Source organism: Pseudomonas fluorescens (assembly GCF_902497745.1).
GTDB lineage: Bacteria > Pseudomonadota > Gammaproteobacteria > Pseudomonadales > Pseudomonadaceae > Aquipseudomonas > Aquipseudomonas fluorescens_BM.
The window spans coordinates 1,428-53,036 of record NZ_CABVHJ010000018.1 but is presented as its reverse complement, the minus strand read 5'-3'; the positions used below and the strand labels follow the sequence as shown (position 1 = coordinate 53,036).

At 59.9% G+C, this 51,609-nt stretch carries 43 protein-coding genes, 2 tRNA genes and 2 pseudogenes; 29 read left to right on the top strand and 18 right to left on the bottom strand.

What is annotated here, in order from left to right:
- From F8N44_RS31855 to F8N44_RS23805, 3 genes are all read left to right on the top strand, one after another.
- The coding region (locus tag F8N44_RS31855; protein WP_224794813.1) for an SAM-dependent methyltransferase at positions 1 to 649 on the top strand (649 nt) is incomplete at its 5' end.
- Positions 642 to 1,133 carry a DUF2878 domain-containing protein gene (locus F8N44_RS23810; protein WP_150652017.1) on the top strand — a complete coding sequence of 164 codons (492 nt, stop codon included), beginning with the start codon at positions 642 to 644 and terminating at the stop codon, positions 1,131 to 1,133. The genes F8N44_RS31855 and F8N44_RS23810, both read left to right, overlap by 8 nt.
- Before the next feature lie 52 nt (positions 1,134 to 1,185).
- Positions 1,186 to 1,491, top strand: a complete 306-nt coding sequence (locus F8N44_RS23805) for a YkgJ family cysteine cluster protein (RefSeq protein ID WP_077574517.1) — start codon at positions 1,186 to 1,188, stop codon at positions 1,489 to 1,491.
- Positions 1,492 to 1,623: 132 nt separating this feature from the next.
- Here F8N44_RS23805 and F8N44_RS23800 read toward each other — a convergent pair whose 3' ends face one another.
- The 6 genes from F8N44_RS23800 to hemA all read right to left on the bottom strand — a co-directional run bounded on the left by F8N44_RS23800 (position 1,624) and on the right by hemA (position 6,984).
- The gene (locus tag F8N44_RS23800) at positions 1,624 to 2,142 is read right to left on the bottom strand and encodes an acyloxyacyl hydrolase (protein WP_150652016.1); all 519 of its coding nucleotides are present in this window, start codon (positions 2,140 to 2,142) and stop codon (positions 1,624 to 1,626) included.
- Positions 2,143 to 2,254: 112 nt separating this feature from the next.
- Positions 2,255 to 3,046 (bottom strand): glutamate racemase, encoded by a 792-nt coding sequence (gene murI, locus F8N44_RS23795; protein WP_150652015.1) that lies wholly within the window; start codon positions 3,044 to 3,046, stop codon positions 2,255 to 2,257.
- Positions 3,039 to 3,794 carry a molybdopterin-synthase adenylyltransferase MoeB gene (locus F8N44_RS23790; RefSeq protein WP_150652014.1) on the bottom strand — a complete coding sequence of 252 codons (756 nt, stop codon included), beginning with the start codon at positions 3,792 to 3,794 and terminating at the stop codon, positions 3,039 to 3,041. The genes murI and F8N44_RS23790 overlap by 8 nt, the downstream gene beginning before the upstream one ends.
- On the bottom strand, positions 3,788 to 4,618 hold the full coding sequence (prmC, locus tag F8N44_RS23785) for a peptide chain release factor N(5)-glutamine methyltransferase (RefSeq protein ID WP_150652013.1): 831 nt from the start codon (positions 4,616 to 4,618) through the stop codon (positions 3,788 to 3,790). Before prmC ends, F8N44_RS23790 begins: the two co-directional genes overlap by 7 nt.
- A complete protein-coding gene (prfA, locus tag F8N44_RS23780) occupies positions 4,619 to 5,701 on the bottom strand; it encodes a peptide chain release factor 1 (protein WP_127929756.1) in 1,083 nt (360 codons plus the stop codon). It abuts the gene before it with no gap.
- On the bottom strand, positions 5,698 to 6,984 hold the full coding sequence (gene hemA / locus F8N44_RS23775; protein WP_007951716.1) for a glutamyl-tRNA reductase: 1,287 nt from the start codon (positions 6,982 to 6,984) through the stop codon (positions 5,698 to 5,700). The genes prfA and hemA overlap by 4 nt, the downstream gene beginning before the upstream one ends.
- A gap of 273 nt (positions 6,985 to 7,257) precedes the next feature.
- Between hemA and F8N44_RS23770 the strand changes: the two genes are divergently transcribed.
- The 8 genes from F8N44_RS23770 to ychF all read left to right on the top strand — a co-directional run bounded on the left by F8N44_RS23770 (position 7,258) and on the right by ychF (position 14,179).
- Complete coding sequence (locus F8N44_RS23770; protein ID WP_150652012.1) at positions 7,258 to 8,982, top strand: tetratricopeptide repeat protein; 1,725 nt, start codon at positions 7,258 to 7,260, stop codon at positions 8,980 to 8,982.
- 3 nt (positions 8,983 to 8,985) lie between these two features.
- Entirely contained in the window at positions 8,986 to 9,603 is a 618-nt protein-coding gene (gene lolB / locus F8N44_RS23765) for a lipoprotein insertase outer membrane protein LolB (protein ID WP_141127536.1), read from the top strand.
- Positions 9,604 to 9,606: 3 nt separating this feature from the next.
- Entirely contained in the window at positions 9,607 to 10,458 is an 852-nt protein-coding gene (gene ispE / locus F8N44_RS23760; RefSeq protein ID WP_150652011.1) for a 4-(cytidine 5'-diphospho)-2-C-methyl-D-erythritol kinase, read from the top strand.
- 36 nt (positions 10,459 to 10,494) lie between these two features.
- Positions 10,495 to 10,569: transfer RNA gene (locus tag F8N44_RS23755), tRNA-Gln, on the top strand.
- A gap of 45 nt (positions 10,570 to 10,614) precedes the next feature.
- Positions 10,615 to 11,556, top strand: a complete 942-nt coding sequence (locus F8N44_RS23750; RefSeq protein WP_003171603.1) for a ribose-phosphate pyrophosphokinase — start codon at positions 10,615 to 10,617, stop codon at positions 11,554 to 11,556.
- A 141-nt stretch (positions 11,557 to 11,697) separates the two neighbouring features.
- On the top strand, positions 11,698 to 12,300 hold the full coding sequence (locus F8N44_RS23745) for a 50S ribosomal protein L25/general stress protein Ctc (RefSeq protein WP_034156037.1): 603 nt from the start codon (positions 11,698 to 11,700) through the stop codon (positions 12,298 to 12,300).
- 171 nt (positions 12,301 to 12,471) lie between these two features.
- Positions 12,472 to 13,056, top strand: coding sequence for an aminoacyl-tRNA hydrolase (gene pth, locus F8N44_RS23740; protein WP_007912902.1), 585 nt, complete (start codon positions 12,472 to 12,474; stop codon positions 13,054 to 13,056).
- A gap of 22 nt (positions 13,057 to 13,078) precedes the next feature.
- Positions 13,079 to 14,179 (top strand): redox-regulated ATPase YchF, encoded by a 1,101-nt coding sequence (ychF, locus tag F8N44_RS23735; RefSeq protein ID WP_150652010.1) that lies wholly within the window; start codon positions 13,079 to 13,081, stop codon positions 14,177 to 14,179.
- 185 nt (positions 14,180 to 14,364) lie between these two features.
- Here the strand turns inward: ychF and F8N44_RS23730 are convergent, their stop codons facing one another.
- Positions 14,365 to 15,582: an MFS transporter gene (locus F8N44_RS23730; protein ID WP_150652009.1), complete on the bottom strand. Its 1,218-nt coding sequence runs from the start codon at positions 15,580 to 15,582 to the stop codon at positions 14,365 to 14,367.
- 421 nt (positions 15,583 to 16,003) lie between these two features.
- Between F8N44_RS23730 and F8N44_RS23725 the strand changes: the two genes are divergently transcribed.
- Positions 16,004 to 18,061 carry a methyl-accepting chemotaxis protein gene (locus F8N44_RS23725; protein WP_150652008.1) on the top strand — a complete coding sequence of 686 codons (2,058 nt, stop codon included), beginning with the start codon at positions 16,004 to 16,006 and terminating at the stop codon, positions 18,059 to 18,061.
- Here the strand turns inward: F8N44_RS23725 and F8N44_RS23720 are convergent.
- On the bottom strand, positions 18,054 to 18,956 hold the full coding sequence (locus tag F8N44_RS23720; protein WP_150652007.1) for a LysR substrate-binding domain-containing protein: 903 nt from the start codon (positions 18,954 to 18,956) through the stop codon (positions 18,054 to 18,056). The genes F8N44_RS23725 and F8N44_RS23720 overlap by 8 nt on opposite strands.
- A gap of 225 nt (positions 18,957 to 19,181) precedes the next feature.
- On the opposite strand from F8N44_RS23720, the gene F8N44_RS23715 reads away from it, so the two are divergent.
- The 6 genes from F8N44_RS23715 to F8N44_RS23690 all read left to right on the top strand — a co-directional run bounded on the left by F8N44_RS23715 (position 19,182) and on the right by F8N44_RS23690 (position 24,793).
- Positions 19,182 to 20,300 carry an ABC transporter ATP-binding protein gene (locus tag F8N44_RS23715; protein ID WP_150652006.1) on the top strand — a complete coding sequence of 373 codons (1,119 nt, stop codon included), beginning with the start codon at positions 19,182 to 19,184 and terminating at the stop codon, positions 20,298 to 20,300.
- Positions 20,301 to 20,315: 15 nt separating this feature from the next.
- On the top strand, positions 20,316 to 21,236 hold the full coding sequence (locus F8N44_RS23710; RefSeq protein WP_150652005.1) for an ABC transporter permease: 921 nt from the start codon (positions 20,316 to 20,318) through the stop codon (positions 21,234 to 21,236).
- Positions 21,236 to 22,042 (top strand): ABC transporter permease, encoded by an 807-nt coding sequence (locus F8N44_RS23705; RefSeq protein ID WP_007912916.1) that lies wholly within the window; start codon positions 21,236 to 21,238, stop codon positions 22,040 to 22,042. Before F8N44_RS23710 ends, F8N44_RS23705 begins: the two co-directional genes overlap by 1 nt.
- Positions 22,043 to 22,069: 27 nt before the next feature.
- On the top strand, positions 22,070 to 23,116 hold the full coding sequence (locus F8N44_RS23700) for an extracellular solute-binding protein (RefSeq protein ID WP_150652004.1): 1,047 nt from the start codon (positions 22,070 to 22,072) through the stop codon (positions 23,114 to 23,116).
- Between the two features lie 60 nt (positions 23,117 to 23,176).
- Positions 23,177 to 24,631: an amidase gene (locus F8N44_RS23695; RefSeq protein WP_150652003.1), complete on the top strand. Its 1,455-nt coding sequence runs from the start codon at positions 23,177 to 23,179 to the stop codon at positions 24,629 to 24,631.
- Positions 24,632 to 24,716: 85 nt separating this feature from the next.
- Positions 24,717 to 24,793: transfer RNA gene (locus F8N44_RS23690), tRNA-Met, on the top strand.
- 95 nt (positions 24,794 to 24,888) lie between these two features.
- On the opposite strand, the gene F8N44_RS23685 is transcribed toward F8N44_RS23690, so the two are convergent.
- Positions 24,889 to 25,989, bottom strand: coding sequence for a DUF2817 domain-containing protein (locus F8N44_RS23685; RefSeq protein ID WP_150652002.1), 1,101 nt, complete (start codon positions 25,987 to 25,989; stop codon positions 24,889 to 24,891).
- 261 nt (positions 25,990 to 26,250) lie between these two features.
- Here F8N44_RS23685 and ggt point away from each other — a divergent pair, with 261 nt between their 5' ends.
- Positions 26,251 to 28,083, top strand: a complete 1,833-nt coding sequence (gene ggt, locus F8N44_RS23680) for a gamma-glutamyltransferase (protein ID WP_150652001.1) — start codon at positions 26,251 to 26,253, stop codon at positions 28,081 to 28,083.
- 82 nt (positions 28,084 to 28,165) lie between these two features.
- Here the strand turns inward: ggt and F8N44_RS23675 are convergent, their stop codons facing one another.
- The 5 genes and pseudogenes from F8N44_RS23675 to F8N44_RS23660 form a co-directional block, all read right to left on the bottom strand.
- A complete protein-coding gene (locus tag F8N44_RS23675; RefSeq protein ID WP_150652000.1) occupies positions 28,166 to 28,798 on the bottom strand; it encodes a LysE family translocator in 633 nt (210 codons plus the stop codon).
- A 77-nt stretch (positions 28,799 to 28,875) separates the two neighbouring features.
- On the bottom strand, positions 28,876 to 29,475 hold the full coding sequence (locus tag F8N44_RS23670) for a flavin reductase family protein (RefSeq protein WP_150651999.1): 600 nt from the start codon (positions 29,473 to 29,475) through the stop codon (positions 28,876 to 28,878).
- A 182-nt stretch (positions 29,476 to 29,657) separates the two neighbouring features.
- Positions 29,658 to 30,095 (bottom strand): annotated as a pseudogene (locus F8N44_RS32285) (methyl-accepting chemotaxis protein); the annotation flags it as partial.
- Between the two features lie 150 nt (positions 30,096 to 30,245).
- A pseudogene (locus tag F8N44_RS32280) lies at positions 30,246 to 30,884 on the bottom strand (PAS domain-containing protein); the annotation flags it as partial.
- Between the two features lie 205 nt (positions 30,885 to 31,089).
- A complete protein-coding gene (locus F8N44_RS23660) occupies positions 31,090 to 32,403 on the bottom strand; it encodes an MFS transporter (RefSeq protein WP_150651997.1) in 1,314 nt (437 codons plus the stop codon).
- A 351-nt stretch (positions 32,404 to 32,754) separates the two neighbouring features.
- Here F8N44_RS23660 and F8N44_RS23650 point away from each other — a divergent pair, with 351 nt between their 5' ends.
- The 6 genes from F8N44_RS23650 (at position 32,755) to F8N44_RS23625 (ending at position 41,569) form a co-directional block, all read left to right on the top strand.
- Entirely contained in the window at positions 32,755 to 34,173 is a 1,419-nt protein-coding gene (locus F8N44_RS23650; protein ID WP_150651995.1) for a short-chain fatty acid transporter, read from the top strand.
- A 187-nt stretch (positions 34,174 to 34,360) separates the two neighbouring features.
- Positions 34,361 to 36,058 carry a molecular chaperone HscC gene (locus F8N44_RS23645; RefSeq protein ID WP_150651994.1) on the top strand — a complete coding sequence of 566 codons (1,698 nt, stop codon included), beginning with the start codon at positions 34,361 to 34,363 and terminating at the stop codon, positions 36,056 to 36,058.
- 11 nt (positions 36,059 to 36,069) lie between these two features.
- Positions 36,070 to 37,779 (top strand): J domain-containing protein, encoded by a 1,710-nt coding sequence (locus F8N44_RS23640; protein WP_150651993.1) that lies wholly within the window; start codon positions 36,070 to 36,072, stop codon positions 37,777 to 37,779.
- A gap of 99 nt (positions 37,780 to 37,878) precedes the next feature.
- Positions 37,879 to 39,573, top strand: a complete 1,695-nt coding sequence (acpA, locus tag F8N44_RS23635) for an acid phosphatase (RefSeq protein WP_150651992.1) — start codon at positions 37,879 to 37,881, stop codon at positions 39,571 to 39,573.
- Positions 39,574 to 39,692: 119 nt separating this feature from the next.
- The gene (locus tag F8N44_RS23630; RefSeq protein ID WP_150651991.1) at positions 39,693 to 40,865 is read left to right on the top strand and encodes a hypothetical protein; all 1,173 of its coding nucleotides are present in this window, start codon (positions 39,693 to 39,695) and stop codon (positions 40,863 to 40,865) included.
- A 179-nt stretch (positions 40,866 to 41,044) separates the two neighbouring features.
- Positions 41,045 to 41,569 (top strand): SET domain-containing protein-lysine N-methyltransferase, encoded by a 525-nt coding sequence (locus tag F8N44_RS23625; protein WP_150651990.1) that lies wholly within the window; start codon positions 41,045 to 41,047, stop codon positions 41,567 to 41,569.
- Positions 41,570 to 41,577: 8 nt separating this feature from the next.
- Here the strand turns inward: F8N44_RS23625 and can are convergent, their stop codons facing one another.
- Complete coding sequence (gene can / locus F8N44_RS23620) at positions 41,578 to 42,222, bottom strand: carbonate dehydratase (protein ID WP_064120416.1); 645 nt, start codon at positions 42,220 to 42,222, stop codon at positions 41,578 to 41,580.
- Positions 42,223 to 42,363: 141 nt separating this feature from the next.
- On the opposite strand from can, the gene F8N44_RS23615 reads away from it, so the two are divergent.
- Positions 42,364 to 42,768 carry a serine kinase/phosphatase gene (locus F8N44_RS23615; RefSeq protein ID WP_150651989.1) on the top strand — a complete coding sequence of 135 codons (405 nt, stop codon included), beginning with the start codon at positions 42,364 to 42,366 and terminating at the stop codon, positions 42,766 to 42,768.
- 120 nt (positions 42,769 to 42,888) lie between these two features.
- On the opposite strand, the gene rimI is transcribed toward F8N44_RS23615, so the two are convergent.
- A complete protein-coding gene (gene rimI / locus F8N44_RS23610; protein WP_007912963.1) occupies positions 42,889 to 43,341 on the bottom strand; it encodes a ribosomal protein S18-alanine N-acetyltransferase in 453 nt (150 codons plus the stop codon).
- Positions 43,334 to 44,083: an energy transducer TonB gene (locus F8N44_RS23605; protein WP_150652063.1), complete on the bottom strand. Its 750-nt coding sequence runs from the start codon at positions 44,081 to 44,083 to the stop codon at positions 43,334 to 43,336. Before F8N44_RS23605 ends, rimI begins: the two co-directional genes overlap by 8 nt.
- 244 nt (positions 44,084 to 44,327) lie before the next feature.
- On the opposite strand from F8N44_RS23605, the gene mksB reads away from it, so the two are divergent.
- The 3 genes from mksB to mksF are packed head-to-tail and all read left to right on the top strand — an operon-like array spanning position 44,328 to position 49,133.
- Positions 44,328 to 45,605 carry an Mks condensin complex protein MksB gene (mksB, locus tag F8N44_RS23600; protein ID WP_191630943.1) on the top strand — a complete coding sequence of 426 codons (1,278 nt, stop codon included), beginning with the start codon at positions 44,328 to 44,330 and terminating at the stop codon, positions 45,603 to 45,605.
- Positions 45,595 to 46,296: an Mks condensin complex protein MksE gene (gene mksE / locus F8N44_RS23595; protein ID WP_150651987.1), complete on the top strand. Its 702-nt coding sequence runs from the start codon at positions 45,595 to 45,597 to the stop codon at positions 46,294 to 46,296. Before mksB ends, mksE begins: the two co-directional genes overlap by 11 nt.
- The gene (gene mksF / locus F8N44_RS23590) at positions 46,293 to 49,133 is read left to right on the top strand and encodes an Mks condensin complex protein MksF (protein WP_127929784.1); all 2,841 of its coding nucleotides are present in this window, start codon (positions 46,293 to 46,295) and stop codon (positions 49,131 to 49,133) included. Before mksE ends, mksF begins: the two co-directional genes overlap by 4 nt.
- A gap of 143 nt (positions 49,134 to 49,276) precedes the next feature.
- Here mksF and F8N44_RS23585 read toward each other — a convergent pair whose 3' ends face one another.
- Complete coding sequence (locus F8N44_RS23585) at positions 49,277 to 51,580, bottom strand: intermembrane transport protein PqiB (RefSeq protein ID WP_150651986.1); 2,304 nt, start codon at positions 51,578 to 51,580, stop codon at positions 49,277 to 49,279.
- Between the last annotated feature and the right edge of the window lie 29 nt (positions 51,581 to 51,609).

Below are 51,609 nucleotides of genomic sequence, written 5' to 3'. Positions count from 1 at the left end.
GCTCTATGCTGCTCAAAATTACGGTTGCCGTGTAACCACCACCACACTGTCGAAAGAACAGTACGCGTTTACCGCACAACGCATCGAACAGCTGGGCTTGCAGGATCGGGTCACGCTGCTGCTCAAGGACTACCGCGACCTCACCGGCGAATACGACAAACTGGTGTCGATCGAAATGATCGAAGCGGTCGGTCACCGCTTCCTGCCGACCTACTTCAAACAATGCGCGCACTTGCTCAAGAGTAACGGCCTGATGCTGATCCAGGCGATCACCATTCGCGAACAACGCTACGAACAAGCCAAGCGCGGCGTCGACTTTATCCAGCGTTACATTTTTCCCGGCGGCGCCCTGCCCTGCGTGCAGAAAATGCTCGAAGTGGTCAGCCGCGACACCGACATGAACCTGCTGCACATGGAAGATTTCGGCCTGCACTACGCACGCACCCTGCGCTTGTGGCACGAGAACTTCCGCCGCGCCCACGGTCGCTTGAGCGAGTTGGGCTACGACGATTATTTCCTGCGCCTGTGGGAGTTTTACCTGTGCTACTGCGAAGGCGGTTTTCTCGAACGCACCATCGGCACCGCGCAACTGTTGCTGGCCAAACCGGCAGCGATGACCGCGCCGTTGCTCGGGCGTTTCGATGCTTGAGCGTGTTGCCAATGCCGTGCTGTTCCAGCTCGGCTGGCTGACCTGCGTACTCGGCGGCAACAGCTTGTGGTTGTTGCTGGCGTTGGCGGTGCTGGTGATTCATCTGCGCTGGATCAGCAGTTGGGCGGCTGAAGGCCGTTTGATTTTGAGCGTGGTGATTGTCGGCACGGCGGTGGACAGTGTGTTGCGTGGTGTTGGGGTGTTCGAGTTTCAGGATCAATCGCCGCTGATTCCGCTGTGGCTGATGTTGCTCTGGGCATTACTCGCAACCACCTTGCGCCATTGCCTGGCCTGGAGCGCCCGGCCGTGGTGGCTGGCCAGTGTGCTGGGCGCAGTTGGCGGTGCGCTATCGTATTACGCTGGCGGACGCTTGGCCGGAGTGCAATTTCCCTATGGTGAACTGCCGACACTGATCGGCATCGGCCTGCTCTGGGCGCTGCTGTTTCCGCTACTGCATGCGATGGCGCGGCGGCTGGCGCACTGAGCGTCTGTCAGACCTTTCACACGCACGACCGCCACTGCCTTACACTGCCGCCATGAAAACCATTCCCCACCAGCAAATCACCGAGCCTGCCGTCACCTGCTCGACCTGCGCAGCCTGCTGCTGTCAGCTCGAAGTGATGCTGATCACCGACACTGGCGTGCCTGATCGCTTTATCGATACCGATGAATGGGGCGGCGAGGTGATGTTGCGTCTGGACGACGGTTGGTGTGCGGCGCTGGATCGCGACACGATGATGTGCACGATTTACGAAAAGCGTCCGCTGATTTGCCGCGAGTTCGAAATGGGCGCGCCGGAGTGCATTGAAGAACGCAAAGGCATCACGACCGCCTACCGCTGATTTTTGAGTTCACTGAAAACAACTGTGGGAGCGAGCTTGCTCGCGAAGGCGGTCTTTCATTCAACATCATCGTTGAATATGAAATAGCTTTCGCGAGCAAGCTCGCTCCCACAGGGGTGAGGCGTGTATCCGTTACAACGGCATCGTGTAATGCAGCGCGTAACTTTCTACACCGTCGTTGTCACTGGCCAGGCCGGCGTTGGAATAGTGCGTCGCACGAATCCCGACTTCATGCCCGCCATTGAAACGCAGACCAAAACCGAGGCGGTCTTCAAACTGGAAAGAACCGCCGAGATTGTTGGATTCGTACTTGGTATTGGAGAACGCCGCCACGCCAATCCCCGCTTCGACATACGGTTTCACCGACTGACCGGCGAACTCGTAAACGAATACCGGCGAGAACGACAAGCTGTTGTTACTGGAGGTCTTGTCACCCTCCCAGTAGGTGTAAGCCCCGCTCCAGTAACCGGTCAGGCGACCGACGTCACTTTGCAGCCAGCTCTTGTCCCAGTCGAAATTCATGCCCAAACGGTACGTCATGGTCGAATCGCTAGTGGCCCCCACCGCAAACTCAACACCTGCCGCTTGTGCAGTAATACTTTGCCCCATCAGTGCGGCCGCAATCGCGGCCAAGCAGAATAGTCGCTTCACGTTGAAACTTCCTTTTCCGGAACGATCGTTTGGTTTTCTAGATAACTCTTCGCTATAGAAGCTAGCGCCTGCTCAGAAGTTCAGCTGATTTTTTAGTTATTTCACAATTTTTTTACAAGTCGAAGTTTTGTACTTCGCCAGCGTTTTGTCCGAGCAGTGGCAGGATGTTTTTGAAATACGCGGGATCAGCACTGGTCCAGAATCTGACCGGCTGGTTCGGGCCGGCAGCGAGCAAATCGCGCTCTGCCAAAAGGCGCTGAAGTTGCCGCGCTACAGCAGCACCGGTATCGATCAGGCTGATGTCCGCAGGGATCATCGACTTGAGCATCGGCTTGAGAAAGGGATAGTGGGTGCAGCCCAGAATAATCGTGTCGCAACCGCTGGCCAACAGCGGCTCGACATAGCCTTGCAGCAACTGGCGCAACTCGGCGCTATGCAGATCGCCGCTTTCAATCAACTCGACCAGGCCGGGACACGGCTGGGTGATTACGCGAACGTCAGTGGCGAAACGATCCAGCAACGCAGCGAACTTGGCGCTCTGCAACGTGCCGGTGGTGGCGAGCACGCCGACCACACCGCTGCGGGTCGCGGCGGCGGCAGGTTTGACCGCAGGCTCCATGCCGACAATCGGCCAGTCAGGAAAGTCGCGGCGCAAATCGGCAACGCCGGCAACCGTGGCCGTATTGCAGGCCAGCACCAAGGCCTTGGCACCCTGCTCACGGAAAAACCCGGCCATCACACTGCAGCGCTGGCGGATGAACTCCGGGGTTTTCTCTCCGTAGGGAATGTGCCCGCAATCAGCGACATAGAGCAGCGATTCATTGGGCAGCAAACGCTGGATTTCCGCCAGCACCGACAAGCCGCCGACGCCGGAGTCGAACACGCCGATCGGCGCTTCACGCATGGCGCGAACCACAAACGCTGCAACCCGGATCACGCTTGACGCGCAGCTCGCGGAAACGCGAACCCAAGGCATCGATCAACAGCAGGCGCCCCACCAGCGGTTCGCCGAAACCGACCAGCACCTTCAAGGCTTCCAGCGCCTGCAGGCTGCCGACCAGACCGACCAGCGGACCGACCACACCGGCCTCGCTGCAGGTCAGTTCGGCTTCGCTGCCGTGCCCGTACAAGCAGTGGTAGCAGGGGCTCTCGGCGCGACGCGGGTCGAACACCGACAACTGCCCTTCGAGTCGAATCGCCGCGCCGCTGACCAACGGTTTACACGCAGCTACACACGCAGCGTTGACCGCTTCGCGGGTGGAGAAATTATCGGAACAGTCGAGCACCAGATCCACCGCTGCCACGGCTGCGGCGAGAGAATCCTCGTCCAGCGCCTGACGATGAGGGATCAGTTGGATTTCTGGATTGATCGCGGTCAGACGCTTGAGCGCCGAGTCGACCTTGCTCATGCCGACGCTGTCGGTGTCATGGATGATCTGGCGTTGCAGGTTGGTCAGATCGACCGTGTCGAAATCCGCCAGATGCATTTCACCGACACCCGCCGCGGCCAGATACAAGGCAACCGGCGCACCGAGACCGCCAAGGCCGACGATCAGCACGCGACTGTCCTTGAGCTTCAATTGCCCGTCGATGTCGATGTGTTGCAGCAGAATCTGCCGGCTGTAGCGCAGCAACTCCTGATCATTCAGCACGGCAGGCGCCCCAGACTGATGCGTTGATGACCGCCCAGATCGGTGCGGCTGTGGACTTCTTCGAAACCGCGCGTGAGCAGCAAGTCGCGGACGGCTTCGGCTTGATCATAGCCGTGCTCGAGCATCAACCAGCCAGCGGCCTCCAGGTGATCCGGCGCCTGCGCAACGATCAAGCGCAGATCATCGAGCCCGTCTTCACCGGCGACCAGCGCACTGGCCGGTTCGAAACGCACATCGCCTTCGACCAGATGCGGATCGGCGGCAGCAATGTACGGCGGGTTGCTGATGATCAACTGGAAACGCTGATCTTCCAGCGCGCTGAACCAATGGCTGCTCAGGACCGTGGCGTTGTTCAAATGCAGACGCTGACGATTACGTTCAGCGAGGGCCACGGCTTCGAGCACGCGATCCACCGCAGTGACTTTCCACCCCGGACGCTCGCTGGCCAAGGCCAAAGCAATCGCGCCACTGCCCGTGCCGAGATCGAGTACTTTGGCCGGCGTCGCGGGGAGTAATTCCAGCGCCGCTTCCACCAGCAATTCGGTGTCCGGGCGCGGGATCAGCGTGTGCGGCGCGACTTCCAGATCGAGTTTCCAGAAACCCTGCTGACCGAGAATATAGGCCACCGGCTCACCGCCACGGCGACGTTGCAAGTATTCGGCGAACGTCAGCGCCGCGTCACTCGGCACGATGCGCTCGGGCCAGGTGTGCAGAAAGCTGCGTGACTTGCCCAACGCCGCCGCCAGTAGCAACTCGGCGTCCAGACGTGCGGTGGGCGAGTCCGGCAGTTCGGCGGCGCGCAACAGGCTGGCGATGATGGTCATTTATTCACCTATCGCTGCGAGTTGGTCAGCCTGGTGTTCAGCCAGCAACGGCTCGATCACTGCTTCAACGCCACCGGCAAGAATTTCGTCCAGCGAGTACAGGGTCAGGTTGACGCGATGGTCTGTCACCCGGCCTTGGGCAAAGTTATAGGTGCGAATGCGCTCGGAACGGTCGCCGGAACCGACCAGCAATTTACGCTCGCTGGCGATGGCGTTCGCCGCCGCTGCGTTTTGCTGATCGTTGAGTTTGGCCGACAGCCAGGCCATCGCCCGGGCGCGGTTCTTGTGCTGGGAACGTTCTTCCTGACATTCGACGACGGTACCGGTCGGTATGTGCGTGATGCGGATCGCCGAGTCGGTGGTGTTGACGTGCTGACCACCGGCCCCGGAGGAGCGGTAAGTGTCGACGCGCAAATCCGCCGGATTGATCTCGATGGCTTCGCGCTCGTCCGGCTCGGGTAACACCGCCACGGTGCAGGCCGAGGTGTGGATACGGCCCTGGGATTCGGTGGCGGGTACACGCTGTACGCGGTGTGCGCCGGATTCGAACTTCAGCTTGCCGTAAACGTTGTCGCCTTCGATGCGGGCGATGACTTCTTTATAGCCACCGTGTTCGCCTTCGTTTGCCGAAAGGATCTCCACGCGCCAGCCACGTCGCTCGGCGTAACGCGAGTACATGCGGAACAGGTCGCCAGAGAAGATCGCCGCCTCGTCGCCACCGGTACCGGCACGAATTTCGAGAAAGACGTTACGCCCGTCATTCGGATCCTTGGGCAGCAACATGCGTTGCAGATCGCCTTCCAGGGTGATCAGCAATTCCTTGGCTTCGCGGACTTCTTCCACGGCCATTTCACGCATGTCCGGGTCGCTGTCCTTGAGCAGCGCCTGGGCACCTTCAAGATCGCTTTGTACGCTGAGCAGCTTTTTATAGGCCTGCACGACCGGCTCGAGTTCGGCGTATTCCTTGGAATAGGCGCGGAACCGGGTCTGATCGGCAATGACTTCGCCGTCGCCGAGCAGCGCGGTCAGTTCCTCGAAACGGTCCTGGAGGACATCCAGCTTGTTGAGCAGTGACGCTTTCATTGCGGTTTTTTATCCGAAAAACTATCCGGTGAGCCCTCAAGGGCAAAGAGTTCCTGGGCCATGGCCAGCGCATCGAGGCGGCCTTCGGCAGAAAGCTTTTTCAGCTGCACGCTCGGGGCATGCAACAGTTTATTGGTCAGGCCACGGGCCAGTTGCCCGAGCACGTCTTCAGCGTTGCCGCCGTTGGCCAGCAGACGCAGGGCCTTTTGCAGTTCCTCGTCGCGCAGGCGTTCGCTCTGTTGACGATAGGCCTTGAGCACGTCGACCGCCGCCAGCTCGCGCAGGCGCACCATGAAATCGTCGGCGCCGACCGAAACCATCTCTTCGGCGGCTTGCGCTGCACCCTGACGGCTCTTGAGGTTTTCGGCGACTACTTCGTGGAGATCGTCGACGCTGTAGAGGTAAACGTCGTCCAACTCGCCGACTTCCGGCTCGATATCGCGGGGAACGGCGATGTCGACCATGAAGATCGGTTTGTGCTTGCGCAGCTTCAGCGCACTCTCGACCGCGCCCTTGCCGAGAATCGGCAACTGACTGGCAGTCGAACTGATCACGATGTCGCTGCGTACCAGTTCTGCCGGGATGTCCGACAGCAACACCGCGTGAGCACCAAACTGTTCGGCCAGCAGACTGGCGCGTTCCAGCGTGCGGTTGGCAACGACGATGCGCTTGACGCCCAGCTCGTGCAAATGACGGGCGACCAGGGTAATGGTCTCGCCGGCGCCGATCAGCAGAGCCTGACTGCGCTGCAAATCACTGAAAATCTGTTTCGCCAGGCTGACCGCGGCAAACGCCACCGATACCGGGTTTTCACCGATGGCAGTGTCGGTGCGCACCTGCTTGGCGGCATTGAATGTCGCTTGAAACAGTCGCCCCAGCAGCGGGCCGATGGTGCCGGCCTCACGGGCCACGGCATAGGCCGATTTCATCTGACCGAGAATCTGCGGTTCGCCCAGCACCAGCGAGTCGAGCCCGGAGGCGACGCGCATCATGTGACGAACTGCCGCATCATCTTCATGCACATAAGCACTCGCGCGCAGCTCATCGAGGCTTAAATGGTGATAGTCGGCCAGCCAGCGCAGCACGATATCGGCAGAAAGCTGATCCTGTTCTATATAAAGCTCACTGCGATTGCAGGTGGAGAGGATCGCAGCTTCGCGGCTGTCGGTCAGTCGGCAGAGCTGCTGCAAGGCCTCCACCAGCTGTTCAGGAGTAAAAGCCACGCGCTCGCGGACGTCTACTGACGCAGTCTTGTGGTTGATACCGAGTGCAAGGAAGGCCATTCAAGGTCGCTGATGGTGACGTGAAGCCGGCAATTGTCCTACTTCGAAAGATTCAGAACAACTACCGCTGACTATTGTCCCAATCGTCAGTCCCTATAATGGGCACAATTTGGTTCCTTGCAGGAGCTGCCGCAGGCTGCGATCTTTTGATTGTGGTTTTTCGAATCACCAGCAAGATCAAAAGATCGCAGCCTTCGGCAGCTCCTACGGTTATGTTTGGCCGAAGGCTTGTGTCATGATGATCCGACCGCAGGTTAGTCGTCCTCTTCCTATATGAATAGATCTTCCGCGTTGCTCCTCGCTTTTGTCTTCCTCAGCGGCTGCCAGGCCTTGGCTCCCGTTTCGCCGGACGGTACGCCGTCGGTTGAAGACACCACGCCCGCGCCTGAAAAGCCCAAGGTTTACAGCTCGTTCAGCGAGGAAACCGTTTTCAGTCTGTTGAGCGCCGAACTCGCTGGCCAGCGCAATCGTTTCGATATTGCCCTGGACAACTACGTGACCCAGGCCATCAATACCCAGGATCCGGGCGTCTCCGAACGCGCATTCCGCATTGCCGAATATCTGGGCGCCGATCAACCGGCCCTCGATACCGCGCTGATCTGGGCAAAAAACGCCCCGGACGACCTCGAAGCGCAACGCGCCGCCGCCGTGCAACTGGCACGCGCCGGGCGTTACGACGACTCCATGGTCTATATGGAGAAAGTCCTGCAGGGCAAGGGCGACACTCATTTCGACTTTCTCGCGCTGTCGGCCGCCGATACCGATCAGGAAACCCGCAACGGCCTGATGAAAAGTTTTGACCGTTTGTTGCAGCGCCATCCGAACAACAGCCAGCTGATTTTCGGCAAGGCCCTGCTCCTGCAACAGGACGGCGACAACAAAGCCGCACTGGCATTGCTCGAAGATCACCCGCCGGAAGAAGGCGAAATTGCCCCGATTCTCCTCCGTGCACGCCTGCTGCAATTGCTGAACCGTGGCGACGAAGCGCTGCCATTGCTGCAAAAAAGCATCAAGAAGTACCCGGACGACAAGCGTCTGCGCCTGACTTACGCGCGCATGCTGGTTGAACAGGATCGGATGGACGACGCCAAGGCCGAGTTCTCCAGCCTGGTTCAGCAATACCCGGAAGACGACGAACTGCGTTACTCGCTGGCCTTGGTCTGCCTGGAAGCCAAAGCGTGGGACGAGGCCAAAGGTTACTTGGAAGACCTGATCGCTCGCGAAAGCCATGTCGATTCGGCGCACCTGAACCTAGGGCGCATCGCTGAAGAACGCAACGACCCGCAAGGCGCGCTCATCGAGTACGCCCAGGTCGGCCCGGGTAACGATTATCTGCCGGCGCAATTGCGTCAGGCCGATATTCTGATGAACAACGGCAAGACCGCAGAAGCGCAAAGCAAACTCGCCGCCCAACGCGACGAGCAACCGGACTATGCGATCCAGCTGTACCTGATCGAATCGGAAACCCTGTCGGCCAACAAGCAGGACGACAAGGCTTGGAAAGTCTTGCAGACAGCCTTGCAGCAGTATCCGGACGATCTGAATCTGCTGTACACCCGGGCCATGCTCGCGGAAAAACGCAATGACCTGGCGCAGATGGAAAAAGACCTGCGCCTGATCATCAAGCGCGATCCGGACAACGCCATGGCACTCAATGCTTTGGGCTACACCCTGTCCGACCGCACCACACGCTACGCTGAAGCCAAGGCGCTGATCGAGCAGGCGCATCAGATCAATCCGGAAGACCCGGCCGTACTCGACAGCCTCGGCTGGGTGAACTACCGCCTGGGCAATCTGGACGACGCCGAGAAATATCTGCGTCAGGCGCTGGAGCGTTTCCCTGATCACGAAGTCGCCGCGCACCTCGGTGAAGTGTTGTGGACCAAGGGCAACCAGCGTGAAGCCAAACAAATCTGGGGCAAATTCCTCAAGGATCAGCCCGACAGCACCATTCTGCGCAGCACCATCAAGCGCCTGACCGGATCCGAGACTCTTTAACTCATGTTTTTGCGCCACGTTATTGTTTTCAGCTTCATCGCCCTGCTCGCTGGCTGCTCGGGTTTTGGCACTCGCGAATCGGTCGAGGGCCACGGCAGCCCGGCTCAATGGGCCGCGAACAAACAACAGCTGAGCGGCCTCGATGGCTGGCAGATCGACGGCAAGATCGGCATCCGCGCACCGAAAGATTCCGGTAGCGGCACGTTGTTCTGGCTGCAGCGTCAGGACTATTACGACATTCGCCTGTCCGGCCCGCTGGGTCGTGGCGCGGCACGTTTGACCGGGCGTCCGGGCAAGGTGTCGCTGGAAGTCGCCAACCAGGGTCGCTATGAATCGCAGTCCCCGGAAGCCCTGCTCGAAGAACAGCTCGGCTGGAAACTGCCGGTGTCGAATCTGGCCTGGTGGGTCCGTGGTCTGCCGGCTCCCGACAGTAAAAGTCGCCTGAATCTGGACGCCGACAGCCGTCTGGCCAACCTCGAACAGGATGGCTGGAAAGTCGAATACACCGCTTACACCGAACAAAATGGTTACTGGTTGCCCGAGCGCATCAAGCTGCACGGCACCGACCTCGACGTCACGCTGGTGATCAAGACCTGGCAACCGCGCAAGTTGGGGCAATAACGCATGACCGCTGCACGTCTGACCCTGCCCTCGCCGGCCAAACTCAATCTGATGCTGCACATTCTCGGTCGTCGTGAAGACGGTTACCACGAGTTGCAGACGCTGTTTCAGTTTGTCGATTACGGCGATGAAATCACTTTTGCCGTGCGTGATGACGGTGTGATTCAACTGCACACCGAGTTCGTCGGCGTGCCGCATGACAGCAACCTGATCGTGCGTGCAGCAAAAATGCTCCAGCAACAGTCCGGTTGCACGCTCGGCATCGATATCTGGATTGATAAAGTCCTGCCCATGGGCGGCGGCATCGGTGGCGGTAGCTCGAACGCGGCGACGACTTTGCTCGGCCTGAATCATTTGTGGCAACTGGGTTGGGATGAAGATCGCCTGGCCGCACTGGGCCTGACACTCGGCGCCGACGTACCGGTTTTCGTCCGTGGTCACGCGGCTTTTGCCGAGGGCGTGGGCGAGAAACTGACCCCGGTCGATCCCGAAGAACCGTGGTATCTGGTGCTCGTGCCGCAAGTCTCTGTTAGTACGGCAGAAATTTTTTCCGATCCTTTGTTGACACGTAACACGCCGCCCATTAAAGTGCGCCCCGTTCCCGAGGGAAACAGTCGAAATGACTGCTTGCCGGTGGTTGCAAGGCGTTATCCAGAAGTACGTAACGCATTGGATTTGTTAGGTAAATTTACCGAAGCAAAACTCACCGGAACTGGAAGTTGTGTGTTTGGGGGCTTCCCAAGCAAAGCTGAAGCTGATAAAGTCTCGGCCCTTCTGACAGAGACCCTTACAGGGTTTGTAGCCAAAGGCAGCAACGTTTCGATGTTGCACCGCAAGCTGCAAAGTCTGCTCTAAAGGAACCAGGTGCTCGGCACTTGATGCAACAGATACAGGGGCGTCGCCAAGCGGTAAGGCAGCAGGTTTTGATCCTGCCATGCGTTGGTTCGAATCCAGCCGCCCCTGCCATTTTCTATACTCATCCAGGTTACCCTCAGCCTCTAGGTACTGCGCGTGTCCAAGATGATGGTCTTTACGGGGAATGCTAACCCCGATCTGGCTCGGCGTGTTGTACGTCAGCTGCATATCCCTCTCGGTGACATCTCTGTCGGTAAATTCTCCGACGGCGAAATTACAGCCGAGATCAATGAAAACGTTCGCGGTAAAGACGTTTTCATTATTCAGCCGACTTGCGCTCCGACCAACGATAACCTGATGGAACTGGTAGTGATGGCTGATGCCTTCCGCCGCTCCTCGGCTACTCGTATCACTGCTGTTATTCCTTATTTTGGTTATGCCCGTCAGGATCGCCGTCCGCGTTCCGCACGTGTGGCTATCAGCGCGAAAGTCGTTGCTGACATGCTTACCGTAGTCGGCATCGACCGTGTTCTCACGGTTGATCTGCATGCTGACCAGATTCAGGGTTTCTTCGATATTCCGGTAGATAACATCTACGGCTCCCCGGTTCTGGTGGATGACATTGAAGATCAGCGCTTCGAAAACCTGATGATCGTGTCCCCGGACATTGGTGGCGTCGTGCGTGCACGTGCCGTTGCCAAATCCCTGGGCGTGGATCTCGGGATCATCGACAAACGCCGTGAGAAAGCCAATCACTCTGAAGTGATGCATATCATCGGTGATGTCGAAGGGCGTACCTGCATTCTGGTCGATGACATGGTCGATACCGCCGGCACTCTGTGCCACGCGGCCAAGGCCCTGAAAGAGCATGGTGCAGCCAAGGTCTTTGCCTACTGCACACACCCTGTGCTGTCGGGTCGGGCCATCGAGAATATCGAAAATTCCGTGCTGGACGAGCTGGTGGTGACTAACACCATCCCGCTGTCCGCTGCAGCACAAGCCTGTGCACGTATCCGTCAACTGGATATCGCACCGGTTGTTGCCGAAGCGGTTCGCCGCATCAGCAATGAAGAATCGATCAGCGCGATGTTCCGTTAAGGGCCCTGCCCTTCGCGAAATGTCTCGTTGACGAAAAGCGCCCCGCCCCGGCATTCCTGCCGGGGCGGGGCTTTTTTGCCCATACCGTGTTTGGCGCTGGTCGCAAACGCCACTCGGTCATGGCTATTTTGGAGATACAAAATGAACGATTTTACTCTGAATGCTGAAGTGCGTTCCGACCTGGGGAAAGGTGCGAGCCGCCGCCTGCGTCGTCTCGCCGCTCTGGTTCCAGCTGTTGTTTACGGTGGCGAAAAAGCCCCTGAATCCATCAGCATGCTGGCCAAAGAAGTTGCCAAACTGCTCGAAAACGAAGCTGCCTACAGCCACGTTATCGAACTGAACGTTGGCGGCAAAAAGCAGAACGTCATCATCAAAGCTCTGCAACGTCACCCGTCCAAGGGTCACGTTCTGCACGCTGACTTCGTACGTGTCGTAGCCGGCCAGAAACTGACCGCTATCGTGCCTGTGCACTTTGTTGGTGAAGAAGCTCCGGTCAAGAAAGGCGGCGAGATCTCGCACGTCCTGAACGAAATCGAAGTAACTTGCCTGCCGAAAGATCTGCCTGAGTTCATCGAAGTCGACCTGTCGGCTCTGGAAATCGGCGCAATCGTCCACCTGTCCGACATCAAAGCCCCTAAAGGCGTTGAGTTCGTTGCACTGGCTCACGGTGACGACAAAGCTGTTGCAAACGTACACGCTCCACGCGTTGCTCCAGAAGCTACCGAAGAAGGCGCAGCAGAGTAATTCACTCTGTTTAGCCTGAGTGAGCAAGTAACATCGCGGACTGGAACGTAGCGAGAAAGCGGGCGAGAACGCGGAGTTTACATCCATGGTAAATGAGCATTTTTCGTCCACTTTCGCCGCTTTGCCTGATCGCGGCGATGTTACTCACCACTCAAAGGAAGGGCCCCTATCGTGACTGCCATCAAACTGATCGTTGGCCTGGGAAATCCAGGCGCCGAATACGACCAGACCCGGCATAACGCAGGGGCCCTTTTTGTTGAGCGCATCGCTGACGCACAAGGTGTCAACCTTGTCGCCGATCGCAAATATTTCGGCCTGACCGGGCGCTATTCGCATCAGGGTCAGGATGTTCGTCTGCTGATTCCCACCACCTACATGAACCGCAGCGGCCAGGCCGTGGCGGCACTCGCCGGTTTCTTCCGCATCAAGCCTGAAGAAATTCTGGTGGCGCATGACGAACTCGACTTGCCTCCGGGCGTTGCCAAGCTCAAGCAGGGCGGCGGCCATGGCGGTCACAACGGGTTGCGCGACATCATTGCGCAACTGGGCAATCAGAATACGTTCTACCGCCTGCGGCTTGGCATTGGCCACCCGGGTGTTGCCAGTATGGTTTCAAATTTCGTCCTGGGTCGTGCGCCACGCGCCGAACAGGAAAAACTCGATGCCAGCATCGACTTTGCCCTCGGCGTGCTGCCGGATATCCTCGCCGGTGAATGGAACCGCGCGATGAAAAACCTGCACAGCCAGAAGGCCTGACTCTACTCCGAGGGGAAACACCATGGGATTCAATTGCGGCATCGTCGGCCTGCCTAACGTCGGCAAGTCCACCCTGTTCAACGCCCTGACCAAATCCGGTATCGCGGCTGAGAACTTCCCCTTCTGCACCATCGAGCCGAACAGCGGCATCGTGCCGATGCCCGATCCGCGTCTGGAAGCACTGGCGGCCATCGTCAATCCGAAGCGTATCCTGCCGACCACCATGGAATTCGTCGACATCGCTGGCCTGGTTGCCGGCGCCTCGAAAGGTGAAGGCCTGGGCAACAAGTTCCTCGCCAACATCCGCGAAACCGACGCCATTGCTCACGTCGTGCGCTGCTTCGAAGACGAAAACGTGATCCACGTTTCCAACAGCGTTGACCCGAAACGCGACATCGAAATCATCGACCTGGAACTGATCTTCGCCGACCTCGACAGCTGCGAGAAGCAACTGCAGAAAGTTGCGCGCAACGCCAAGGGTGGTGACAAGGACGCTGTGGTTCAGAAGGGTCTGCTTGAGCAACTGATCGCGCACTTCACCGAAGCCAAGCCTGCACGCAGCCTGATGAAGAACATGAGCGCGGATGAAAAAGCCGTGATCAAGGGCTTCCACCTGCTGACCACCAAGCCGGTCATGTACATCGCCAACGTCGCTGAAGACGGTTTCGAGAACAACCCGCACCTGGACGTGGTTCGTGCCATTGCCGAAGAAGAAGGCGCGATGGTCGTTCCAGTCTGCAACAAGATCGAAGCAGAAATCGCCGAGCTCGATGACGGCGAAGAGAAGGACATGTTCCTTGAGGCCCTGGGCCTGGAAGAACCTGGCCTGAACCGCGTGATCCGCGCCGGCTACGAAATGCTGCACCTGCAGACCTACTTCACCGCCGGTGTCGAAGAAGTCCGCGCCTGGACCGTCAAAGTCGGTGCCACCGCACCTCAGGCTGCCGGCGTGATCCACACCGACTTCGAGAAGGGCTTCATCCGCGCCGAAGTGATCGCCTACAACGACTTCATCCAGTACAAAGGCGAAGCCGGCACCAAAGAAGCCGGTAAGTGGCGCCTGGAAGGCAAGGATTACATCGTCAAGGACGGCGACGTGATGCACTTCCGCTTCAACGTGTAAGCGTTACGCCCAAGAAAAAGCCGCGTTTGATACGCGGCTTTTTTGTGCCTGGAACATTCTCCACCACAACACATTCACCCTGTGGGAGCGAGCTTGCTCGCGAAGAGGGAGTGTCAGCCACATCGCTGCGGATGACACACCGCATTCGCGAGCAGGCTCGCTCCCACAGTTTGAGTCGTGTGGCGTCAGGCCTTTTTGGTGCGCGGCAAGAAGATCGCCAACACGCCAAACAACGGCAGAAACGAGCACAGAAAATACACGTACTCAATCCCGTGAATATCCGCCAGATGCCCCAGCAACGCCGCGCCAATCCCGCCGAAACCAAACATCAGACCGAAGAAGATTCCGGCAATCATCCCAACATTGCCCGGCACCAGTTCCTGCGCATACACCACAATCGCCGAAAACGCCGACGCCAGAATGAAACCGATCACAACGCTGAGAACCGTGGTCCAGAACAGGTCAACGTGGGGCATCAGCAACGTGAACGGCGCCACGCCGAGGATCGAGAACCAGATCACCGCTTTACGCCCGATCTTGTCGCCAATCGGCCCGCCGAAGAAGGTCCCCGCCGCCACTGCACCGAGGAACAGAAACAAGTGCAGCTGCGAACTGGCCACCGACAGGTCGAACTTCTCGATCAGGTAGAAGGTGAAGTAACTGGTCAGGCTGGCCATGTAGAAATACTTCGAAAATACCAACAGCCCCAGCACCACCAACGCACTGGTCACCCTGCCCTTCGACAGCCCGTGAGTCGCTGCCTGACCGGCCTTGAGCTTGAACAGGTTCAAGTGGTGCGCGTACCAGCGGCTGATGCGGTACAGCACAAACAGCGCAAACACCGCGAACAAACCGAACCACGCCACGTTGGCCTGACCGAAGGGAATAATGATCGCCGCCGCCAGCAACGGGCCGAACGCGGAACCGGCGTTACCACCAACCTGGAAGGTCGATTGCGCCAGTCCAAAACGTCCGCCCGAGGCCAGCCGGGCAATCCGCGAGGCTTCAGGATGGAACGTCGAGGAACCGATCCCGATCAGCGCCGCCGCCAGCAGAATCAGCGGGAAACTGCCGACCATCGACATCATCACAATGCCAATCAGCGTGCAGATCGAACCCGCCGGCAACAGCCACGGTTTCGGATGCCGATCGGTGTGATAACCGACCCACGGTTGCAGCAGTGAGGCCGTCAGTTGAAAGGTCAAAGTAATCAGGCCGACCTGAGTAAAGGTCAGGCCGTAATTAGCCTTGAGCATCGGGTAGATCGACGGCAACACCGACTGGATCAGATCGTTGATCAAATGCGCCAGCGCCACCGCGCCGATGATACGCATCACCAATAGACTGCTTTGCGGAGCAGCGGGCGCCGAGGCAGCGGCGGTCTGAACGTTGCTGATAGCCATGGAAGTTTCCGGACAGCAGATGGGTGCACACAGGCAGGTGCGTCAATGTGCCATTTTTCGGTGCGCCAGCGCCATCCCCTTAGCCAGCTAACTAACCAACCTGACCGAATCATGTAGGAGCTGCCGAAGGCTGCGATCTTTTGATCTTGATCTTGAAAACAAAGATCAAAAGATCGCAGCCTTCGGCAGCTCCTACTTGGGATAGGTGATAGCGCAACGCCATGGTCTGAATCTTGCCTTGCTTCTCCCCTTGAACGCGGGCGCCTTACAAAGGCGACCGACAATGGGAAGTTTCGCTACAGAGCCGGCCTACAGAGCGGGCGAGAGTGAACTTTCGAGGCCTTTTAGCAGGGCACAGGTCGCGATCGAAACGAGCGCGATGCACGCCGATGGTGCGTGGTGTCCAGAGGAGTCATGGGGCATGCAGGCTTTCCTTTCACTGGGGATCAAATTGCTGGGGCGTTTTGGCTTCGCAGGTAAATTCCAGTTGTTGTTTCTGCTGTTCATTCTGCCGTTGGCCGGCAGCCTGTTGATGATCGGCCAGGACTATCGCGACAAGCTCAATCTGATTTCCGGCGAACGTGCCGGCGTGCGCCAGTTGCTCGCACTCGATGCGCTGGACAACCTGCTCGCCGCGCAACGCGACCGCGCCGCCCGCTGGCGCGCAACGGAAACCAATCGTCAGCCGACACCAGCCACTCTCGCCGCCATGGCTGCTTTCGACGCGGTGCAACCGGCAGTTCTGCAAGCCACCACGGACTTGGGCAACGCGCTGAAAAACGAAGGTGCCGAAGGCGAAACCCTAAGCCGCTATCAGGCGCTGCAAACCGCACTCAATGGCCTGGACTCGAAAAGCCTCAGCAGCGTCGGCTGGTGGCCGGACGGTTACGACCGTTTCACCAACGCCCTCAGCGCCCTGCAAGCGTTACGCGAGCAGATCGTCATGGACAATCGCCTGACCCTCGCACCGTGGCTGGAAACCTACCTGCTGACGCAAATCGCCACGCAGCACGCGCCGGACCTGATCGAACGCGTCGGACGTCTCGCTGCAGTCGGCCAGGCTTCTGTCGTCTCCGGCCAATTCACCTTGCAAAGCCGTCTGCAATTACGCGACCTGCGCAGTCGCATCGGTGATGCCCGCGAGCAACTGGTGAAAACGGCCACGCTGCTTGAAGCACGTCTGCCGAAAGATCAGCAGAGCTGGGCCAGCCAATACCACGACAGCCTCAAACACCTCGACAGCGGTCTGAAGGTGCTGGATGACGGTGTGTTCGGCGGCAGCATCAATCTCAAACCAGAAGACTTCGAACGCAGCCTCGATGCCTTGCTGACCGACCTCGCCGCCCTGCGCCAGCAATCGCTAGTGTCGCTGGATCAGCGACTCGACGCTTACCACAGCTCGGCGATCCGTCAGTTCATCATCGTTGCAGCCATCTTCGGCTGCTTGCTGCTCGCGGCGCTGTATTTGTTCGTCTGCCTGCAAGCCTCGATCCGCCGCAGCGCCAGCGGCATCACCCTGCTCGCCGAAGCCCTGCGCGATGGCAACCTCAGCCTGCAAGTGCCGGTGGTGGGCCGCGATGAGCTGGCGGCGATCAGCACCGCGCTCAACGTTGCCGTGGTGCAACTGCGCAGCAGCATGCTCGGTGTCGATCACGAAACCTCGCAGTTGAGCCATGCCGTGCGCAGCCTTAACGAACACTCCAGCGGCGCCCTGGGCGAAGTCGAAGCGCAGCAGTTGCAGATCAGCCAGATCGCCGCAGCTGCTACGCAATTGGCCGCGACCTCGCAAGGCGTGGCGCAGAGTTGCGAACAGGCTTCCGGCAGCGCCCAACACACCCGGCGCATCGCCGCCGACAGCAGCCGCGACAGCCAGCGCACCACGGCGAGTATTCAGCAGCTCAATCAACGCCTCAACGACACCGCAGCGGCGTTGGGCCGGGTCAGCGAGCAAGGCCAGCAGATTCAATTGGTGGTCGACACCATTCGCGGCGTAGCCGAACAGACCAATCTGCTCGCGCTCAACGCGGCCATCGAAGCTGCGCGAGCCGGTGAACAGGGACGTGGCTTTGCCGTGGTCGCTGATGAGGTGCGCAGCCTGTCGCAACGCACACAATCGTCAACCGCGCAGATCGCTGGCACCGTCGACAGCTTGCGCGCCACGGTCAATGAAGCCGTGACTCTGATGGAAGCGGCGTGCAGCCAGGCGCAAACCGATGCCGAGTCGGTCACCGGTCTCGGTGAACGCCTGGGCGAAATCGCCAGCGCCGTGCAGAGCGTCACCGACACATTGGCGCAGATCGCCACGGCGGTAGAGGAACAGGCCAGCACCGCCGACGAGGTCAGCGGCAATATCCAGCAGGTCGATCAGGCTGCCGTGCGTTTGCTCGAAGGTGCACGCGCAGTGAATCTTGCCGCAGACACACTGAGCCAAGGCAGCAAAGCGCTGAGCAACAACACCGCACGCTTCCGCCTCAGTTGATCACGGCCTCGGGGAAGTCCGCTTCCAGCTCAGCCTTGAGCCATTGAATAAACCACGCCACATCCGCCGAGAGTTCGGCGGACGGCGTCAGCACTCGATAGCTCTCAAGCTTCACCTGAGCATCGACCGCACGCACCAGTTTGCCGCTGGCCAGCTCATGGCGCACCAGCACTTCGTTGGCCAGCGCGATGCCCTGCCCGCTCTCGGCGACTGACAGCGCGTGGTCATTGTTGACGTAGAGCATGTCGGAATTGAGGTGGATATCGAGGTCGTGCGCGGCGAACCACAGGTTCCACCATTCGCCGTCATCGACGTGGATCAGTTCGTGGCTGACCAGATCGGCCGGGCTGTTGATCGGTGCGATGCTGGCCAGATACGCCGGCGTGCAGATCGGGAAAACCCGAGGACAAATCAGCGCTTCCCGTGAGTCGGCATATTGCCCGTCGAGGCCGTAGACGATGCCGAGATCGGCGCTCTTGCCATCCACTTCGGTGAAGGTCGAATTCGGCTCGATCGCCAGTTTCAATCCCGGGCGCAGATGACGCAGCGCTTCGATCCTCGGCATCAGCCAACGCTTGGCGAAACCAGGCACCACCATGATCCGCAGCCAGCGCTCGGCATCTTTCGGCCGGGCTTCCTTGCCGGCTTCGATGATCAGTTGCAAAGCAGTGCTGATCTTGCGGTGGTACTTCTCGCCCGCCGGCGTCAGGTTGACCCCGCGCGAGGTGCGCTCAAACAGTTGAATGCCCAACCAGTCCTCAAGCAACTTCACATGGCGGCCAATCGCAGGCTGGGTCACGTGCAGGGCTTTCGAGGCTTCGACGTAGCTGCCCAAACGCGCAGCGGCATCAAAGGCGCGCACCGCGTTGAGCGGCGGCAAACGGTGGTCGGGCATGATTCCTGGCACCTTCGGCTGTTAAATTAACTAACACCTGCCATGTTTAAATTGAAGTGTCGCGCCGCGCAACCCCTGGCTGATAATCGAGCCACAGCAAAACAAAAAAACAGCTGGTTTCACACCTGAACGCAATCTCGATCCTGCCCAAAAAAATAATATCCATGGCCCGACGGCACGCTTTGCGAAGCGAGTCGCAGGCGATGGGGGAATCGGAGGTAACGCATGAATGCCCTGCATTCGCTGCAAACGCTGGCGGTCTCGATCCGCTCAGTGCGCAAGGTTTACGGTGATCCGCAGACCGGTCCGGTGGCGCTGAAAAGCATCGACCTGGACATCCGCGACAATGAATTCTTCACCCTTCTCGGCCCTTCCGGCTGCGGCAAGACCACGCTGCTGCGGATGATTGCCGGTTTCGAATTTCCCACCGAAGGCGAGATTCTCCTCTACGGCGAAAACATCGCTGATCGCCCGCCCTTCCAGCGTCCGGTCAACACGGTGTTTCAGCATTACGCGCTGTTCCCGCACATGACCATCGCCGAGAACCTCGCCTTCGGCCTCGAATCACAGCCGATGGGCAAAGTCCTCACCAAAGCGCAAATTACCGAGCGTGTGCGCGAGATGCTGGCGCTGGTGCAAATGGAGCGCTTCGCCAATCGCAAACCGGCGCAACTGTCCGGCGGCCAGCAACAACGTGTCGCCCTCGCCCGCGCTTTGGCGCCGCATCCGAAAGTGTTGCTGCTCGATGAGCCGCTGTCGGCACTCGATCTCAAGCTGCGTCAGGCGATGCGTGAAGAGTTGAAAACCATCCAGGCCAAGACCGGCATCACCTTCATCTTCGTCACCCACGACCAGGAAGAAGCGCTGACCATGTCCGACCGCATCGCCGTGTTGTCTGAAGGCGAAGTGCAGCAGGTCGGGCGGCCGGAAGACATTTACGAACGTCCGCGCAATCGCTTCGTCGCCGACTTCATCGGCGAAACCAACTTCATCGAAGGCTCAGTCACTCGCGTGGAAGACGGCTTGGCGTGGTTCGCCGGGCCTGCCGGGCATCCGCTGCCAGCGCAACCGTGCAGCGACGTGGCAGTCGGCGCCAGCGTGACCTTGTCGGTACGCCCGGAGCGCCTGCATCTGCTGCCGTCCAACAGCGAAAACGCGTTGCCGTGCCGGATCGAAGCGCAGATCTATCTCGGCACCGATCTGCAATATCAGGTCAGCCTCAGCGACGGTTCGCGCCTCACCGTGCGTACACCCAACTGCGTCGACCAGAGCCTGCGCTTTGCGGTCGGCTCTCAGGCCGGTCTGTTATTCGACCAGGGCAGCGCCAGCGTTCTGCACGATTGAGCCGGAGGAATTGCCATGCACACCTTACCGATTGCCAACACGCTGGAGCGGCGCAAAGCCTTCCAGAGTTTCCTCGGGGTCAGCCCGGCGCTGATCGCCATCGGCCTGTTTCTGCTGGTGCCGATTCTGATCGTCATCGGCTATTCGCTGATGGAAGCCAACCCCTATGGTGGGGTCAATAAAGTCTTCAGCAGCGACGCCTACACCTCGCTGCTGTTCGAACGGCAACTGGACGACAGCCTCGCGTTTGCCGACTCGTATTTGATCATCGCCCTGCGCTCGATTGGCATCGCCGGGCTGACCACCATCATCACCTTGCTGATCGGATTTCCGGTCGCCGTGTGGCTGGCGATGCAGCCGGCGCATCGTCGCGGCTTGCTGATCTTTCTGATCACCGTGCCGTTCTGGGCCAACCTGCTGATCCGCACCTACGCGTGGATTCTGCTGCTGCGTAACACCGGCGTGATCAACAACAGCCTGATGGGCATGGGCGTTATCCATGAACCGTTGCAGTTGTTGTACACCGACGGCGCGGTGCTGCTGGGGCTGGTTTACACCTACGCGCCGTTCGTGGTGTTGCCGATTTACGCGACGCTGGAAAAGATGGATATCCGCCTGCTCGAAGCCGCGCAGGACCTGTATGCCGGCCGCGTGCGCACCTTGCGCAAAGTGGTGTTACCGATCGCCAAACCGGGAATTCTCGCCGGCGCCATCCTCACCTTCGTACCGTGCCTGGGCGCGATGATCGCTCCGGAATTGCTCGGCGGTGGCACGCGAATGATGCTCGGCAACCTGATCTTCCGGCAGTTCAGCGATGCGCGTAACTGGCCGTTTGGCGCAGCGTTGTCGCTGGTGCTGATGGCCGCCGTGATGCTGGTGCTGACCGTTTATGCCTTGCGCGCCGAGCGCCAGCGCATCGCCAAAGGAGGTGCGTAATGCTCGCGCTATTCAAACGCAAAGGGCTGGGCGTGCAGGACTTTCCCGGTTTCGGCGGCTTCAGTTTTCTGTTCTATCTGTACCTCTACGCGCCGATCGTGGTGCTGGTGGTGTTCTCGTTCAACGCCAACCAATCGGCCACGGTGTGGACCGGTTTCAGCCTCGACTGGTATCGCGCCGCGTTCGCCAATCAGGCCTTGCGCCAGGCCGCCGGCAACAGCCTGTTGATTGCGGTGTGCGCGAGCATGATCGCCACGGCGATTGCCACCCTCGCCGCCCTCGGCACCTCGCGCGGGGCCAAGTTCAAGGGCCTGCACTTGTCGATGGGCGCGATCATGTTGCCGCTGGTGTTGCCGGAAATCGTCGTCGGTGTGGCGACGCTGGCACTGTTCTCGACCATCGGTCTGTCGCTGGGTTACGGCAACCTGATCATCGCCCATACGGTGTTCTGCATTCCCTTCGCCTACCTGCCAATTCGCGCGCGGCTGAATGACATGGACCTGTCGCTGGAACAAGCCTCCGCCGACCTCTACGCCGGCCCTTGGCGAACCTTTCGCAAAGTGACTTTGCCGCTGCTGATGCCGGGGATTTTCTCCGGGCTGATGCTGGCCTTCATCGTCTCGCTGGATAACTTCGTGATCTCGATGATGGTCTCGCAGGCCGGCACCACGACCCTGCCGATCTTCATTTTCGGCCTGCTGCGCATGGGCGTGACACCCGACGTCAACGCCGTATCGACGCTGATCCTCGGCGTCTCGGTGCTGTTCGTCAGCCTCTCTTACCTGTTGGGCAAAAAGAACGCCTGAACCTTCTACGACCTGTGGGGAAATAGCATGAGCAAGTGGATAAAAAGCATCGGCACTTCGTTGTTTCTGACTGTGCCGCTGAGCATGGCCGCGAGTGTTCAGGCCGCCGAAAAACTCAACGTGGTCAGTTGGAGTGGCTACTTTTCGCCGGAGATTCTCGCCAGGTTCCAGAAGCAGACCGGCATCGAAGTCACCGTCGATTCCTACGACTCCAACGAGACCTTGTTGGCGAAGTTGAAACAGGGCGGCGCCGGTTATGACGTGGCGATTCCGTCGCACCAGTTCATTCCGATCCTGATCAAGGAAAACCTGCTGGAGCGCTTCGACCCGGTCAAGGAGCCCTACTACGCCAGCGTTGTGGATAACTTGAAAAAACCGAGTTGGGACCCGGAGGGCGCGTATTCGGTGCCGTTCATTTGGGGCACCACCAGCGTCGTCCTCGACAGCGCGCGCTACAAAGGCCCGGCCGACAGCTACAAGGTTTTGTATGAGCCGCCAGCCGAGCTGCAGGGGCGCATCAACATGTTCGACTCGGTCAGCGACATGGTCGACATGGCCAGCCTCTATCTGAATATTCCACTGTGCAGCGAAGACCCGAAGCAGATGCAGCAAGTGCTGACGCTGCTCAAGGCGCAGAAGCCGTTCGTGAAAACCTACAGCTCCAAGGCCGGTTCGATTCGCGAGAATCTCGCTTCCGGTGAAATCGACATGTCGATGTTCTGGGGTGGCTCATCGATGCGTGCTCGCGAGATGAAACCGACGCTGAAATACCTCTACCCGAAAGAAGGCGTGCTGGCCTGGGTCGACAACATGGTCATCCCCACCGGCAGCAAGAATCCGGCGAATGCCAAGGCGTTTATCGCCTTCCTCAGCCAGCCGGAAAACTCGGCGATGACGCAGAATTTCCTCAAGCACCAGAGCCCGATCAAAGGCGTCGAACCGTTCCTCGACGCGGCGCTCAAGGATGCGCCGGAACTGCACATTCCCGAGGGCACCAACGTGGTGTTCAGCAAGACTTGCGGCGAGGGTGCGATCCGCCTCGCCGACCGTCTCTGGACCAACCTGATGCGTTGATCTTTACCGCCCCGTCGCACTGGCGGGGCGTTTTTCCAGCCGTCTGAAAGGCCGCTTGCAATGAACTCTAATAACATCAGCGAACTGGTCCTGTTACAGGCTCATGAGCTCGCCGAACGCATCCGTCTGCGTCAGGTGTCCTGCCGGGAAGTGATGCAGACTTACCTTGCCCATATCGAACGTTTCAATCCGTTGGTGAATGCGCTGATCAGCCTGCAATCACCGGAACATCTGCTGGCTCAGGCCGATGAACGCGATGCCGAACTGGCGCGTGGCCAATACCGTGGCTGGATGCATGGTCTGCCCCATGCAATCAAGGATCTGTCGCTGACCCAAGGCATTCGCACCACGCTGGGTTCGCCGCTGTACAAGGACTTTGTGCCTGAGCGCGACGGCATCATGGTCGAACGGATCAAGGCAGCCGGCGCGATCATTATCGGCAAGACCAACACCCCGGAATTCGGTCTCGGTTCGCAAAGCTATAACCCGTTGTTTGGCGCCACCGCTTGCGCGTATGACCCGAGCAAAACGGCAGGCGGCAGCAGTGGCGGCGCGGCGGCGGCACTGGCGATGCATCTGGTGCCGGTGGCGGATGGCAGCGACATGATGGGCTCGCTGCGCAATCCGGCGGCGTTCAACAATATCTTTGGTTTTCGCCCGTCACAGGGGCGTGTGCCGTTTGATGACAGTGCTGATCTGTTTTTTGATCAGCTCGGTTATGAGGGGCCGATGGCGCGCTGCGTGAGGGATGCGGCGTTGCTGTTGTCGGTACAGGCCGGCGGCGATGCGCGGGCGCCGTTGTCCATCGCTGAATCCGGTGAGGCGTTTGCGGCGCCGTTGGGGCGTGATTGCAAAGGCACGCGATTGGGTTGGCTGGGTAACTTCGGTGGTTATCTGCCGATGGAGCAAGGCGTGCTCTCGCTGTGCGAGAAGACCTTTGCTGATTTTGAGAGCCTTGGCTGCCACGTTGAGTCGGTTGAGCCGGATTTCGCGCCTGAGCGGCTGTGGAGCAGTTGGCGGACGTTGCGGCACTGGCTGGTCGCGGGGTCTTTGGGCGCGACGTATGCAGACCCACAGAAACGCGCGTTGTTGAAACCGGAGGCAATCTGGGAAGTGGAAAACGGCTTGAAGCTATCGGCCAGTGAAGTGTTTGCCGCCTCGGTGGTGCGCAGCGATTGGTATCGGGCGATTTCTCGTCTGTTCGAAAAGTACGATTACCTGCTGCTGCCCAGCGCCCAAGTGTTCCCGTTCGATAAAACCCAGCCGTGGCCGACATCGATTGAGGGCGTTGCGATGGACACGTATCACCGCTGGATGGAGGTGGTCATCCCCGGCACGCTATCGGGTTGCCCGGTCGCCAACGTCCAGGCGGGGTTCAATGCGCAGGGTTTACCGATGGGGCTGCAAATCATCGGCAAGCACCAGGCTGACTTCGCTGTCCTGCAATTGGCGCACGCTTATGAACAGGCCAGTCGCTGGTTCCAACGCTGCCCTTCGCCGCTGTTGAGGCAGTGATTTTGATAAACGGTTGAAAGCGTAGAAAAAATTTTAAATTTACGCTTGACGCTTTTCCATTTCAGGGGAATAATGCGCGCCACTTGGCTACATAGCTCAGTTGGTTAGAGCATAGCATTCATAATGCTGGGGTCCGGGGTTCAAGTCCCTGTGTAGCCACCAAGTACTAAAAACGGCTTACCGAAAGGTAGGCCGTTTTTTTATGCCTCGAGAAAAGTGCGATTTCGTGAGGGGGGATTTTTCCCCTCATCTGGTTTTCAGCCTGTCAGCGCCGCCAACCCTTTCGCCCAGATCTGTCGAGTGCGCTGCCCCACCATCGCCCGCCAATCCGGATCAGCTGGATAGAACTGCTCGAGCAGATTCAGTTTGATTTCACGTCCTACAGCATCCAGCGGATCGCCATGCAAATGCAGCCAATGGTCATCACGCAAATGCCGATGTACAGCCGGCCCCGGATACGTCCCGCACTCGATCACGAACGGCATCAACTGCACGTCCGGTAAAGCATTGAGCAACGCTTGCGAGGTGTATCCGGTAGCCGTCGCTGCCACTCCGGTTTCGCTCAACGTGTCGGCGCCGGTGTGCAGGGTGTAAAGCCATGGACCATAAATCGCCTGGGCCTGCGCGAGTGCCGGGTACGGCGCCTGGGTGATGGTCAGCAACATCGGATGACCGTATTCGCCAGCGCCGGTGTGCAGGTCGAAACACATCACGGTTTCAGCGCCAGCCAGATGCGCATCGACGATTTGATGCAACGTGCGATTCGACCAGCTCGGCGCTCGGCCGCCGTAGAACAGGCCATGGGGATGGCTGTGCTGACCGCCCTCGACAATCGACATTACCGCCGGCCAGCCGTGTTCGTTGATTTGCGCATCGAGCAAGGCATCGGCGCGTTGCCGCTCAGGGCCGTGCAAATCGGTGCAGGCGTAGATTTCATGCAGTGCGGCGTAAGCGCGGTTGTCCGGCAGCGGTCCTGTGAAATCCAGATGATTGCGGTTGAGGTCAATGTTGTCTTCGTTGACCCGGCGCAGCCATGCGGTGCCCCATGGGTTGATCAGGTGCACCATCACCACCGCGACATCCTTGGGCAGCGAGCCCGGTACGAATGCCTTCAGCCAATCGATCTGACAATCCGAGCCGTAATAGCCCTCGACGCCGTGCGTACCGCTGAGCGTTACCAGCCGGCGTATGGCCTGCGGATTGCCGAGCACGGCGACGTCGGTGCTCAGCGGTTCGCCAAAAGGGCCGCAACGTGGATGCGCGTAACAGGTGAGCGTGGCGCCGGCGGCATTGGCGGCGGTGATGAACTGTTCGCGTTGATCGCGGTAGCTGGATTCGGTGGGGAACTCGCTGTGCATATTGGTCTCTTGTTGATCTTGTATTTGTGGGAGCGAGCCTGCTCGCGAAAGCGGTTGTACATTCAACATTTCTGCCGACTGACACTGCGCATTCGCGAGCAAGCTCGCTCCCACAGGTGCTCAGTGCAACTCAACGGATTTGCGGTTGACCCTAGCGAACATCCGCCCCGAAAAGAAAGACAAAAATGCCCACCGGTTTGCGTCGCGACCGAGCGGTCGATAAAGTCCCTGAGACTTTTATCCCACGGACGGAGAGCCCGCGTGTTTTCAGCCTTGCCCTTGAGCCGCTTTCGCCTGCCTGCCCTGACGCTGATCATCAGCGCCCTGACCCTCACCGCGTGCAACGCCCCGCCCACCTCGACTTTGCCGCTGGCCCCGGAAGCCGCGTCCGGTTTCCGCACCGATCTGCAAACCCGTCACGCCAGCAAGCACATGGCAGCGGCTGCCAACCCTCTGGCTGCTGAAGCCGGGCGCGAGATGCTGCGTCAGGGCGGTTCGGCGATTGATGCGGCGATTGCGATGCAAGCGGTGCTGACCCTGGTTGAACCACAGTCATCCGGGATCGGCGGCGGCGCGATGATCGTGTTGTGGGACGGTAAACAGGTGCGCACTTATGACGGCCGCGAAACCGCACCGGCTGGCGCCACCGAGAAGCTATTCCTGCGCGCCGATGGCCAACCGATGTCGTTCCCGCAGGCGCAGATCGGTGGTCGTTCGGTGGGTACGCCGGGCGTATTGCGCGCACTGGAGATGGCCCATAAACAGCACGGTCGCCTGCCCTGGGCGAAGCTGTTTGAACCGGCGATCAAACTGTCCGAGCAAGGCTTTGCGATCTCCCCGCGCTTGCACTCGCTGCTGGAATCGGACCCGGTGATCCGCAAGTCGCCTGATATGGCCAAGTATTTCCTCAACGCCGATGGCAGCGTCAAAGCCGTCGGCACACGCCTGCAAAACCCGGCGCTGGCAGCAGTGCTCAAACGCATCGCCAATGAAGGCGCGGATGCCTTGTACAAAGGTCCGATCGCCGAAGAAATCGTCGCCAAGGTGCAGGGCCACACGAACGCCGGCAGCCTGACGCTTAATGATCTGCAGCGCTATCAGGCCAAGGAGCGTGCGCCGCTGTGCACTGATTACAAGCGCTGGCAGGTTTGCGGCATGCCGCCACCGTCGTCGGGCGGGATCGCCGTGGCACAGATTCTCGGCACATTACAGGCGCTGGAAACCCGCGATCCACGCCTTTCCCTGACGCCGCTGAAACCAGTTAAAACCGACAAACCGGCCGGCATTGAACCGGATCCGCAAGCCGTGCATCTGATCGCCGAAGCCGAACGTCTGGCCTACGCCGATCGCGCGCAATACGTCGCCGACACCGACTTTGTGCCAGTGCCGGTCAAAGGCCTGGTCGATCCGGGTTATCTCGCCAGCCGCGCCGGCCTGATCGGCGAACGCAGCATGGGCAGCGCCAAACCGGGCACACCGCCGGGCGTACAAGTGGCCTACGCCCCGGACCGCTCGCCGCTGCGCATCTCTACCTCGCAAGTGGTCGCGGTGGATGACCTTGGCGGTGCCGTGTCGATGACCACCACCATCGAAGCCGCGTTCGGCTCGCACCTGATGGTTCAGGGCTTTCTGCTGAACAACCAGATGACCGACTTCTCGTTCATCCCCGAAGAGAACGGCCAGAAAGTCGCCAACCGCGTCGAACCCGGCAAACGTCCACGCTCGTCGATGGCGCCAACGCTGATCTTCGATCGCGCCAGCGGGGAATTCGTCGCTACGGTCGGCTCGCCCGGAGGTTCGCAAATCATCGAATACGTGGCGAAAACCACCGTCGGCCTGCTCGACTGGCACCTCGACCCGCAAAGCGCCATCAGCCTGCCCAACTTCGGCAGCCGCAACGGTCCGACCGAACTGGAACAAGGACAATTCAGCCCGGCGCTGATTCAGGCGCTGAAAGCCAAAGGGCATGCGGTGAATGAAATCGACATGACCAGCGGCACCCAGGCCATCGTGCGAGTCAAGGATGCACAGGGGAAAGCGTCGTTGGAGGGGGGCGCGGATCCACGGCGTGAAGGCGAAGCGTTGGGGGATTGAGGGTAGTACGCAAACAAAAAAGGCTTACCGCGAGGTAGGCCTTTTTTCATGCAGCGGATTTAACCCGGAAGATCACCCGATATCAGCGATTAGCCACCAGATGCGCACCGAACAGCAGATAGCATCCACCCGCGAACCGATCCAGCCACTGCCGCGAACGCTCATACACACCGGCAATCCGCCGACTGGCGAAGAACAGCGCCACGCAGCAATACCAACTGAACGACAGCGTTGCCATGGTCATCACCGCTAGCGCCAGTAACAGTGGCGGGATGTGAGCCGGCATGGCGGTGGCGAAGATGGTCGCGACAAACAATGCCGACTTGGGGTTGGTCATGTTGCCCAGAAATCCCCGCCCGTATGCGCCGAGCAATGTCTGCTCCGAGGTATCGAGCGTGCTCGGGACGATCGGCGCCTTGCGCTTGAACTGCTTGAGCCCGAGATAGATCAGGTAGCAGCCGCCGGCAATCTTGAAACTCAGGTACAGCGTCGGCGCGGCACTGAACAGCGACTGAATGCCCAAGCCACCCGCTAGCCCCCACAACACGGTCCCGCTGGCCACGCCAAGCGCCGCGACCACGCCGTGGCGGCGGGAACGGCTGACCGCGAGTTGCGCGATGTTGAAGAAGTTCGGGCCGGGCGTGACCACGGCCACGGTCCACAACAGGGCCAACGACAGCAACGGCGCTAGATAACTCGAAAGGGAAAAATCCATGGGGGTATGCGCCTGATTGGGTTCGACGATGCCCTCTACCTTGCAACATCCCGCAATGTTTTGCCATCAGCGGCTATTCAGACCGCTAGCGTCTTGCCATCCACCGCATCGCCAATTTTCAGGAAATGCCCGCCCGCCACGTGGTGCAAGGTACGCAAGCCGTCATGCCCTTCGAAATGCCAGCGCCCGTCGCTGAACACGCGTTCATCGGCATGGGCAGCGATGACTTCGGCTAGGAACAGGTCGTATTGTTCATGGTTGCGCGGCTCTGGCAGCAAACGGCATTCCAGCCAAGCGACGCAGCCGTCGAGCAGCGGCGCTTCGACTTGTTCGCCGGCAAACGTCTGCAGGCCGTACGCCTGAAACTTGTCTTGCCCTTGGGTTTGGCTGATGTCCAGGCCCGACGTATTGCCGACGGTTTGCACGATGTCGGCCTGATTGACGCACGGGACGTTGAGCACGAAGGTGCCGGACGCTTCGAGCAACTGGCGGGTCCAGGTGGATTTATCGAGGACGACGGCGACTTTCGGTGGCTCGAAATCCAGCGGCATCGCCCAGGCGGCGGCCATGATGTTGCGCTGGCCATCGTGGGCGGCGCTGACCAGTACGGTCGGCCCGTGGTTGAGCAAACGGTAGGCTTTGTTCAGGGGCACCGGGCGGCGGTGGGAATCGCTCATGGGAATCTGCTCCGGGGAAAAGGAGCCGATTGTAGCGCCAGCATCGAAATACAGGCAGGTGAAAACTCTGTAGGAGCTGCGGCACGCTGCGATCTTTTGATCTTGATGTTGATCCTCGGAATCAAGATCAAAAGATCGCAGCCTCGTTTCACTCGACAGCTCCTACAGGGGTTGTGTGCAGGTCAGTGGGAGAGTTGGTTGGCGAACTGGCCTACCGCATTCACGACTTTCTGCGCACCGTCCTGAATCTCGACAATCACCGTGCCCGCCTCGGCCGCCAGCGCCAGGCCTTGTTCAGCCTGAAGCTTGCCATCGGTCATCAGCGCCACGGCGTTGCGCGCCATTTCCTGGTTCTGTCGCACCACGGTGACGATCTCTTCGGTCGCCTGACTGGTGCGCGAAGCCAGTTGTCGCACCTCGTCGGCCACCACCGCAAAACCACGGCCCTGCTCACCGGCGCGCGCCGCCTCAATGGCAGCGTTAAGCGCCAGCAGGTTGGTCTGTTCGGCAATGCCGCTGATGGTTTTGACGATGGTGCCGATCACCTGCGACTGCTCGTTCAGTGCCTCGATGCCCTCACCGGCAGCCTGCATGTGCCGCGACAGATCACGCATTACGTTGACCGCTTCAGTCACTACCGTGGTACCGCGCTGGGCGGTGCTGTCGGTTTGCTGCGAGGTGCTGTAGGCAATGCTCGCCGCGTCGGCGACGGCTTGCTCGCGGTTGACCTGATCGGTGATCACGGTGGCGAACTTCACCACTTTGTACAGTTTGTTGTTGGCATCGACCACAGGGTTGTAGGACGCCTCCAGCCACACCGTACGACCATGGCTGTCGACACGCTTGAAGCGATCAGCGACGAATTCGCCGTTGTTCAAACGGCGCCAGAAGTTCTGGTACTCGGCGCTGTTGTATTCCTCCGGGGTGCAGAACAGGCGGTGATGTTTGCCCTTGATCTGTGCCAGGCTGTAACCCATGCCGCTGAGGAAGCGATCGTTGGCGTTGAGCACATTACCGTTGAGGTCGAACTCGATCACCGCAGTCGAACGCACCAGCGCACCGATCAGGTTTTCGTGTTCACGGGAGGCTTCAATGGTGCGGGTCAGGTCGCTGGCGAACAGCGAAATATGCTTGATCCGCCCGTCCGAAGAACGCACCGGTTGCACGATCGAACGCAGCCACGCCTCTTCACCATTGCCACGCAACAGGCGCACGGCACCGGCGAAATGCTCGCCACGGGTCATGGCGTTTTTGAAGCGCTGGTGGAATTCATCAGTCTTCACATGCGCCGGGACGATGTCTTCAATCGCCCGACCGATCAGGTCCTGGCTCTTGTAGAGCATCTCGGTGAGGAAGTTCTGATTGACCGACTGAATGCGCCCGTCGGGCTCAAGGTTCAGCACCAGCATCTCGCTTTCCAGGCTTTCCTTCACCTGCACGAGGCTGGAGAGTTCTTCACGAAGAGCGGCCAGCTCTTGCTTCAAGCGTTTGTTGAACATGGGGAGTACCGATGGGCAGGTTGGAAAGCGGGATGCAGCCTAACCATCGGCCTTGAAAATCTTTTCTGAAGAGCGTTCGCGACCCGTCGGTCAAAAATAGTTCCAGGCTACCGGGTCAGGCAGTTCCGGCCACTTGGCAGGGTCCAGTGCGCGGCATCCGCGCGCCGAAATACGCCGCTGTCAGGAGGCCCACCACACCCATCACCGCGCAGAACATCACGCAGATCCATGGGCTCCATGGCATCAGACCAATCAGCAGCAGCGGTGTGATACTGGCCCATGCGGCGTAGGCAATGTTGTAGGTGAAGGAAATGCCTGACACGCGAATACGCGCCGGAAACAACCCGACCATCACCGACGGCACTGCGCCGACCACACCGCACGCGAGACCGGCCAAGGCGTAGGCGACGCCGACCCAATCACCATCGCTGATCAAACAACCGTAAAGCACGCCGACGCCCAATGGCAGCAACAAGCTGTAGAGCATGACCGTGCGCCACGCGCCAATGCGATCGACCAGCAACCCGGCGATCACGCAGCCGATGTTGAGGAAGACAATGCCCAATGCACTGAGGGCAAAGGTGTGGCTGGCGCTCATGCCGAAAGTTTTCTGCATCATGGTCGGGGTGATCACTACGAACACCACGACCGCCGAGGTCAGCACGCAGGTCAGCAGCATCGCTGGCAGCATCGCCAGGCGGTGTTCGCGCAGCACCGTGCGCAGTGGCAGTTCGACCCGCGCTTCACGCTGCGCTTCCATGGCCATGAACACCGGGGTTTCGCTCAGCCAGCGGCGCAGGTACACGCCAATCACGCCGAACACGCCACCAAGCAGGAACGGGTAACGCCAGGCGTAATCAAGGATTTCCGCCGGGGTGAAAACTTGCGCCAGAAACGTCGCGGTCAACGCGCCGATCAGGTAACCGAAGGTCAGCCCGGCCTGCAAAAAACCCAAGGCATAACCGCGATGGCCGGTCGGTGCGTGCTCGGCGACGAACACCCAAGCGCTCGGCACCTCACCGCCCACCGCTGCTCCTTGCAGGATGCGCAGCGCCAGTAACAGCAGCGGCGCGAAGTAACCGATCTGGGCATAGGTCGGCATGATCCCGATCAGCAGGCACGGCAGCGCCATCATCAGGATGCTCAGGCTGAAGACTTTCTTGCGCCCGAGTTTGTCGGCGAAATGCGCCATCAGAATTCCGCCCAAGGGCCGCGCCAGATAACCGGTGACAAAAATCCCGAAGCTTTGCAGCAAGCGCAGCCACTCGGGCATTTCTGGTGGGAAGAACAACTGGCTGAGGGTCAGGGCGAAGAATACGAAGATGATGAAATCGTAGATTTCCAGCGCCCCGCCGAGGGCCGCAAGGCCGAGGGTCTTGTAGTCGGAACGGCTGAACGGCGCGGGTTTGGCCGGGGATTGGGCAGTCATGGCAAAGAACTCTGAATCAGGCAAAAAACCAAGGCGCCCATGGTCTACGCAAATGGGCTGGTGGACAACCCGTTAGACCATAGTCCCGGTTTTGCAAAAGCTGCTCACAAAGCATCGGCAGTTGAATTACTGTTAATGCCTGTCCAGCGGGACCACGCCAACCCCCGCCAACCGCAGTGAACCTCATGTGGGAGCGAGCCTGCTCGCGAAAGCGTCAGTTCAGGCGACCTCAATGTTGAATGTGCCGACCTCTTCGCGAGCAGGCTCGCTCCCACAGGGGATCTCCGCGCTGTCGAGATGGGCGCCTGCTCCCGCGGACCACAATAACCATAAAAATCCGAGGTACTCCCTGTGGCCGTTGATATCGAAGATAGCCGCTCCGCACGCTTTGCCCTGCGCTGTTCAAGTTTCGCCGAACGCTGGTTTCCCGATTCCTGGGTATTCGCCGCACTGGCCGTGATCATCGTCGCCCTGGCCACACTGGCCATGGGCGCCAAACCCACCGATGCGGCGATGGCGTTCGGTGACGGATTCTGGAGTCTGATCCCGTTCACCATGCAAATGGCCTTCGTGGTGATCGGCGGCTACGTGGTCGCTAGCTCGCCGCCCGCCGTGAAACTGATTGATCGCCTGGCTCGCATCCCGAAAAACGGCCGATCCGCCGTGGCCTGGGTGGCATTGATCTCGATGGTCGCCTCGTTGCTCAACTGGGGTCTGTCGCTGGTATTCGGCGGTTTGCTGGTGCGCGCCCTCGCCCGCCGCACCGATCTGAAAATGGATTACCGCGCCGCCGGTGCCGCGGCGTATCTGGGGCTTGGCGCGGTGTGGGCGCTGGGTCTGTCGTCGTCGGCGGCGCAGTTGCAGGCCAACCCGGCCAGTCTGCCGCCGTCGATCCTGTCGATCACCGGGGTGATTCCGTTCACCGAAACGATTTTCCTCTGGCAGTCCGGGGTGATGCTGCTGGCGCTGATCGTGATCTCGATCATCATCGCCTACGCCACCGCACCCGGGCCGAACTCGGCGCGCGACGCCGAGGCCTGCGGCATCGACCCGGCCTTCAACCTGCCACCGCTGCAACCGCGTACGCGGCCCGGTGAATGGCTGGAACACAGTCCGCTGCTGATCATCGTGCTGGTGTTGCTGGCGGCGGGATGGCTGCTCCATGAGTTTTCGACCAAACCGGCGATCACCGCGATTTCCGGGCTGAACACCTATAACTTCCTGTTCATCATGCTCGGCGCCTTGCTGCACTGGCGGCCGCGCAGTTTCCTCGATGCCGTCGCGCGTGCGGTGCCGACCACCACCGGCGTGTTGATCCAGTTCCCGCTGTACGGCTCGATTGCCGCACTGATGACCACGGTCAAAGGCGTAGATGCGCAAACCCTGGCGCATCACATCTCGACCTTCTTCGTCAGCATCGCCTCCCACGACACCTATGCGCTGCTGATGGGCGTGTACTCGGCGATACTGGGTTTCTTCATTCCGTCGGGCGGCGGCAAGTGGATTATCGAAGCGCCGTACGTGATGCAGGTCGCCAATGATCTGCAGTATCACCTCGGCTGGGCGGTGCAGATTTATAACGCTGCAGAAGCGCTGCCGAACCTGATCAACCCGTTCTACATGCTGCCACTGCTCGGCGTACTGGGACTGAAAGCGCGGGATCTGATCGGTTTCTCGTTCGTGCAGTTGCTGGTGCACACGCCATTGGTGCTGCTCTTGCTATGGGCGCTGGGGACGACCTTGGCATATACGCCGCCAGTCATGCCGTAATCCCAAGCGGGGCGCAGTCATGCTGGCCGCGCCTCGCACCTTCTCCTGAAACAGCCCTATAACGGGCTTTCTGTCGCAAATAATGGCTCAGAGCCATCATCCTGCTTTACCGCATCGTACCCTCAGTAATATTCTGCGCGCCCATAAATGTTTCATTTTTTACCAAGCGCAAAGGGAGTTCGTTGCAATGATCGTAGGGATTGACCTGGGAACCACCAACAGCCTGGTCGCCGTCTGGCGTGGTGATGCCACCGAGTTGGTGCCCAATGCCCTGGGTCAGTTCCTGACACCGAGCGTTGTCGGGCTGGATGATCAAGGCCGGATTCTGGTCGGTCAGGCGGCGCGCGAGCGTCTGCACACACATCCGCGTCTGACCGCATCGCTGTTCAAGCGCCACATGGGCAGCGCCACGGAAGTTTATCTGGCCGACAAAGCGTTTCGCCCGGAAGAACTCTCCGCCTTGGTGCTCAAGAGCCTGAAAGAAGACGTCGAGCGTGCTTTTGGCGAAACCGTCACCGAAGCCGTGATCAGCGTCCCGGCCTACTTCAGTGATGCCCAGCGCAAGGCCACGCGGATCGCCGGCGAACTGGCCGGGCTGAAGGTCGAGAAGCTGATCAACGAACCGACCGCTGCCGCCCTCGCCTATGGACTGCACCAACGGGACAAGGAAACTTCGTTCCTGGTTTTCGACCTCGGTGGCGGCACGTTCGACGTGTCGATTCTGGAGCTGTTCGAGGGGGTCATGGAGGTGCGCGCCAGCGCCGGTGACAACTTCCTCGGCGGTGAAGACTTCGACACCGTACTGCTTGAGCACTTCATCAGCCAGCACCGCTCGGCCGCAGACTTCCCTGAGCGCAGCAGCGTCATCCAGCCCCTGCGTCGCGAGGCCGAGCGTGTGCGCAAGGCGCTGGGCCAGGACGACAGCGCCGAATTCCGCTTGCAGCTCGGTGAGCGCCAGTGGACGCAAATCATCACCCAACAACAGTTGGCAACGCTGTACATGCCGCTGCTCGAGCGCCTGCGCGCGCCGATTGAGCGGGCGCTGCGCGATGCGCGCATCCGTGTCAGCGACCTCGACGAGATTCTGTTGGTCGGCGGCACCACGCGCATGCCGCTGGTACGCAAACTCGCCGCCGGGCTGTTCGGCCGCTTCCCGTCGATCACCCTCGACCCGGATCAGGTCGTGGCACAAGGCGCAGCCATTCAAGCGGCACTCAAAGCCCGCGCCGCAGCGCTGGAAGAAGTGGTGCTGACCGATGTCTGCTCCTACACCCTGGGCATCGAGACCTCCACTCAGGTCGGCCGCAACTATGAGAGCGGCCATTACCTGCCGATCATCGAGCGCAACAGCATCGTCCCGGTCAGTCGGGTGAAAACCGTGTACACCCTGCACGACAATCAGGAACAGGTGGTCGTGCGGATCTTTCAGGGCGAAAGCCGCCTGGTCAAAGACAACGTCGCCCTCGGCGAACTGGACATCAAGGTGCCGAAACGCAAGGCCGGCGAAGTTGCCCTCGACGTGCGGTTCACCTACGACAACAACGGCCTGCTGGAAGCCCAGGTGAAAATCCCCCTGACCGGGCAGCAGCATTCGCTGGTCATCGAGAACAACCCGGGCGTGCTCTCACCCGAGGAGATCCAGCAACGCCTGGCGAACCTCGCGCAACTGAAGATTCACCCGCGCGAGCAACAGGTCAACACGCTGTTGAGTGCGCGTCTGGAGCGCCTCTATCAGGAAAGCCTGGGCGATCTGCGTGATCTGATGGGCGATTGGGCCAAGCAATTCCAGATCGCGCTCGACTCTCAGGATGAGCGGCAGATCCGTGAAGTGCGCACCGACTTGAGCCGGCGCCTGAGCGAACTTGATCGCACCCCGTGGCAATAAGGAGCCTGGCCATGGATTGCTGGTCGGTGCTGCACCTGCACGATGACGCTGAAGCCCGCGACATCAAACGCGCCTATGCGCGCCTGCTGAAAACCTTCCGCCCCGATGAGGATGCCGAAGGTTTCCAGCGCTTGCGCGAAGCCTATGAACAGGCGCTGGCGATTGCCCGGTGGCGCCTTGAAAACGCTGAGCCTGCGGACGAAGAAGACGTCGCCGTGGCCACTGCTTCCAGCGCCTTTGCCGCACTGGCATTGGATGCCGCACTGGCAAAAAACCCGTCGCGGGATGTTGCAACGTTTGAGTTCCCGCCACTCAGTCCGGCCGCCCCGCAAGCGTTTACACCGCCCGAGAAGGACGATATTCGACGTGTCGAGCCAATGGCGGCGGACACTTTTGTGGACGCCCAAGCCATTGAAACGCAGGCCGCCCTGCCGCTGCTCGAAGATCTAACGCCCGACAACCTCGACGAGCGCTGGGATCAGGCGCAACAGCAAAGCTGCGCCAAGGCCTTCGAAAGGTTGTTGCTGCAGCTGTGCTTTGAACATCCCCACCTGCGCGGCCCGGAGCTGAATTGGGCCGTCGAGCAACTCGGATGGTTGGGACCGTGGCAAGAAGTCCTGATGAATGATCATCAGCGCGACCGACTCGCCGAAAGCCTGATGGCCGATTACCGAAACGCCTTGCAGACGCTGCTCGAAAGCCAGAGCGAACGCGAATTTCTCAACGTGCTCAAACGCTACAGCGCTCAACCGTGGCTGCAGGTTTTCGATCGCCGCGAACAATGGCAGCAAACCCTGCTGCACTTGCTCAATGACACTGAGTGGAGCGTGCCGCTGTTTGATCGCATCGGCCAACTGTTCGGCTGGGATCACAACAAAGGCCTGCACCCGCAGCCGGACTGGCTCTGGGACGCCTTGATCGAACGCTGCGATCAGGAAAGCTTTTATGACAATCTGCGCGCCAAGGCTGAAAGCGACCGGACATGGGCGGCCGATGTTCAGGCGGCGCATCTGTTGATCAATCCGCTCAAGCCCCTGCAGCAGAAGAAGATCATCGACGGCTTTGGCCAGAATGAATGGCAGGCCTGCCATGACTTGTCGGAAAAACTCACGTGGCGTTTCCCCGAACTGCTCGCACGTTTGCCTTACGCAGATGTTTTTTACTGGCGGCGGTTCTTTCCACGACCGATCGCCGCCGAAACCTGGGTACGCGTGTGGGCGGCCATTGCCTTGGCTCTGTGCCTTTTCTATCTGGGCCTTGAGAAAAGAGATAGCGCCAATCTGATCTTCATTCCGATGATCTTTGCCTGCGTACCGGTCTGGTTTTTCCGCTTCGCCCTGAGTTGGTGGGTGGTGCTCACGTCCTATGTCATCGTGCCGGACCTGTGGCTCACCGAATGGCTGATTCCGCGCAAATGGAACCCTGACACGCGCTGGCTGGTGATACGCCACGGGGTTCCGCAGGTGGTCATGGTTTTGCTGTTTTCGCTGATGCTTGGGCCGCTAGGGGCGCTCACTTATGTCGGCACGCTCCTGATCGGGCTTGTGCATAAACGCCGAATCGGATCGCTCGATCCGGAGCTGAGCAGCCGTCGCCCCTGGCTGACAGCGCTGCATTGGGCGCACTTCAGCCCTCTGCAATTGCTCTTTCTGGTCGTCATGACGGCGATCACGGCGGCCAGCAGACTCGGTTTTTCGCTCAGCCAACTCATGCCCGGCTAGGCAAGCAGCGCCATTGCTGCTTGTCATCCATCCGTCACATTCACTTGCTAGCGTCCGCCCGAAACATACTGAAACAATTAAGCAAAAACGGGCTGAACGATGAAAGACGACACAGACGGCACTGACGCACCTGAATCCAATCACCCCACCGACACCAGTCGCCGCCGCTTCCTAGGCGGCGTCGCGGTGCTGGGTGTCGGTGCAACACTGGCCGGGTGTGGCAGCGCCAGCGATCAACCGGGCAAATCGGCCGAGCACCCGCTGACGCCCGCCGAGCTGGACAAGGCTCTGCGCGACCAAGTGAAAACCGTGGTGGTGATCTATGCCGAGAACCGCAGCTTCAACAACCTGTTCGGTGATTTCCCCGGTGTTGAAAAACCGCTGTCAGCGCTCAAGCCCGCCGACTATCAACAACGTGACCGCGACGGCTCGCTGTTGCAAACCTTGCCGCCCGTCTGGGGCGGCGTGCTGCAAATCGGCCCGCAAACCCTCGATGGCGTGACTTACCCCAACGCCATGCAGTTTCAGGAAAACCTGCCCAACGCGCCCTTCGCTCTCAAAGGCCCGAACGCTGAAGATTTACCGTTCGGTCTGGTGACCCGCGACTTGTGGCACGTGTTCTATCAGAACCAGATGCAGATCAACGGCGGCAAGAATGACGGCTTCGTCGCCTGGGCCGACTCCGGCGGTTTGACCATGGGCCACTACGCGCAGAGCCGTTATTCCCTGCGCCTGTGGGACGTCGCTCAGGAGTTCGTGCTGTGTGACAACTTCTTTCAGGGCGCCTTCGGTGGCTCATTCCTCAACCATCAGTACCTGATCAGCGCCACCGCGCCGTTCTATCCGGACGCGGCCAACTCCGTCGCCAAATCACAGATCGCCGCGCTGCAAAGCGATGATCCGGCCGATCCGCGTCTCCAGCCGCTGGCCGCATCGCCGGCCAGCGCCATGACCGGCCCGCCGCAGTTCGGCCCGAGTGCGCTGACCCCGGATGGCTATGGCGTCAACACCCTCGCCCCGCCCTACTGGCCAACATGGATTCGCGACCCTGAGCGTCCGGCGTACTCCAAAGCGGATCTGCCGAACGTCATGGTGCCGCAGACCCACGAACACATCGGCGACAAGCTGTCGAAAAAGAACATCGATTGGGCCTGGTACGCCGGCGCATGGCAGGCGACGCTGGATCAGTACAAGGATTCCGGCGGCATTCCGAAGATTCCGAATTTTCAGTATCACCACCAGCCGTTCAACTACTTCAAGCAGCAAGGGCCGGAAAACCCCGACGAGCGCAACAAACGCCTGCGCGATGCCGGTCTGGGCGATGAGTCGAGCAGCAACAAATTCTTCGCCGATGCCGAAGCGGGCAAGTTACCGCCAGTGAGTTTCTACAAACCCCAAGGCAACCTGAACATGCACGCCGGTTATGCCGACGTGGCTTCCGGGGATCGGCACATCGTGCGCGCGTTGAAAGTGCTGCGTGAAAGTCCGCAATGGCAAAACATGGTGGTGATCGTCACGGTCGACGAGAACGGCGGCTGGTGGGATCACGTCGCACCGCCCAAGGGTGACCGCTGGGGCCCGGGGTCACGCGTGCCAGCGTTGGTGGTGTCGCCGTTTGCGCGCAAAGGCACGGTGGATCACACGATCTACGACACAGCGTCGATCCTGCGGCTGATCACCCGTGTCTTCCAGTTGGAGACCCTCGACGGCCTCAAACAAAGGGACGAGGCGATGATTGCCCGGGGCCAGAAACCCATGGGCGATCTGACCAACGCCCTGCATTTTAAGGCCTGAAAACCAGCCTTGCGAGTTTGCACAAAAAACCGCCCATGACGGCTTCTCTGGAAAACGCGACTGATCCACTATGAGCCGCCCCCGATACGCGGGGAACCCACGCTGAAAAGGATCTGAGCATGTTCAAACTCGCAGGACTCTCACTCGCCGCACTCACACTGAGCGCGGCCGCCCACGCCGACGTCGATCTGAAACTGGGTAGCACCGAACGCGTTACCCGCCTCTTTGCTTATCCCAACAACTGCAGCGTGATCTGTTTCCGCAACTGGACGCTGGAACAGACCGTCGCCCATTACCTCAGCCAGAGTGTGCAACGCGATGGGTATGCCGATGCCAAGGTGTTGGTAAAAACCGACAACGGCCAGCTCTACGCCGAAATCACCGGCGTGCCGAAGGATTACGACAAACCGCTGTCGGCGCTGCTGGATGCGGGGGATCTGGCCTACACCGGCGCCAGCAAACTCAACGCCGACGGCAAATGGGCCTACAGCTGGTATCTGTTCTTGCCGTTGGGTATGGCGTTGGAAAACCGCAAAAGCGTCGAGTTGCTGCACTTCCCGCCGGATTACTCGCTGACCCAGGCGCAGGATTATCTGCGTTCGAACACCACCGATCGCTGGGCCACGCTGCTGACGGACAACGGCATTCCTGCCGAGCAGACGCCGGCTTATCAAACCATCATCGACATTGCCCCGATTGCTGCGCCGTCCAATGCCGGCAGCGACCTGGAAGGCGTGTATGACTATTTCAAGGACTACCAGACCACGCTGGTCAAACAGTTCAGCCAGACCGCCAGCGGCACGACATTGCCGATGGTCGCGTTCGGCGCACCGGTGCGTAACTGGATCAAGCAGCAATACGGGCCAACCGTGAATGTATTGGGACTGGCGACCATCAGCCCGAGCGAAGGCGTGAAAGTGCCGGTGCTGGGCTCCAACCACCCGAGTTATATCTGGTACGCCGCCGACCCGAAGAGCTACACCGGCGACGATGCGCAAGCCAAGGCCGATGCTGCGGGCCTGAAAGTCATGGGTCAGGATTTGAGCGCCGCCTGCTGGCAGGCCGGCATGGGCAGCAAACCGGGCAGCGATGCGCAAACGACGCTCAACAGTTGCACGCAGACGTGGCAGTTCACGCAGAAAGTCAAAACCTGCGAGCTGTTCTACACCTCGATCCGCAATCTGACCCCGGAACAGGCCACGGCCAAGTGCGCGACCACCCCGATCAAGACTCAACTGAAGCAATTGCAGGCACCGCTGCCGGCCACCGCCGTTCCCGCCCCGCACCTGTAATCGCTTGAGGCATTCCCGTGTCAGCCAAGGCTGACGCGGGAAAGCGTCTAAATCGCCTGTCAGATCTGCCAGTAGACCGGCTATACCTAATAAGACACGATTGGATCCAACCAGCAGTATTGCAGCGCTGACAGGACGTCAACCCAAGGAAGTCGCCAAACCTTGCGACAAGGACTGATATGAATATCCACGCTATGGCGCATTCGCCGCCACGCGATACTGAAGGCATCTATCCCTTCGCCGGCCTGCCCGTGCGTCTGGGGTTTCCGGCCAGCGCCGATTTCGAAATCCTTCAAGATGGATACGGCGCCCCTACGGCGGTCGCCGCGCGGCGCGAGTTCCTGCACACCCACCGGATGTGCCGGGTGTCCGGGCAATTACTGCCGTATCGCTGCCGCCAGACCCGACAATTGCTGACGGGCATCCACATCTACGATCCGCGCTTTTGCGGATTGATCGAACACGCGTGTGACCCCAACGTGTTTCTTGATATGAGCGAGTTATGGTTGTGGGCGTTGAAAGATATCCACAGCGGCGAACGGCTGACCATGGACTACACCGCCACTGAAGACAAACTGCTGCACCAGTTTGCCTGCGGTTGCGGTTCGCCACGCTGCCGTGGGTGGATCACCGGTTACGACGAACCACCCACCCTCGAAGGTCAGCACTTTCTAAAGCGCTGGCGGCATTCAGGGTCGCGCTGAAAGCTGAGTTATACCGCGCCAACCGGACGCAAACGATACTGCGGCGGCAATTGCTCGAAACCACTGATGGTGGTGTTCAGACTTTTCCAGCGGCCGTCCTTGATGCCATAGATGCACCCGTGGATCGACAGGCTCTGCCCGCGATGCCAGGCGTTCTGGATGATGCTGGTGTGGGCGACGTTGGCTACTTGCTGGATCACGTTGAGTTCGCACATCCGATCAACCTGCTCTTCTTCGGTCGGCAGCTTGGCCAGCTCTTCGCGTTTTTCGTAGTACAGATCACGGATCGATCGCAGCCAGCCGTCGATCAGGCCGAACTGACGATCCTGCATCGACGCGCGCACACCACCACAGCCGTAGTGGCCAGTGACGAGGATGTGTTTGACCTTGAGCACGTCGACTGCGTACTGGATCACCGACAGGCAGTTGAGGTCGGTGTGCAGCACCACGTTGGCGACGTTGCGGTGCACGAACAGATCGCCCGGCAGCATGCCGACGATCTCGTTGGCCGGCACGCGTGCGTCGGAACAGCCGATCCACAGATATTCCGGCGTTTGCTGGCGCGCCAGTTTGGCGAAGAAATCCGGGTCTTCCTTGGTGATCGCGTCAGCCCAACGCTCGTTGTTATCAATCAGGTCTTGTAAGTCGTGCATGCTGTAAGGCCTCAAGAAAGATGCGCTGGTATGACAGACGACCGCCCGTCGGGGTCACGCCGTCAGCGCAAGTGATTTCATTGGAATTCTCGTGTGCCCGGTGAGTCCACCTAAGTAAGGCCCACAGTATGAGGAATTGCCATGACTGATTCACGACGCCCTTACGATGCGGTGCAACCGGAGCCCATCGATGATAACGAAGACCGCATGGGTTCGGTGCATGAGCTGGATTTCGATGAAGACGAGCCAAGCGCGAAGATTGGTGATGAGATTCCCGAACGTGAACGCGAGCAGTTGATGCCGCGTGAGCGGGTGCGTGAGGCCGGATTGACCGGCGCATCGACCGCGGACCATGAACCCACCGACGATGATCTGAGCCCGGAAACACTGATTCATGAAGATGGCGCGCGGGATGCCGAAGAGGCCGGGGAAGGCAATCAGGCCGATTGGGATCTGAGCATTGTCGATGAGGATGACATTGGCGGAGGTAATGGACTGGATGAGGCGGAACTGGCGCGGCGCGATCCGCTGGATGGTAACCGCTGATCACTTGAGCTGAAACTCGGTCCCTGTAGGAGCTGCCGAAGGCTGCGATCTTTTGATCTTGTTTCGTAAGATCAAAAGCAAAATCAAAAGATCGCAGCCTTCGGCAGCTCCTACAGGTCATCAGTCAACCAGGGTACAGGCCATGACGACGGCATCCTCACGCCCGCCCACCGCCGGATAATAATCCCGACGCCGGCCAATCTCGTTGAAGCCATACCGCTCGTACAACTTGAATGCGCCCGTATTGCTGTCACGCACTTCCAGAAAACATTCCCGCGCCGAAGCCGCGTACGCCCGCGACATCAAGTGCTCGAGCAACGTCAGCCCCAGCCCGCGCCCCTGATTCTCCGGTTTGACGGTGATATTGAGCAGATGCGCCTCATCCAGAATGATCTGCACCACCCCATGACCAACCTGCTGCTCACCTTCAAACATCAGCCAGATCTGGTACTTGCCCAGCCCGTCGAGAAAAATCCCCCGGGTCCACGGATGGCTGTAGGCGGCGTACTCGATTTTCAGCACGGTTTCCAGATCCGCCTCGGTCATCGGGCGGAACGATACAGCGTCACTCATTCGATTCTTTCCAGCGCGCCATCAGCCGACGCATGGCTTGCCACACAGCGGCTTTGCGCTGTGGCTCTTCCATTAACAATTCCAGACCGGGAATGGCCCAGGCCGAGCCCAGACCTTCGATCTGCAATTCACGATTGAACGCTTCGGCATCCGCTTCACCGGCAAAACGTACTGCCGGCAGGCCGATCAGCCACAGGCAGGCGCACGGAGCGGCTTCCATTTGCACGGAAAGGAACCCCTGCACAAAGTCACGCGCCGCTTCCGGGCCCTGATCCATGGTGCCGCGATTGAGCCACGGCCAGCGCACCGGCTCGCCGACGATTTGCGGCGCATCCGGCAGACCGGCGGCGCGCAACATGTCTTTGAGCAACAGATAAGCCGGATCGCGGCTCTGGAACGGTTCGCCTGTGGGTAACTCAACCAGCAGCAGGCAACGTCCGGCGCGCAGCAATTGCAGGGCGAAACGCGGTGGCGGCACCGGTGCCGGTTTGGCGATGACTGGCGTGTCGTCGGCCTCTTCCACCGGTTTGGCGTTGGTCCGGGTGCTGGCCAACGACGGACGCGGTACTTCGATCTTCGGCCGTTCGACCGGACGAGCGGCAGCCGCTTGCACCGGGGCTTCGGCCTGCGGTGCAAGCACGACCGGCGCCTCTACCTCGGGCTCGGGCATGTCCAGCAGCTCGGGCCGTGAAGGCGCGGCAAAAGGCAATTCGGTGCGCGGCAGCCAGTTGACCACCTGCATGGCGTTCAAATAGGCGCGGCGGCGGGACTCGATTAGCAAGGGTCGGCCACTTGTGGATAACTGAAGTGCGCTGATTCTACCGCCCTTCGTTCAAGATCGCCCGTTGTAGATCGATACTCTTTCACGAGGCGCTTTAACCACGCTCTTTATACAAAGAATGCGACAGCCCGTCCCGAGAGTGAATCGCATCCTTCGTGATGCAGTACAATCGCCGCTTTTCATTGCCAACCAGCCGGGCATTCCGATGATCGAACCCAAGCGCGTCTTGCGCGCCCTCGCTGAACACTGGGCACTGCTTGAGCCACTGTGTGAGCACTTCGACCAAGGCACTTTGAGCCTCAACGAACTGCGCTCGCAACTGGCCGCCCAACAACTGGACAGCACGCCGCAGGACATCACCAGCCTGCTCGACGTGTGGATTCGCCTCGATATTCTGATTCCGGTGGCGAAAAGCCCGAACCGTTTCGAGCTGAACGCACAGATTCATGACTTCCTCGCTTACCTGCGTCGTGAACACCGACTGGGCCTGTGCCTGGAAATCGAAGCCTATCTGCGTCACCTCGAACGTCTGGCCGGTTACATCCAGGACGCGTTCGAAGTCCGCGATGGCCACGACCTCGCCCGCCAATTGCGCCTGCTCGACATGCGTGTACGCGACGTGCTGAAGAAACTCGACAACGACGAACAGGCGCTGGTCGCCGTCGCCGAACGGGCGAAGACCAGCGACCGGCAGATCCCGCTGCGTCAGCGTTACGCCGAAGTGCTGGCGACGTGGGACGAATACGTCGAGCCGATGATCGATCTGGTCAACGCCGACGGCGCCTTCGAACAAGGCGTGCGCAAGGTCGAAACCGTGCTGCTGAAAATGCTCAGCGAACAGCAGCGCCTCGGCCATCTGGTCGATGACGACATGCTCCTGCGAACTCACGCGCGCATCCTCGAAATGCAGACCAGCGCGCAATTGACCCTGCGTCATGCCCGTGAACTGCTGCTGCCGTTGCGTGAAGAAGCGCGCCGGCACAACGCCGTTACCCGTGGCGCCGCGTTGGCGTTGGCAGCGATTCGCCGCAAAGGCATTGATGCCGTACCGCAAGCGGCGATGCCGCTGTTCACCCGCCCGCAGAGCACCTTCCTCGGCAGCGCCAGTCAGGTTGAAGCCTACGTGTATGCCTTGGCGCGTTTCGAGCCGAAACCGGCGCGTTTCCCCAAGGCGCACAAGATTCAGAAAGGCGAAGCGCCACGCGCGCCACGCACCGTGCGCGAGATGGTCGACCGCTGCGAAGAAGCCCTGCCGATGCCGGACCTGATGACCTGGCTGCTTGAGCAGGAACCAGACGGCGCCACCGACGAATTGCTCTACTGGTTCTCGCGCCTGTCGCGGGAAAAACGCTTCAAGCGCGAGCGTCTGGAACGCCGCGAATACCACACTCACGAGCACCAGGTCAGCCTGCGCTCCTTCGCCCTGCTCTCGGCCAGCGACAGCGCCGCCGAGAATTCTGCGAGCATCCCCAATGCATCTTGATCTTTCCGAACTGTCGCAACTCGCGCCGATCTTCCGCGAGCTGTTCAAGGGTTACCACGTCAGCCGCCGCGACCCGGAGTTGTACGCGCAACTGTCGAACTTCCAGGATCAGTACCGCACGCTGTTCAAGGCGCTGGGTTTTGAAATGGTCTGCGACACCCGTGGTTTTTACTACTTCGTGCCGGACATGGCCGCTGCGGCGGTGAACAAGACTGCCCAACGTCTGGCGCTGTTCACCTTCATCCTCGTAGAGCATCTGGCCGATCAGGGCCGTGACCCGATTGCCGTGCTCGATGGCGGCAGCCTCGGCCGCGAAGAATTGCCGTCGCTACTGGAGAAATACCGCGATCTGTTCATTCAGGCCGAAGTGCAGACCGTCGAAGAACTCGAAGAAAAGATCATGCGCCGCATGACTCAACTCGGTTTCGCCAGCGAAGAAAACGGCGTGTACCGCTTCCTGCCGCCGATGCACCGTTTCCTCGACGTGTGCCTGTCGGTGCAGCAGGATCGCGATCTGGCGGCCAGCGTGCACAGCGTATTGCCGCTGCCGGCGCCGGTGCTGATCGACGAAGCCGCCGAAGCCAAATTCCTCGAAACCGACGACCCGCTCGATCTTTCGGAATTTGAAGAAGAAAGCGAAGAAGACGCACTGGCCCGCGCCATTGCCGAAGAACAGGAGTCCGACGCATGAGCCAGGAACGCTACGGCATCCGCCGCTTTGCCCTTTTGAACACCGCAGGTTACAGCCTCGGCCTGTTCCCGCTGGAAGAACCGTTGTCGGTTTACGGCGCAAACAACCTCGGGAAATCGGCGTCGATCAACGCCTTGCAGTTCCCGATTCTGGCGCGCATGTCGGACATGAGTTTCGGCAAATACAGCCTGGAACAATCGCGGCGTTTCTACTTCGCGTCCGACACCAGCTACATCCTCGTCGAAGTGAACCTGCCCCACGGCCCGCACGTGATCGGCGTGGTCGGGCGCGGCCCGGGCGGTGGTTTCGGTCACCAGTTCTTCGCCTACGCCGGCAAGCTCGATCTGGCGCATTACCAGAAAAACGACACCTGCCTGCGTCAGAAAGAACTGTTCAGCAACCTTGAGAAAGAAGGCCTGAAAGCCTACGAACTCAAGCCCGATGAACTGCGCCGTTTGCTGGTTGGCGGTCACACGTCGATCCCGCTCGACCTGACTTTGATTCCGCTGCGCTCCACCAGCGAACAGAGCCTGAAGACTTTCCGCGCGTTGTTTATCAACCTGCTGCACATGCGTGAAATCACCGCGGCCAAGCTCAAGCAGTTGTTCCTCGATGCCTTCGAACACAGCCTGCGTTCCGGCAGTGTCGATTACATCGCCGCGTGTGAAGAAGCCTTCCGCGACGTGCGCCGCATGGAACAGGACTACAACTCGCTGGTCGCTGCCGGCCCGCTGGTTGAAGCCTTGGCCAACGGCGTGAAACAGCGCGACGTGCTGCGCGGCAAACTGCATCGTCTGTCGCCACTGCTCGACTCGTTGCTTGGCACCTGGTCGGACTACGCCAGTGCGCGCAAGGAAGAGCTGACGATTCAGGCCGATCACTACCGTGGCGAGCAGGACAGCCTGCAAAACGATCAACGCGGCGGCACCCAGGAACTGATGCGTCTGGAGCGGGAAATCTCCGGCATCCAGCGTTGGCTCGGTGAATTGTCGGTATTGAAGAACCGCTTCGCGCTGGTCGATGACGTCAAAGTGCTGGAGCAACAATTGCTCGCGGCCAAGGACGCTCACGACGAACTGGCCGGCGCCCTGGCGCAATCCCGCCAGTTCAGTGCGGAAGATCTGGAAGAGCGCGTACGCGATCTGGAAAAACGCCTGAAGTCGGTGAAGCAACAACTTGATCACGCCGACAACAACAGCTACGCCCGCCTGCGCGAGGAGTTCTCGCAACAGGACGTCGAGCGTCTGATGCGGCTGTTCAACAGTGCCCTGTTCAGCCTGCCGCTGGGCGAACACGGCATCACCCTCGACGACGATGGCGAGTGGGTCAAATCGGTCGAGCTGATTCTTGATGGTTTCAAAGGCGAGCGCTTCGAAGTGCCGGGCCTGTCGATCGACATCTCGCACATCGAGCCGCCGGCGCTGCAGGCCTTGGCTGACCGCGCCGCGTTGCGTGATCAGAAAGAGCGTCTGGAAAAAGAACTCAAGCAACTGAAAACCCAGCAGGCCGTGGCCGCCGACCGCGCCGCGAGCAAGACCCAGACCGAAGCGCTGTACCAGCAGGTTCTGGATGCGCAGAAAGCCCTGGAAGACTTCCGCCGCACGCAGACTTTGAGCGCCGAAGAAAGCGACAAGCTCGAGCAACTGGCGCAGATGGAAGGCGCGCAGGACGAACTCAAGCGTTCCAGTGACGCGTTCACCGAGCGCGTCCAGCAACTGTCGGCCAAGCTGCAACTGGTCGGTCGCCAGATCGCGGATATGGAAGCCAAGCAACGCACCCTCGACGATGCGCTGCGTCGTCGTCAGTTGCTGCCGGCGGATCTGCCGTTCGGTACGCCGTTCATGGATCCGGTCGACGATTCGATGGACAACCTGCTACCGCTGCTCAACGACTATCAGGACAGCTGGCAAGGCCTGCTGCGCGCCGACGGTCAGATCGAAGCGCTGTACGCGCAAGTGCGCCTCAAAGGCGTGGCCAAGTTCGACAGCGAAGACGACATGGAGCGCCGCCTGTCGTTGCTGATCAACGCTTACGCGCACCGCACCGATGAAGCGCTGACGCTGGGCAAGGCCCGTCGTGCGGCAGTCACCGACATCGCCCGGACCCTGCGCAACATTCGCAGCGACTACGACAGCCTCGAGCATCAACTGGCGCTGTTCAACCGCGAGATCAACAAGCGTCAGGTCTCCAACCTGCAGAGCTTCCGCATCGTCCTCGCGCCGAACAAGGAAGCCCTCAAGCACATCGACCAGATCATCCACAGCGCCGGTCAGTACGAAGAAGGCGAAACCCTGTCGGTGTTCGACCTCAGCCAAAGTGCCGAGCAGGACAACAAGAACGAAGAGGCCAAGGAATACCTGGCGCGGCTGGTGGCGGCAAACCACAACCAACTCGGTCTCAAGGACTTGTTCGAACTGGCCTTCGAGATCACCAAGGTCAACGGCCAGCCGGTGATCCACACAGACATCGATGGCGCGGCGTCCAACGGCACGACCATGACCATCAAGGCGCTGACCAACATGTACTTGTTGCTGCACTTGATGGATCGCGACCAGGCCGGTCGCGTGCGTCTGCCTTACTACCTCGATGAGGCGGCGGACATCGACGAGAAGAACCAGGCCGCGCTGCTGGAAACCAGTCTGCAACTGGGCTTCGTGCCGATTCTGGCGAGTGTGAAGCCGCAGGTCTGCGCCAGTGTCGCGATCGACCTGGAAGGCGGCAGCGGCCCGGCAGGCATCTACATTGATGAGGCGGACTGGAAGTACATCCGTCGCCATGATGTGGTGAAGGCAACGCTGAATGTCGAGGCGGATGAACCGGAACTTGATGCGGTTTGATCGGCGTTAACTGAAGGCAATAAAAAGGGCCGCGATCTGTTTGGATCGCGGCCCTTTTTTATGGCTGGGGATTTGTGCTGGGCTTTGAGGCCTCTTCGACTTGCTCGCGAAGGCGTCTTTGTAGACGCCACATCAACTTCAGGTTATTTACCGAGCGAAATCTTCGGCGCCCACGTCAGCCACTCATCCTCAAACTTGTCGAACAACGGAAACGTCTGCTCAGCCCGCGCCGGGTTGCCCATGCGCTCGCCGTCCGGCGTAGCAAAAGCAATCCCGCCCTGAATCGCCGTCTCCAGCGACTCGGTGCGCACTGTCAGTCCGTTGAACAAACCGATATCAAAACCGACACCGCTGGTGTTCCAGAAACGACTGCCACTGCGCACCAGTGGTGCGTATTTCGGCTCGATCAAAATGTGCACCAACACGCGATCAGCGGTCTGGCCCAGTTCATAACCGGTGACCTTACCCACAGTAATTTCGCGGTAGGTGACTGGCACACCCGGTTTCAGCGAACCACGACGGGCAGCGCTCAGTACCAGACTCAGACCCGCCTCTTGCTTGGTCACTTCCGGCGCACTGGCCAGGGCAACGAAGTTTTTCTGCGGGCCGAGGTTCTTCGCCGCTGGTTGCACTTCGATGTACTTCCCGGTCACCAAGGTTTCCAGATTCTCTGTCTTGATCAGGCCCAGCTCCGGTTTGACCACCCAGAACTGACTGCCGACCCGGGCGATCTTCTCCGGCACTTCAGTGATGCGCGCCGTGAGGATTACCGATTGCAGATCATCAGTCAGATCAACACTTTCGATCTTGCCGACATCCAGGCCCTTGAAGCGAACCGGCGTGCCGCTGCGCAAACCATCAGCGCGATCGACCTTGATCGTCACTACGGCGCCCTTCTGGTTAGCGTCATCGTGATTGGCGAACAGACGGAAACGCGGAATGCGTTTCTGCAACGGCGCCTTGGCTTGCGGTGTCTCGAAGGCGATACCACCGGCCATCAGGGTCTGCAGCGACTCACTCTTGACCTGAATGCCACCGGTCAGTCCGCCGGTCAACGTGATGCCACTGACATTCCAAAAGCGCGTCGAGGCGTTGACCAGGTTTTCGTATTCCTTATCGATGTGCACGCCAATGACCAATTGCTTCTTGGTCTTGGAGAACTGATAGCTCTGCACCGAACCGACCTTGACCTGTTTGTACAGAATCGGACTGCCGACATCGATCGAGCCAAGGGTATCGGTGAACAACACCAGGTGCAGACCCGGCGAACGCAGATCCAGCGGCGGCGCTTTCGGCCGGGCCTCGAATTCACGTTTCGGTGCAGCGCCTTTATCCCCTGGACGCACAGCGATGTAGTTACCTTTCACCAAGGCTTCCAGACCGGTGATACCGGCCAGAGAAATCGATGGTTTGACCACCCAGAACTGCGTGCCGTCAACCAGATAGTCTTCAGCCAGTGGATCAAGGGTCAGCTCGGCTGTAGCGCTGTTCAGATCCGGATCGACCTTCAGCGCTTTCAGATTGCCGACCTGAATGCCTTTGTACATTACCGGCGTACGGCCGGCCTGCAGGCCTTCGAAGTCGCTGAGTTTGACCTTCACACGGATCCCGGCAGCAGCAGCGTCGAAATCCTCGTAGAGTCGGAATGGCAGGCTTGGATCGGTCGGCGGACTGTCCTTGCGGTTCTCCGGCGTAGCGAAGGCGATGCCGCCGGCGACGATGCTGGCCAGCGATTCGCTGCGCACTTTCACCCCGGACAGGTTGGCGTCGATGCTGATGCCGCTGGCATTCCAGAAACGCGTGTGTTTGCGCACCAGTTTGGCGTAGGTCGGCTCGATGAAGACTTTCAGCTCAACGGTACTTTGGTCTTCCGAGAGCACGTAGCTTTTGATCTGGCCAACCTTGATTTGCTTGTAGAACACCGGGCTGCCGCGATCCAAAGAACCGAGACGATCAGCCTTGATGGTCAGGTGCAGACCAGGTTTGGCATCCGACAGCGGCGGCTCCTCGGCCAGCGCTTTGAACTTGCGCACCGGTTCGCCTTCGCCAGGGCTGATGGCCACGTAGTTACCGGAGACCAGGGTTTCCAGACCGGTAATACCGGCCAGGGTCACACTCGGTTTGACCAGCCAGAAGCGCGTGCTGGTCTTGAGGTATTGCTCGACGTCTTTATTCATCTCGACGGTGGCAATCACCCCTTTGGAGTTGCCCTCATCGTCGAGTTTAAGCGCCTTGACCTTGCCGACCGACATGCCTTTGTACATGACCTCGGTCTTGTTGGCCTGAATGCCTTCGCCACTCTCGAAGCGGATCTGGATTTCGATACCAGTCTCGGAGTAGGCACGCCAGCCAAGCCAGCCGCCGATGATCAGCGCGATCAGGGGCAGTACCCAAATGGCAGACCAGTTCGAAGCCGGTCGGGTTTTCGCTACGGGCAAATCAGTCATGGTCGTCGTCCGACTCCGTGTTATCCCAA

Bases quoted from the DNA above. Each gene is read 5' to 3' on its own strand.
- F8N44_RS23660 (WP_150651997.1), bottom strand. From the start codon at position 32,403: ATGACTGCCCAATCCCCGGCCAAACCCGCGCCGTTCAGCCGTTCCGAC.
- F8N44_RS23585 (WP_150651986.1), bottom strand. From the start codon at position 51,580: ATGACTGATTTGCCCGTAGCGAAAACCCGACCGGCTTCGAACTGGTCT.
- F8N44_RS23715 (WP_150652006.1), top strand. From the start codon at position 19,182: ATGAATGCCCTGCATTCGCTGCAAACGCTGGCGGTCTCGATCCGCTCA.
- F8N44_RS23810 (WP_150652017.1), top strand. From the start codon at position 642: ATGCTTGAGCGTGTTGCCAATGCCGTGCTGTTCCAGCTCGGCTGGCTG.
- prfA (WP_127929756.1), bottom strand. From the start codon at position 5,701: ATGAAAGCGTCACTGCTCAACAAGCTGGATGTCCTCCAGGACCGTTTC.
- F8N44_RS23745 (WP_034156037.1), top strand. From the start codon at position 11,698: ATGAACGATTTTACTCTGAATGCTGAAGTGCGTTCCGACCTGGGGAAA.
- mksE (WP_150651987.1), top strand. From the start codon at position 45,595: ATGCATCTTGATCTTTCCGAACTGTCGCAACTCGCGCCGATCTTCCGC.
- F8N44_RS23615 (WP_150651989.1), top strand. From the start codon at position 42,364: ATGACTGATTCACGACGCCCTTACGATGCGGTGCAACCGGAGCCCATC.
- ychF (WP_150652010.1), top strand. From the start codon at position 13,079: ATGGGATTCAATTGCGGCATCGTCGGCCTGCCTAACGTCGGCAAGTCC.
- ispE (WP_150652011.1), top strand. From the start codon at position 9,607: ATGACCGCTGCACGTCTGACCCTGCCCTCGCCGGCCAAACTCAATCTG.
- F8N44_RS23670 (WP_150651999.1), bottom strand. From the start codon at position 29,475: ATGAGCGATTCCCACCGCCGCCCGGTGCCCCTGAACAAAGCCTACCGT.
- F8N44_RS23710 (WP_150652005.1), top strand. From the start codon at position 20,316: ATGCACACCTTACCGATTGCCAACACGCTGGAGCGGCGCAAAGCCTTC.
- F8N44_RS23770 (WP_150652012.1), top strand. From the start codon at position 7,258: ATGAATAGATCTTCCGCGTTGCTCCTCGCTTTTGTCTTCCTCAGCGGC.
- mksB (WP_191630943.1), top strand. From the start codon at position 44,328: ATGATCGAACCCAAGCGCGTCTTGCGCGCCCTCGCTGAACACTGGGCA.
- F8N44_RS23695 (WP_150652003.1), top strand. From the start codon at position 23,177: ATGAACTCTAATAACATCAGCGAACTGGTCCTGTTACAGGCTCATGAG.
- rimI (WP_007912963.1), bottom strand. From the start codon at position 43,341: ATGAGTGACGCTGTATCGTTCCGCCCGATGACCGAGGCGGATCTGGAA.
- F8N44_RS23640 (WP_150651993.1), top strand. From the start codon at position 36,070: ATGGATTGCTGGTCGGTGCTGCACCTGCACGATGACGCTGAAGCCCGC.
- acpA (WP_150651992.1), top strand. From the start codon at position 37,879: ATGAAAGACGACACAGACGGCACTGACGCACCTGAATCCAATCACCCC.
- mksF (WP_127929784.1), top strand. From the start codon at position 46,293: ATGAGCCAGGAACGCTACGGCATCCGCCGCTTTGCCCTTTTGAACACC.
- F8N44_RS23605 (WP_150652063.1), bottom strand. From the start codon at position 44,083: ATGCAGGTGGTCAACTGGCTGCCGCGCACCGAATTGCCTTTTGCCGCG.
- can (WP_064120416.1), bottom strand. From the start codon at position 42,222: ATGCACGACTTACAAGACCTGATTGATAACAACGAGCGTTGGGCTGAC.
- F8N44_RS23630 (WP_150651991.1), top strand. From the start codon at position 39,693: ATGTTCAAACTCGCAGGACTCTCACTCGCCGCACTCACACTGAGCGCG.
- F8N44_RS23675 (WP_150652000.1), bottom strand. From the start codon at position 28,798: ATGGATTTTTCCCTTTCGAGTTATCTAGCGCCGTTGCTGTCGTTGGCC.
- lolB (WP_141127536.1), top strand. From the start codon at position 8,986: ATGTTTTTGCGCCACGTTATTGTTTTCAGCTTCATCGCCCTGCTCGCT.
- F8N44_RS23805 (WP_077574517.1), top strand. From the start codon at position 1,186: ATGAAAACCATTCCCCACCAGCAAATCACCGAGCCTGCCGTCACCTGC.
- F8N44_RS23700 (WP_150652004.1), top strand. From the start codon at position 22,070: ATGAGCAAGTGGATAAAAAGCATCGGCACTTCGTTGTTTCTGACTGTG.
- F8N44_RS23685 (WP_150652002.1), bottom strand. From the start codon at position 25,989: ATGCACAGCGAGTTCCCCACCGAATCCAGCTACCGCGATCAACGCGAA.
- F8N44_RS23645 (WP_150651994.1), top strand. From the start codon at position 34,361: ATGATCGTAGGGATTGACCTGGGAACCACCAACAGCCTGGTCGCCGTC.
- prmC (WP_150652013.1), bottom strand. From the start codon at position 4,618: ATGACCATCATCGCCAGCCTGTTGCGCGCCGCCGAACTGCCGGACTCG.
- murI (WP_150652015.1), bottom strand. From the start codon at position 3,046: ATGCGTGAAGCGCCGATCGGCGTGTTCGACTCCGGCGTCGGCGGCTTG.
- F8N44_RS23725 (WP_150652008.1), top strand. From the start codon at position 16,004: ATGCAGGCTTTCCTTTCACTGGGGATCAAATTGCTGGGGCGTTTTGGC.
- F8N44_RS23730 (WP_150652009.1), bottom strand. From the start codon at position 15,582: ATGGCTATCAGCAACGTTCAGACCGCCGCTGCCTCGGCGCCCGCTGCT.
- F8N44_RS23625 (WP_150651990.1), top strand. From the start codon at position 41,045: ATGAATATCCACGCTATGGCGCATTCGCCGCCACGCGATACTGAAGGC.
- hemA (WP_007951716.1), bottom strand. From the start codon at position 6,984: ATGGCCTTCCTTGCACTCGGTATCAACCACAAGACTGCGTCAGTAGAC.
- F8N44_RS23705 (WP_007912916.1), top strand. From the start codon at position 21,236: ATGCTCGCGCTATTCAAACGCAAAGGGCTGGGCGTGCAGGACTTTCCC.
- F8N44_RS23720 (WP_150652007.1), bottom strand. From the start codon at position 18,956: ATGCCCGACCACCGTTTGCCGCCGCTCAACGCGGTGCGCGCCTTTGAT.